This is a genomic window from Streptomyces sp. NPDC045026 (assembly GCF_056432625.1).
Map to the genome: position 1 here is coordinate 570,688 of NZ_JBWKIS010000001.1, position 55,409 is coordinate 626,096.

General features: G+C 69.8%; 57 protein-coding genes (2 of these 57 only partly in view). 34 read left to right on the plus strand and 23 right to left on the minus strand.

Going from position 1 to position 55,409, the window contains the following annotated elements; translation table 11 throughout:
* Positions 1-124 carry the final stretch of a YhgE/Pip domain-containing protein gene (locus AC07EJ_RS02515; RefSeq protein ID WP_478883578.1) on the plus strand. Its footprint begins 1,166 nt before the window's first position, so only the last 124 of its 1,290 coding nucleotides appear in the window; the start codon falls outside the window, past its left edge; the stop codon is at positions 122-124.
* 170 nt (positions 125-294) lie between these two features.
* On the opposite strand, the gene AC07EJ_RS02520 is transcribed toward AC07EJ_RS02515, so the two are convergent.
* Positions 295-1,239 (minus strand): hypothetical protein, encoded by a 945-nt coding sequence (locus AC07EJ_RS02520; protein WP_478883579.1) that lies wholly within the window; start codon positions 1,237-1,239, stop codon positions 295-297.
* 210 nt (positions 1,240-1,449) lie between these two features.
* Positions 1,450-2,025 (minus strand): PH domain-containing protein, encoded by a 576-nt coding sequence (locus AC07EJ_RS02525; protein WP_478883580.1) that lies wholly within the window; start codon positions 2,023-2,025, stop codon positions 1,450-1,452.
* A 336-nt stretch (positions 2,026-2,361) separates the two neighbouring features.
* On the opposite strand from AC07EJ_RS02525, the gene AC07EJ_RS02530 reads away from it, so the two are divergent.
* Positions 2,362-2,913, plus strand: coding sequence for an HPP family protein (locus tag AC07EJ_RS02530; protein ID WP_389481665.1), 552 nt, complete (start codon positions 2,362-2,364; stop codon positions 2,911-2,913).
* Positions 2,914-3,033: 120 nt separating this feature from the next.
* On the opposite strand, the gene katG is transcribed toward AC07EJ_RS02530, so the two are convergent.
* Positions 3,034-5,265 (minus strand): catalase/peroxidase HPI, encoded by a 2,232-nt coding sequence (gene katG, locus AC07EJ_RS02535; protein ID WP_389481667.1) that lies wholly within the window; start codon positions 5,263-5,265, stop codon positions 3,034-3,036.
* Between the two features lie 511 nt (positions 5,266-5,776).
* On the opposite strand from katG, the gene AC07EJ_RS02540 reads away from it, so the two are divergent.
* Entirely contained in the window at positions 5,777-6,187 is a 411-nt protein-coding gene (locus AC07EJ_RS02540) for a Fur family transcriptional regulator (RefSeq protein ID WP_478883581.1), read from the plus strand.
* Here AC07EJ_RS02540 and AC07EJ_RS02545 read toward each other — a convergent pair.
* Positions 6,157-6,642: a hypothetical protein gene (locus AC07EJ_RS02545; protein ID WP_389481669.1), complete on the minus strand. Its 486-nt coding sequence runs from the start codon at positions 6,640-6,642 to the stop codon at positions 6,157-6,159. The genes AC07EJ_RS02540 and AC07EJ_RS02545 overlap by 31 nt on opposite strands.
* A gap of 214 nt (positions 6,643-6,856) precedes the next feature.
* Between AC07EJ_RS02545 and AC07EJ_RS02550 the strand changes: the two genes are divergently transcribed.
* The 3 genes from AC07EJ_RS02550 (at position 6,857) to AC07EJ_RS02560 (ending at position 8,825) form a co-directional block, all read left to right on the plus strand.
* Complete coding sequence (locus tag AC07EJ_RS02550) at positions 6,857-7,636, plus strand: SDR family NAD(P)-dependent oxidoreductase (RefSeq protein WP_478883582.1); 780 nt, start codon at positions 6,857-6,859, stop codon at positions 7,634-7,636.
* Between the two features lie 137 nt (positions 7,637-7,773).
* Complete coding sequence (locus tag AC07EJ_RS02555; protein ID WP_393585147.1) at positions 7,774-8,010, plus strand: chaplin; 237 nt, start codon at positions 7,774-7,776, stop codon at positions 8,008-8,010.
* Between the two features lie 143 nt (positions 8,011-8,153).
* Complete coding sequence (locus AC07EJ_RS02560) at positions 8,154-8,825, plus strand: TetR/AcrR family transcriptional regulator (protein ID WP_478883583.1); 672 nt, start codon at positions 8,154-8,156, stop codon at positions 8,823-8,825.
* A 71-nt stretch (positions 8,826-8,896) separates the two neighbouring features.
* Here the strand turns inward: AC07EJ_RS02560 and AC07EJ_RS02565 are convergent, their stop codons facing one another.
* The gene (locus tag AC07EJ_RS02565; protein WP_478883584.1) at positions 8,897-9,526 is read right to left on the minus strand and encodes a TetR/AcrR family transcriptional regulator; all 630 of its coding nucleotides are present in this window, start codon (positions 9,524-9,526) and stop codon (positions 8,897-8,899) included.
* 84 nt (positions 9,527-9,610) lie between these two features.
* Between AC07EJ_RS02565 and AC07EJ_RS02570 the strand changes: the two genes are divergently transcribed.
* Both AC07EJ_RS02570 and AC07EJ_RS02575 read left to right on the plus strand, forming a co-directional pair.
* Positions 9,611-10,555, plus strand: a complete 945-nt coding sequence (locus tag AC07EJ_RS02570) for an aldo/keto reductase (RefSeq protein WP_393585149.1) — start codon at positions 9,611-9,613, stop codon at positions 10,553-10,555.
* Positions 10,556-10,653: 98 nt separating this feature from the next.
* Positions 10,654-11,082 carry an ankyrin repeat domain-containing protein gene (locus AC07EJ_RS02575; protein WP_478883585.1) on the plus strand — a complete coding sequence of 143 codons (429 nt, stop codon included), beginning with the start codon at positions 10,654-10,656 and terminating at the stop codon, positions 11,080-11,082.
* Here the strand turns inward: AC07EJ_RS02575 and AC07EJ_RS02580 are convergent.
* On the minus strand, positions 10,965-12,065 hold the full coding sequence (locus AC07EJ_RS02580; protein ID WP_389481684.1) for an HAD family hydrolase: 1,101 nt from the start codon (positions 12,063-12,065) through the stop codon (positions 10,965-10,967). The two genes, AC07EJ_RS02575 and AC07EJ_RS02580, sit on opposite strands and share 118 nt — an antisense overlap.
* A gap of 135 nt (positions 12,066-12,200) precedes the next feature.
* Positions 12,201-12,785 carry a GrpB family protein gene (locus AC07EJ_RS02585; protein WP_389481687.1) on the minus strand — a complete coding sequence of 195 codons (585 nt, stop codon included), beginning with the start codon at positions 12,783-12,785 and terminating at the stop codon, positions 12,201-12,203.
* Positions 12,786-12,946: 161 nt separating this feature from the next.
* Here AC07EJ_RS02585 and AC07EJ_RS02590 point away from each other — a divergent pair, with 161 nt between their 5' ends.
* Positions 12,947-13,819, plus strand: a complete 873-nt coding sequence (locus tag AC07EJ_RS02590) for a class I SAM-dependent methyltransferase (protein WP_389481912.1) — start codon at positions 12,947-12,949, stop codon at positions 13,817-13,819.
* Positions 13,820-13,858: 39 nt separating this feature from the next.
* On the opposite strand, the gene AC07EJ_RS02595 is transcribed toward AC07EJ_RS02590, so the two are convergent.
* Positions 13,859-14,545 carry an SDR family oxidoreductase gene (locus AC07EJ_RS02595; protein WP_478883586.1) on the minus strand — a complete coding sequence of 229 codons (687 nt, stop codon included), beginning with the start codon at positions 14,543-14,545 and terminating at the stop codon, positions 13,859-13,861.
* Positions 14,546-14,703: 158 nt separating this feature from the next.
* Between AC07EJ_RS02595 and AC07EJ_RS02600 the strand changes: the two genes are divergently transcribed.
* Positions 14,704-15,264: a TetR/AcrR family transcriptional regulator gene (locus AC07EJ_RS02600; protein WP_393585157.1), complete on the plus strand. Its 561-nt coding sequence runs from the start codon at positions 14,704-14,706 to the stop codon at positions 15,262-15,264.
* Between the two features lie 21 nt (positions 15,265-15,285).
* Here AC07EJ_RS02600 and AC07EJ_RS02605 read toward each other — a convergent pair whose 3' ends face one another.
* Entirely contained in the window at positions 15,286-15,759 is a 474-nt protein-coding gene (locus AC07EJ_RS02605; protein ID WP_389481694.1) for a MarR family winged helix-turn-helix transcriptional regulator, read from the minus strand.
* 120 nt (positions 15,760-15,879) lie between these two features.
* Here AC07EJ_RS02605 and AC07EJ_RS02610 point away from each other — a divergent pair, with 120 nt between their 5' ends.
* Together AC07EJ_RS02610 and AC07EJ_RS02615 are read left to right on the plus strand one after the other, a co-directional pair.
* Positions 15,880-16,482: a non-oxidative hydroxyarylic acid decarboxylases subunit B gene (locus AC07EJ_RS02610; protein ID WP_389481696.1), complete on the plus strand. Its 603-nt coding sequence runs from the start codon at positions 15,880-15,882 to the stop codon at positions 16,480-16,482.
* A gap of 48 nt (positions 16,483-16,530) precedes the next feature.
* On the plus strand, positions 16,531-18,030 hold the full coding sequence (locus AC07EJ_RS02615; RefSeq protein WP_389481698.1) for a UbiD family decarboxylase: 1,500 nt from the start codon (positions 16,531-16,533) through the stop codon (positions 18,028-18,030).
* 133 nt (positions 18,031-18,163) lie between these two features.
* Here AC07EJ_RS02615 and AC07EJ_RS02620 read toward each other — a convergent pair whose 3' ends face one another.
* Positions 18,164-19,192: a S66 family peptidase gene (locus AC07EJ_RS02620; protein WP_389481700.1), complete on the minus strand. Its 1,029-nt coding sequence runs from the start codon at positions 19,190-19,192 to the stop codon at positions 18,164-18,166.
* 147 nt (positions 19,193-19,339) lie between these two features.
* Here AC07EJ_RS02620 and AC07EJ_RS02625 point away from each other — a divergent pair, with 147 nt between their 5' ends.
* Positions 19,340-20,260, plus strand: coding sequence for an ADP-ribosylglycohydrolase family protein (locus AC07EJ_RS02625; RefSeq protein ID WP_389481914.1), 921 nt, complete (start codon positions 19,340-19,342; stop codon positions 20,258-20,260).
* Between the two features lie 17 nt (positions 20,261-20,277).
* Here the strand turns inward: AC07EJ_RS02625 and AC07EJ_RS02630 are convergent, their stop codons facing one another.
* Both AC07EJ_RS02630 and AC07EJ_RS02635 read right to left on the minus strand, forming a co-directional pair.
* The gene (locus AC07EJ_RS02630; RefSeq protein WP_478883587.1) at positions 20,278-21,564 is read right to left on the minus strand and encodes a cytochrome P450; all 1,287 of its coding nucleotides are present in this window, start codon (positions 21,562-21,564) and stop codon (positions 20,278-20,280) included.
* Positions 21,565-21,593: 29 nt separating this feature from the next.
* On the minus strand, positions 21,594-22,970 hold the full coding sequence (locus tag AC07EJ_RS02635; RefSeq protein ID WP_478883588.1) for a glutamine synthetase family protein: 1,377 nt from the start codon (positions 22,968-22,970) through the stop codon (positions 21,594-21,596).
* A 345-nt stretch (positions 22,971-23,315) separates the two neighbouring features.
* Between AC07EJ_RS02635 and AC07EJ_RS02640 the strand changes: the two genes are divergently transcribed.
* The 10 genes from AC07EJ_RS02640 to AC07EJ_RS02685 all read left to right on the plus strand — a co-directional run bounded on the left by AC07EJ_RS02640 (position 23,316) and on the right by AC07EJ_RS02685 (position 33,607).
* The gene (locus AC07EJ_RS02640) at positions 23,316-23,504 is read left to right on the plus strand and encodes a ferredoxin (RefSeq protein ID WP_478883589.1); all 189 of its coding nucleotides are present in this window, start codon (positions 23,316-23,318) and stop codon (positions 23,502-23,504) included.
* Between the two features lies 1 nt (position 23,505).
* The gene (locus AC07EJ_RS02645; protein ID WP_478883590.1) at positions 23,506-24,750 is read left to right on the plus strand and encodes an NAD(P)/FAD-dependent oxidoreductase; all 1,245 of its coding nucleotides are present in this window, start codon (positions 23,506-23,508) and stop codon (positions 24,748-24,750) included.
* Between the two features lie 13 nt (positions 24,751-24,763).
* Entirely contained in the window at positions 24,764-25,570 is an 807-nt protein-coding gene (locus tag AC07EJ_RS02650; RefSeq protein ID WP_393585170.1) for an acetoacetate decarboxylase family protein, read from the plus strand.
* Positions 25,571-25,604: 34 nt separating this feature from the next.
* The gene (locus AC07EJ_RS02655; RefSeq protein ID WP_478883591.1) at positions 25,605-27,092 is read left to right on the plus strand and encodes an aldehyde dehydrogenase; all 1,488 of its coding nucleotides are present in this window, start codon (positions 25,605-25,607) and stop codon (positions 27,090-27,092) included.
* Complete coding sequence (locus AC07EJ_RS02660) at positions 27,085-28,029, plus strand: 3,4-dihydroxyphenylacetate 2,3-dioxygenase (RefSeq protein ID WP_478883592.1); 945 nt, start codon at positions 27,085-27,087, stop codon at positions 28,027-28,029. The genes AC07EJ_RS02655 and AC07EJ_RS02660 overlap by 8 nt, the downstream gene beginning before the upstream one ends.
* A 9-nt stretch (positions 28,030-28,038) precedes the next feature.
* Positions 28,039-28,887, plus strand: coding sequence for a fumarylacetoacetate hydrolase family protein (locus AC07EJ_RS02665; RefSeq protein ID WP_389481716.1), 849 nt, complete (start codon positions 28,039-28,041; stop codon positions 28,885-28,887).
* Between the two features lie 114 nt (positions 28,888-29,001).
* Entirely contained in the window at positions 29,002-29,637 is a 636-nt protein-coding gene (locus tag AC07EJ_RS02670; protein ID WP_389481718.1) for a TetR/AcrR family transcriptional regulator, read from the plus strand.
* Positions 29,638-29,788: 151 nt separating this feature from the next.
* Positions 29,789-31,246 (plus strand): APC family permease, encoded by a 1,458-nt coding sequence (locus tag AC07EJ_RS02675; RefSeq protein ID WP_478883593.1) that lies wholly within the window; start codon positions 29,789-29,791, stop codon positions 31,244-31,246.
* Positions 31,247-31,394: 148 nt separating this feature from the next.
* Positions 31,395-32,885, plus strand: coding sequence for an aldehyde dehydrogenase (locus AC07EJ_RS02680; protein ID WP_478883594.1), 1,491 nt, complete (start codon positions 31,395-31,397; stop codon positions 32,883-32,885).
* Positions 32,882-33,607, plus strand: a complete 726-nt coding sequence (locus AC07EJ_RS02685) for a gamma-glutamyl-gamma-aminobutyrate hydrolase family protein (RefSeq protein WP_389481724.1) — start codon at positions 32,882-32,884, stop codon at positions 33,605-33,607. Before AC07EJ_RS02680 ends, AC07EJ_RS02685 begins: the two co-directional genes overlap by 4 nt.
* Before the next feature lie 18 nt (positions 33,608-33,625).
* On the opposite strand, the gene AC07EJ_RS02690 is transcribed toward AC07EJ_RS02685, so the two are convergent.
* The 6 genes from AC07EJ_RS02690 to AC07EJ_RS02715 all read right to left on the minus strand — a co-directional run bounded on the left by AC07EJ_RS02690 (position 33,626) and on the right by AC07EJ_RS02715 (position 38,348).
* On the minus strand, positions 33,626-34,198 hold the full coding sequence (locus tag AC07EJ_RS02690) for a MarR family winged helix-turn-helix transcriptional regulator (protein WP_389481726.1): 573 nt from the start codon (positions 34,196-34,198) through the stop codon (positions 33,626-33,628).
* A gap of 125 nt (positions 34,199-34,323) precedes the next feature.
* Positions 34,324-35,202, minus strand: a complete 879-nt coding sequence (locus AC07EJ_RS02695) for a hypothetical protein (protein ID WP_389481729.1) — start codon at positions 35,200-35,202, stop codon at positions 34,324-34,326.
* Positions 35,189-35,920, minus strand: a complete 732-nt coding sequence (locus tag AC07EJ_RS02700; RefSeq protein WP_389481732.1) for a 2OG-Fe(II) oxygenase — start codon at positions 35,918-35,920, stop codon at positions 35,189-35,191. Before AC07EJ_RS02700 ends, AC07EJ_RS02695 begins: the two co-directional genes overlap by 14 nt.
* Positions 35,921-36,026: 106 nt before the next feature.
* Complete coding sequence (locus AC07EJ_RS02705; RefSeq protein WP_389481734.1) at positions 36,027-36,533, minus strand: methylated-DNA--[protein]-cysteine S-methyltransferase; 507 nt, start codon at positions 36,531-36,533, stop codon at positions 36,027-36,029.
* Positions 36,534-36,635: 102 nt separating this feature from the next.
* Positions 36,636-37,421, minus strand: coding sequence for a 2OG-Fe(II) oxygenase (locus tag AC07EJ_RS02710; RefSeq protein WP_389481737.1), 786 nt, complete (start codon positions 37,419-37,421; stop codon positions 36,636-36,638).
* A gap of 273 nt (positions 37,422-37,694) precedes the next feature.
* Entirely contained in the window at positions 37,695-38,348 is a 654-nt protein-coding gene (locus AC07EJ_RS02715) for a maleylpyruvate isomerase N-terminal domain-containing protein (RefSeq protein ID WP_389481739.1), read from the minus strand.
* A gap of 375 nt (positions 38,349-38,723) precedes the next feature.
* On the opposite strand from AC07EJ_RS02715, the gene AC07EJ_RS02720 reads away from it, so the two are divergent.
* Positions 38,724-39,632 carry a serine hydrolase gene (locus AC07EJ_RS02720; protein WP_478883595.1) on the plus strand — a complete coding sequence of 303 codons (909 nt, stop codon included), beginning with the start codon at positions 38,724-38,726 and terminating at the stop codon, positions 39,630-39,632.
* A gap of 46 nt (positions 39,633-39,678) precedes the next feature.
* Here AC07EJ_RS02720 and AC07EJ_RS02725 read toward each other — a convergent pair whose 3' ends face one another.
* Positions 39,679-40,029 carry a hypothetical protein gene (locus AC07EJ_RS02725; protein ID WP_389481745.1) on the minus strand — a complete coding sequence of 117 codons (351 nt, stop codon included), beginning with the start codon at positions 40,027-40,029 and terminating at the stop codon, positions 39,679-39,681.
* 209 nt (positions 40,030-40,238) lie between these two features.
* Here AC07EJ_RS02725 and AC07EJ_RS02730 point away from each other — a divergent pair, with 209 nt between their 5' ends.
* On the plus strand, positions 40,239-40,715 hold the full coding sequence (locus AC07EJ_RS02730; RefSeq protein WP_389481747.1) for a carboxymuconolactone decarboxylase family protein: 477 nt from the start codon (positions 40,239-40,241) through the stop codon (positions 40,713-40,715).
* A gap of 107 nt (positions 40,716-40,822) precedes the next feature.
* Positions 40,823-41,626: a VOC family protein gene (locus tag AC07EJ_RS02735; protein ID WP_389481749.1), complete on the plus strand. Its 804-nt coding sequence runs from the start codon at positions 40,823-40,825 to the stop codon at positions 41,624-41,626.
* 17 nt (positions 41,627-41,643) lie between these two features.
* Here AC07EJ_RS02735 and AC07EJ_RS02740 read toward each other — a convergent pair whose 3' ends face one another.
* Positions 41,644-42,576, minus strand: a complete 933-nt coding sequence (locus tag AC07EJ_RS02740) for an NADP-dependent oxidoreductase (protein ID WP_478883664.1) — start codon at positions 42,574-42,576, stop codon at positions 41,644-41,646.
* A gap of 126 nt (positions 42,577-42,702) precedes the next feature.
* Here AC07EJ_RS02740 and AC07EJ_RS02745 point away from each other — a divergent pair, with 126 nt between their 5' ends.
* The gene (locus AC07EJ_RS02745; protein ID WP_389481751.1) at positions 42,703-43,689 is read left to right on the plus strand and encodes a GlxA family transcriptional regulator; all 987 of its coding nucleotides are present in this window, start codon (positions 42,703-42,705) and stop codon (positions 43,687-43,689) included.
* A gap of 55 nt (positions 43,690-43,744) precedes the next feature.
* Here the strand turns inward: AC07EJ_RS02745 and AC07EJ_RS02750 are convergent, their stop codons facing one another.
* Positions 43,745-44,503 (minus strand): dienelactone hydrolase family protein, encoded by a 759-nt coding sequence (locus AC07EJ_RS02750; protein ID WP_478883596.1) that lies wholly within the window; start codon positions 44,501-44,503, stop codon positions 43,745-43,747.
* A gap of 13 nt (positions 44,504-44,516) precedes the next feature.
* Complete coding sequence (locus AC07EJ_RS02755; protein WP_478883597.1) at positions 44,517-45,533, minus strand: hypothetical protein; 1,017 nt, start codon at positions 45,531-45,533, stop codon at positions 44,517-44,519.
* Positions 45,534-45,705: 172 nt separating this feature from the next.
* Between AC07EJ_RS02755 and AC07EJ_RS02760 the strand changes: the two genes are divergently transcribed.
* Positions 45,706-46,455: a DnaJ C-terminal domain-containing protein gene (locus AC07EJ_RS02760; RefSeq protein WP_478883598.1), complete on the plus strand. Its 750-nt coding sequence runs from the start codon at positions 45,706-45,708 to the stop codon at positions 46,453-46,455.
* 30 nt (positions 46,456-46,485) lie between these two features.
* Here the strand turns inward: AC07EJ_RS02760 and AC07EJ_RS02765 are convergent, their stop codons facing one another.
* A complete protein-coding gene (locus AC07EJ_RS02765) occupies positions 46,486-47,940 on the minus strand; it encodes a chlorohydrolase family protein (protein ID WP_478883599.1) in 1,455 nt (484 codons plus the stop codon).
* Between the two features lie 359 nt (positions 47,941-48,299).
* Between AC07EJ_RS02765 and AC07EJ_RS02770 the strand changes: the two genes are divergently transcribed.
* The 6 genes from AC07EJ_RS02770 to AC07EJ_RS02795 all read left to right on the plus strand — a co-directional run.
* A complete protein-coding gene (locus AC07EJ_RS02770) occupies positions 48,300-49,307 on the plus strand; it encodes an ABC transporter permease (protein ID WP_389481919.1) in 1,008 nt (335 codons plus the stop codon).
* A gap of 86 nt (positions 49,308-49,393) precedes the next feature.
* Entirely contained in the window at positions 49,394-51,112 is a 1,719-nt protein-coding gene (locus tag AC07EJ_RS02775) for an ABC transporter substrate-binding protein (RefSeq protein ID WP_478883600.1), read from the plus strand.
* Between the two features lie 62 nt (positions 51,113-51,174).
* Positions 51,175-52,176 (plus strand): ABC transporter permease, encoded by a 1,002-nt coding sequence (locus tag AC07EJ_RS02780; protein WP_389481768.1) that lies wholly within the window; start codon positions 51,175-51,177, stop codon positions 52,174-52,176.
* A complete protein-coding gene (locus AC07EJ_RS02785) occupies positions 52,176-53,189 on the plus strand; it encodes an ABC transporter ATP-binding protein (protein WP_389481771.1) in 1,014 nt (337 codons plus the stop codon). The genes AC07EJ_RS02780 and AC07EJ_RS02785 overlap by 1 nt, the downstream gene beginning before the upstream one ends.
* Positions 53,186-54,190 (plus strand): ABC transporter ATP-binding protein, encoded by a 1,005-nt coding sequence (locus AC07EJ_RS02790; protein WP_389481774.1) that lies wholly within the window; start codon positions 53,186-53,188, stop codon positions 54,188-54,190. Before AC07EJ_RS02785 ends, AC07EJ_RS02790 begins: the two co-directional genes overlap by 4 nt.
* 121 nt (positions 54,191-54,311) lie before the next feature.
* On the plus strand, positions 54,312-55,409 hold the 5' portion of the coding sequence (locus AC07EJ_RS02795; RefSeq protein ID WP_389481921.1) for an amidohydrolase. It continues 114 nt past the right edge of the window; 1,098 of the gene's 1,212 nt are visible here — the first part of the coding sequence; its start codon is at positions 54,312-54,314; the stop codon falls past the right edge of the window.

Consider the following 55,409-nt stretch of genomic DNA (forward strand, 5'->3'; position numbering starts at 1 on the left):
TCTCCTGCGCGCCTGGATCATGATCGCGATCGGTGCCGTCGTCTCCGCGGCCTTCGGGTTCGCGATGACCCGCTACTACGACCGCAAGGGGCTGCACCGCATGACCCCGCAGCCTTCCGGGTGACGCTGAGCGCGGGGGACCGGCAGGGGTGGGTCGGCCCGGGTCTTACGCGGCCTTCACAACCTCGCCACGTATCGCCGCGGACCATTCGATGACGAGAACTTCGTACTCCCGGCGCTGCTCCGCGCTCAACCGGCCACCGCTGCACAGCATCAGACAGCGAATCTCTTCGTTCAGATCGTCGGCGGACCGCACGGAACCAGGGATCGGAGTGGTGGACATGTGAAGAAGCCTAGAGGGTCGGTGTGACAATCGGCGTCGCTGCGCCACGAGGCGGAGGGCGGAAGTTGCTCTGTGGGCGGCCCTTGACCTGGGAAATTGGGGGTGGAGTCGGCCGCTCCGCGCGAAACTGTGACCTTGGCCTCACGTAGTGTCGCGGCGCTCTGCTTCGCTCCGGAAGGCGAGTTGGCGTTCGCGTTGCTGTCGTCGTTGCCGGGTTCGGGGTCGGTTGCCGGGCTTGTCCTTCGGGCCACCATGACGGCCAGGGTGACGACGCCGGTCACCGATACGGCGAGGCCGCCCAGGCTCGTGATCGCGCCGACGATCCACCGCCATGCCTGGGTGACCCATGCGAAGCTGTCGCCGGGCGGCGCTGCCACCTTGACGTGGGTGGTCGCGGGCGATTCCTCGAAGAGCACGGTGTCGCTGTCCCGGTAGTAGGCGGTCACCGTCACGGACATGGTGACCGTCCCCGCCTTCTTGGCACTCACATCCCACAGCCACGTCGCCTTGTCCTTCTTGGAGAGGACGTTCTGACGCTCCGACGACAGCGGCGTGCACCGCACTTGGGCGCCCGAGCAGTGCAGCTTCACGCCGATCTGGGCACCGGCGCTGGTCGGGGAGTGTGTCTCGCCGGGACCGTCCGAGCGCCAACTGCCCAGGATCTGGGCCTGGAACGGGAGCGGGTCGCCACCGGCCACGAGATGCAGCGATTTCGTACTGGTGCGGACGAGTTCGCCCTTGAAGAGCTGCTGCCGTGCCTCGTCGATCTCGTCGACGTAGGTCTGCTGTTTGCTGCCTCCGGGTGGGCTGCCCACGGGTGGGTGGCCGCTTCCCCCTTCGCCGCCGCCGAGGAGTAGGAACAGTCCGGAGACCAGGGCGATCAGAACCGCGAGCACCGTCCACGGAAACCATCCGGAACCAAAACGGGACGCCGCCGGTGCCGCAGAGTACGGCGGCGGTGGCCCCTCGCGTCTGGCCATGACTCCCTCGTCCCCGTACCTGTCGATCGCTGCCGGGCCTGCCGGGTGCCGTCTCTGCAGGCGCCTACATGGTCACTCAACTCCCGTTCATAATGCACGCGTTCAGCCGGATCCTCGGCGGCATCGTCATAGCCGGTCGACATCCCCGAAGACGTGGACCTGGGGGGCGAAGGCCTGTATGGCCTGTTTGAGGCGTTCGGCGTCCACCTTGCACAGAGCCATGGAACGGGTGGACTCCTGGGTTCCCCTGAACGACTCGACGAAGTCGGGATCCACATGCGTCGACAGATAGGCATCGAATGCGCGCAGCTCGGGCGGCGCGGCCGGCTCCCCTCGCGGGGTGGGCCCCTTGCGGTGACGCACTTCGAGCTCGGGAAGCCGGAAGCGTCCCGGCTCTCGCACGCCGTTGGAGAGGCTGACGGACACGATCTCCGACCAGGGGAGGAACTCCGGTCCACGGAAGAACAGCAGGCCCCTCAGGGTGATGCCCTGGGGGTCGATACGTACGGCGGTCCGTCGGAGGGCGGCGGCCGGCAGGACCAGCGCCACGTACGGCGCGAGGAGCAGCTCGACATGGTCGTTCCCCGGAGGTGCGGCGCCGGGGGCGAATCCCGCGCCGATGAGCAGGGCGAACGCCAGAGCCAGCCAGGCGGGGGAGTTCCACCCGTAGCGGATCTCGTAGGCAGCGCCCGGCTCGTCCATGGGCCGAATGCTGCCGCCCGCACCGAGTCCGTTCAACAAGCTCGCGGTCAGGGTCTGTCCAGGGTGAGGTAAGGCCGCCGTGGCTCTGAGGCGGTGTGTGCGCGTGTGACAGCGGAAGCGCTTCAGGCGGCGGCCATCGCCCGGTGGGATCGGCCGCCCCATGCCTGGCGCGTCCGGCTCAGCGGGTAAAGTCGCAGCTGGACTGTGCCGGTCCCACCCGGACAGGCGCAAGGTCAGAACCACTGTTGATCACAGAGGTGTGCTCCGCGCAGCTACGACCGCTCCTTCTCCCGTCGTCCTGCCGGCCGTGAGCCGCCTGCCCCAGAAAACGTCACCGTGAGCACCGATTCCGTGCTGCGCCCGCAGCCCCCTTCTGTCCCCGATTCGCCCCGCCCGCGGCGCCGATCCGGCCGGGCACCGGCCCGTCCCACCGCGGCCGCCGCCATCCACAGCATCAGCGCTGTCACCGCGGTCCTGCTCGGGCTCGTGGCGATCGGCGCGATGATCCATGAGCCGGTCCTGATACCGCCGCTGGCCGCGAGCGCCGCCCTCGTGCACAGCGCGCCCACCCTGCCCCTGGCCCAGCCCCGGAGCATCGTCATCGGCCACCTGCTCGGGGCCGGGTCCGGTTACGCGGTCCTCGCGCTGACCAACAGCAGCCCGTGGACGGCGGCACTCGCGGGAGGCATCACCCTCGCCGCGACGATGCTCGCCCGTACCCCGCACTCGGCGGCCTGTGCCACCGCCGTGATCGTCGTGCTCCAGACGCCCGCCCCAGGGCGCTTCGTACCGCTGCTGTTCGGCTCCACCGTGCTGCTCGTCCTGACCGGCTTCGCGGCCTCTCGCGTACGCCGTGGGGCGCCGAAGTACCCGGCGTACTGGTGGTGATACCGGTGGTGACCTCCGGACGCCGCGCATCGCGCCGGAATTACCGGCGTCATGATGCGCAAACGCCGAAGTCCAGGCCGGCCCACTGCGGGCCGGCCTGGACTTCGTGATCAGGCGTGATCAGGAGAGGTCGAACCGGTCCAGGTTCATGACCTTGTCCCACGTGGCGACGAAGTCCTTCACGAACTTCTCCTTCGCGTCATCGCTCGCGTAGACCTCCGCGACCGCGCGCAGCTCCGAGTTCGACCCGAAGACGAGGTCGGCACGGGTGCCCGTCCACTGGACCTTGCCCGCGGAGTCACGGCCCTCGAAGGTGTTCGCGTCGCCGGCCGTCGCGCTCCACGTCGTGTCCAGGTCGAGGAGGTTGACGAAGAAGTCGTTGGTCAGCGACCCGGGGGTCGTGGTGAGGACGCCGTGCGTCGACTGCCCGTAGTTCGCGCCGAGGACGCGCAGGCCTCCGACGAGGACCGTCAGCTCGGGCGCGCTCAGGTCGAGCAGGTTCGCCTTGTCGATGAGCAGGTACTCGGCAGGCAGGCGGTTGCCCTTGCCGAGGTAGTTGCGGAACCCGTCGGCGGACGGCTCGAGCGCGGAGAACGACTCCACGTCCGTCTGCTCCTGCGTGGCGTCCGCACGTCCCGGCCTGAAGGGGACCTGGACGTCGGAGCCCGCGTCCTTCGCGGCCTTCTCGACGCCCGCGGCACCCGCGAGCACGATCAGGTCGGCGAGCGAGATCTGCTTGCCACCGGACTGGGCGCTGTTGAAGGTCTGGCGGACCCCCTCCAGCGTACGCAGCACGGCCGCCAGCTCGTCGGGCTGGTTGACCTCCCAGCCGCTCTGCGGCTGGAGGCGGATGCGCGCACCGTTCGCGCCGCCGCGCTTGTCGCTGGCGCGGAAGGACGAGGCCGAGGCCCAGGCCGTGGACACGAGCTGAGAGACCGTCAGGCCCGAGGCCAGGAGCTGGCCCTTGAGGGCGGCGACGTCAGCGGCGTCGACGAGCGGGTGCGTCACCGCGGGCAGCGGGTCCTGCCACAGCAGCTCCTCGCTCGGGACCTCCGGGCCGAGGTAGCGCACGATCGGGCCCATGTCGCGGTGGGTCAGCTTGAACCACGCGCGGGCGAAGGCGTCCGCGAACTCGGCCGGGTTCTCGTGGAACCGGCGCGAGATCGGCTCGTAGGTCGGGTCGAACCGGAGCGAGAGGTCGGTCGTGAGCATCGTCGGTGCGTGGCTCTTCGACGCGTCGTGGGCGTCGGGTACGCTGCCGGCCCCCGCGCCCTCCTTCGGCCGCCACTGGTTGGCGCCGGCGGGGCTCTTGAAGAGCTCCCACTCGTAGCCGAAGAGGATGTCGAAGAAGGTGTTGTCCCAGGTGGTCGGGGTGTTCGTCCAGATCCCCTCGAGACCACTGGTGTTCGCGTCGTCACCCTTGCCGGTACCGAACGAGTTCTTCCAGCCGAGGCCCATCTCCTCCATCGGGGCGGCCTCGGGAGCGGGACCGACGTCCTCCGCGGGGCCCGCGCCATGGGTCTTGCCGAAGGTGTGGCCGCCGGCGATCAGGGCGACCGTCTCCTCGTCGTTCATCGCCATCCGGTGGAACGTCTCACGGATGTCGCGGGCCGCGGCGATCGGGTCCGGGTTGCCGTTCGGGCCCTCCGGGTTGACGTAGATCAGGCCCATCTGGACCGCGGCGAGCGGGTTCTCCAGCTCACGGTCGCCCGTGTAGCGCTCGTCGCCGAGCCAGGTGGTCTCGGGACCCCAGTAGACGTCGTCGTCGGGCTCCCAGGCGTCGACACGTCCGCCGCCGAAGCCGAAGGTGTCGAAGCCCATCGTCTCCAGGGCGACGTTGCCCGTGAGGATCATGAGGTCGGCCCACGACAGGTTCTTGCCGTACTTCTTCTTGACCGGCCACAGCAGACGGCGGGCCTTGTCGAGGTTCCCGTTGTCCGGCCAGCTGTTGAGCGGGGCGAAGCGCTGCTGCCCGGTGTCGGCGCCACCGCGGCCGTCACTGATCCGGTAGGTGCCGGCGCTGTGCCACGCCATGCGGATCATGAACGGGCCGTAGTGGCCGAAGTCGGCGGGCCACCAGTCCTTCGAGGTGGTCAGCACCTCCGCGATGTCCTGCTTGACCTCGGCAAGGTCGAGGGTCTTGAACGCCGCGGCGTAATCGAAGTCCTCGCCGAGGGGGTTGGACACGGCAGGGTTCTTGGCAAGGATCTTCAGATTGAGCCGCTCCGGCCACCACTGGCTGTTCGCGCCGTTGCCCTGCGTCGGGTACGGGGCGCTGCCGTGCACGACCGGGCAGCCTCCTCCGCCCTCTGTTTTCGCGTCTGTGACGATCGCATCTTGGTTCTCAGACATGGGAAATCCTTCCGGACGGGGCGGATCACACTGCTCAGGAACTACGGCGGTGGAACGGGTGGGGCGCGGGCCCCGTGGTTGGCCTCAGCCTTGTCGATCCAGGCAATCGAGGCAATCGAGTCAATCTGGACGATCGCGCGGGCCGGGGCGATCGAGACGCGGGTGCCGATCGAGCGGATCGCGTCGATCGCGAGGCCGCGATCTTCCGGGACGGTTCGACACTACGGCTCAGAGCGCGGCGAAGCGGTACGAATCCGGCCGAGTCGAGGGCGCGGAGGGCTTCGCGCGGCGTGCAGAGAACAACGACCGACGCACGACCGCGCGCCCCTCGGAGGTGATCAACTTCTGTCTCCTGCCGCACTGGAGTCTTCCTGTCCCTTGGCTATCGCCATAACCGATCCTACGATGGACAGAATCCAAGTCAAGAAGTGCACCAACCGCATTTCCGATGGGACCGGGAGTGCGCCGGTCAACCTCGGGTAACCCACCGAACCTGAAAAGGTGAACCGATATGAGTGGCCTGCTTGAGCGACTGCGGGGGCGTGGCTGGCGGATGACCTCTCAGCGGCGCGTCGTGGCGGAGGTTCTCGACGGTGATCATGTGCATCTCACGGCCGACGAGGTGCACGCCCGCGCGGTGCAGCGGCTGCCCGAGATCTCCAGAGCGACCGTGTACAACGCGCTGGGCGAGCTGGTCGCTCTGGGCGAGGTCGTAGAGGTCTCCACCGACGGCCGGGCGAAGCGCTACGACCCGAACGCGCACCAGCCGCACCAGCACTTGGTGTGTTCCAACTGCGGAATCATCCGCGACGTCCGTCCGACCGGCGATCCGCTGTCCGGCCTCCCGGCGCAGGAGCGGTTCGGCTTCAGGGTGTCCAAGGTCGAGGTGACCTACCGCGGGCTGTGCCCGTCCTGCGCCTGAATCCAGCTGAGCGGCGCGGCGGCCTTTTCGGAGCCGGAGCCGGTGCCGCCGGCCGGGTCGTCGGCTGGAACCGGGCCCACCCCGAAGGGGGCGCTGTAGCCCCGTACGCCCGTGTCCCGGGTCGTGACCTCGACGGTGTAACCGGCGCCGTCCGGCACCGCGGGCACCGCCGCGACCAGTTCACTCGCCGGCTTGCTGCTCGCTTTCGAGGCCAGCTTGAACAGGCGCTGCACCCCGCCGTCGCCGTCTTCCTGCGCCAGCCAGACGTCGACCTCCTGCCCTGTGCCGTTGCGCCACCCGACGAACAGACTGCTGTTCACGGGGTGCACGGAGTCGGCGGCCGGAGAGGTGACGGTGACCGTGGCGTCGGGCGGTTCGGAGACCGCTGGAGCCGCCGAACCGAGCCAGACGAGCAGCGATGCGGTGGTGACGGACAGGAACCTGGTGCGGAGCATGTGACGACCTCGTTCCGGTGGCTGGAGTACGTCCATCCCCCTCCCAACCCCTCCCACTTGTCCTCGGCGGCCAACGGGCGGGACCGCAACCTTCACCCCATGGGGTGTCGCTCCGCGGAACAATCTGCCGGTGCGGCGATGAGTTCCGGCGGACGATGAGTCATATGAAGCAGCGGACGCACGCGGCGTCCGTCCGAGGAAAGGACGACGCCCCATGCTCACGGACGCGCTGAAGGACAAGGCCGCGGTCATCTACGGCGGAGCCGGCTCCCTGGGGGCGGGTGTGGCACGGGCGTACGCGGGCGCGGGCGCGCGGGTCTTCCTGGCGGGGCGCACGGAGGACACCCTGCGGAAGGCTTCGGCCGAGGTGGGTGCGGAGTACGACGTCGTCGACGCTTTGGACGAGGCGGCCGTGGAGGCGCACGCGGACGCGGTCGTCGAGCGGGCCGGCCGGATCGACATCTCCATCAACCTCGTGCCGCGAGGCGACCTGCAGGGCATCCCGCTCACGGACATGTCCGTCGACGACTACACGCGGCCGGTCGTGCAGGGCATCTCCTGTCAGTTCATCACCGCGCGAGCCGCCGCCCGGCGCATGGTCACCCAGGGCGGGGGAGTGATCCTCTCCCTCGACAGCGGCTCCAGGAACGGCACCCCGATGCTGGGCGGTACCGGCGCCGCAGACGGCGCGATGGACGCGCTGATCCGCCAGCTCGCCCAGGAGCTCGGCCCGTCCGGCGTGCGTGCCGTGGGCATCTGGACCGCGGGTGTCGCCGACACGCTGACGCCGGAGAAGCTGGCCGGGGCCGGCGCACCGGACATGGACGAGGCGGCGTTGCAGGGGGTGCTCGCGCACCTCGACAGCCTGCGCATGACGAAGCGTTCGCCGCGGATCGCGGACATTGCCGCGCTCGCCACGTTCCTCGCGTCGGACGCCGCTTCCTCGGTCACGGGTACGTGGATCCATGCGACGGCGGGGATGTTCCCGAGCTGACCGCCCGAATGCGAGTCTCTGCATCCGCCCCCGGAGGCCCGCTGCCCGACGCCCCTGATGGGTGCAATGAATAGCGTGCGGAGGGTGATAAGGGTGTTATTGGTTCGGAAGTACCGTCATCTCACTTGAGGAGAAGAATGCGTATCCGGACCTATATCGTCACTGCCGCCCTGGGCGCCGTCACCGCCCTCGCAGGGGCAGGCGTGGCCAGCGCCGACGGCGATGCGGACGGCCTTGCCGCCAACTCGCCCGGCTTCGTCTCCGGCAACGTCATCCAGGTACCGATCGACGTGGACGCCAACGTCTGCGGCAACTCGATCAGCGTCATCGGCCTGCTGGACCCGGCGCTCGGCAACCACTGCTCCAACGACTGATTTGACGCCGGAGCAGCACCGCTGGGCCCGCCCGGGGAACCCCTGGGCGGGCCCAGCCCCGTACCGGTCCGGCCGTAGCCGGGTGGCCCGGCCGCTGCCACGTAAAATGGACCAGCAGGTCCACAGTGGCAGCGAGGGAATCCATGACCGCCAGCGGGACGACAGCAGCGCGCCTGACCGTGAAAGGTGCCGCGACCCGGCTACGCATCGTCGAGGGCGCCGCCGCGGAGATCAGGGAGCGGGGCGCTGCCACGACGACCCTCGACGACATCCGTGCCCGCACCGCGACCAGCAAGAGTCAGATCTTCCACTACTTCCCCGGCGGCAAGGACGAACTGCTCCTCGCCGTCGCCGCCCTGGAGGCGGACCGGATCCTGGCGGACCAGCAGCCCCACCTGGACGACCTCGGCAGGCTGGACACCTGGCAGGCTTGGCGGGACTGGCGCGACGCGGTCGTCCGGCGCTACGAACGGCAGGGCGTCACCTGCCCCTTGGGCGTGCTCATGACCGAGCTGGGCCGCAGAACGCCCGCATCGCAGCAGCTGACCGGGCAACTGCTCGCCCAGTGGCAGGCCGCGCTGCGGGACGGAGTGCGGTGCATGCAGGAAAGCGGGCGGATGGACCCCGCGCTGGACGCCGACCGTACGGCGGCCACCCTGGTCGCCACGGTGCAGGGCGGGGTGAGCGTCCTCATGGCCACCGGCAGCATCGCCCATCTGGAGGCGGCGCTGGACACGACGTTGGAGCTGCTCGGCAATTCCGACGCGGATCCGACGCGGAGTGACGATCCGGCCGATGGCCTCCGCCGCCCCTAGGGTCTTTCGTTCGGATCAGGCCGGATCAGGAACCAGGCCCCTCGAGCCCGGCATGATCCAAACGAGAGCACCTAGCGCTGAGACTTCGGGCGCACGGCATCGACGACGAGGTCGAGCATTCGGCCGGTCTGTTCGGGCGTGCCGGTGGCGGCCGTCGACAGGAACGTTCCGAGGACGATCGCGGTGACGTCGTCCGGGTCGACGTCGCCGCGGAGTGAGCCCGCTTCGGCTCCTGCCGCCAGGATCGTCCGGATCGCGGCCGTGATCCGTTCGCGCGTGGTCGGGGTCGTGAGTCGTCCCGAGGCCCAGCCGGCGCGCAGCGTGTCGATCATTCCGCGCTTCGTCGCCGTGAACTTCGCGTAGTTGTCCAGCCAGGCGCGGAGCGCGACATCGGGCGGGAGCTCTGCGAGCAGCGCGGGAGCGCTCATGGTGACGGCGTCGAGCTCGGCGGCGTAGACGGCCTCGAGGAGCGCCTCGCGGGTGGGGAAGTGGCGGTAGAGCGTGCCGATCCCGACGCCGGCCTCGCGGGCGATGGCCTCCAGGGCGACGGTGCCCTCGGCGGCGGCGAAGGCTGCCCGCGCGACGGTCACGAGGTTCTCGCGGTTGCGCAGAGCGTCCGCGCGCAGGGGGCGTTCGCCGCGGTCGGCGGGCGGGGGCGCGTCTGCGGGGGCGCCGGTGGGCGTCGGTTCCGGCGGAGTCAAAGCGGAGGTCCCTCCGGTAGTGGTACGGTCGAGAGAGCGGAGGTTCCTCCGCTTACGCCTATCGTCCCACAGGAGCGACTTCCTTTGACGACCACCGGCACTCCTTCCTCAGACACCACGGCCACGGGCTCGACGCGCCCCGGCGGCCCCGGACAGCTCGCGGGCCGCACGGTCTCTCGCGTCGGCTTCGGCGCGATGCAGCTGGAGCGCCTGCGCGACGACCGCCGCGGCGCCCTTGCCCTCCTGCGCCGCGCGGTCGAGCTCGGCGTCGATCACATCGACACCGCTCACTTTTACGGCAACACCTTGGTCAACGGACTCCTGCGCGAGGCGCTCCGCCCCGAGGACGGCGTACTCGTCGTGAGCAAGGTCGGCGCCGACCCCGATCCGGGCGGTCGCATCCCCCTGCGTCCCGCGCAGCGGCCCGAGGAGCTCCGGGCGAGTGTCGAGGACAACCTCAAATCCCTGGGTGTCGACCAGGTCCCGGTGGTGAACCTGCGGCGGCTCGACTCCGGACCCGGGCTCCGGGCCGAGGGCGACCAGGTGGTCGACATCGACGACCAGCTCGCGGCCATGACCGCGATGCGCGACGAGGGCATGATCGGCGCGATCGGGCTGAGCAGCGTGACGGCCGAGGGCCTGCGCCGGGCGATTCCGGCGGGCATCGTGTGCGTCCAGAACGCGTACAGCCTCGTGTCGCGCGACGACGAGACCATGGTGGAGATGTGCGCCGCCGAGGCAATCGCCTGGGTGCCCTACTTCCCGCTGGGCGGCGCGTTCCCGGGCATTCCCAAGGTGACGGAGGAGCCCGCGGTACTGGCTGTCGCGCAGTCCCTCGGCAGCACGCCGTCGCAGGTCGGTCTGGCCTGGCTGCTCCGGCACTCCCCGAACACGCTGCTCATCCCGGGGACCGCGGACCCCGACCATCTCGAGGCCAATATCGCGGCCGGCGCGATCGTGCTCGACGAGGCGATGGTCGCCTCGCTCGACGCCGTTCCGTCGCGCTCGGCGGACGTGCGCCTCGGCTGATCGACCGCGCCAGGGACCGGCGTTGTCAGACCCCTCTGCGATGGTGTTCGTACGGGGACGGTGCGATGAGCTGCCCGTGCAGTGGGGGAGGGCGGACGATGGCAGAGGTCAACAGCGGCTGGTCAGGCGTGAAATGGGCGGACTGGAAGGACGCCGACAGCATCCGGCGGCGCCTCGATCAGGGCGCTGACCCTGAAGTGTGCGGCGGGGGACGGCCGTTGCACCGGGCGGCGGCCTTCGGCTCACCGGAGGTCGTGGCGGAACTGGCGCGACGCGTACGGGATGTGGACGCGCTCGACGACGGGACGGCCGCGCTCTGGGAGGCGGTCATGGAGAACCGGCCGGACACTGCACGGGCGTTGGCCGCCGCCGGGGCCGATCCTTGGCGACCCCAGGTCGGCGATCTGCGTCAGCGGATCTGTTCCGGCGTCACCGTCAGCCAACGCTTGTCCGCCGTGACCTTCTGGCCCAGCTCCTTCTGCCGCTTCGCCCCCGCGGCCTTCATGCCGTCGATCTCCTTCATGTAGCTGTCCTTGCGGTTGACCCACACGCGCACGCCGCCGTGTTCCACGTCCGTCGACCGCAGCAGCATCGGGCCGTCGCTCTTCGGGGTGTCGCCCGCGGCCAGGATCGGCTTCTGCCAGGCGTCGATGTACGTGCTGATCGCGGCGAGCTTGCCCTCGTACCAGGTGGCGGGCGCCCAGAGGGTGGGCGTCAGTTCGTGATCGGCCAGCTTCGCCTGGTCGTAGTGGCCCGCGGCGATCTCCTTGCGGGAGCTGGTCACTTCACCCGTCTTGCGATCCTTGAGCAGGGCGGAGACGCCCAGTACGTTCTCGGGCCGCACACCGTAGCCGTACTTGGGATCGGCGAGCACCATCCGTACGAGGTCCTCGCTCGCGGCGCTCACGACGTACACCTTGATGCCGTGCTTGCTCAGCGTGCGGTAGAGCTCCTGCATGCCCGTCGAGAACTGCGGCGGCTTCACCCCGCCCGGCAGCGGCTTGTCATAGGCCAGCAACTCATCGATGTAGCCCTTGAGTTGCTTCAACGTGAACCCGGAGAAGATCTGCGCGGCCCACGGATACGAGACCTGGTCATCGATGTCGCACAGGCGGGCGTAGTACTCGGTCAGCGTCTCCTTGTGCGTGGCTGTGTCCTTGAAAGGAATGATCTTCAAGGACGGGTCCATGGTGTCGCGCGTCAGGACGCCCTTCATCTCCAGGAAGGGGAGCAGAGCCTCTTCGAGGTCGTTGCGGTACGTGGTGTTGTCCGCGTCGAAGACCGCGTACGCGCCCTGGTGGTCATGTGCTGCGATGACCTTCGCCAGCTTCTTCGCCGCGGGCGCCGGCCAGTGCTTGAGCTCCGCCGCCACGGAACGCTGTTGTGCGCCGTCCGCCGCCGCCGTGGCCTCGGTGTCCGGCCACATGGCGCCGGCTGCGACCACCGCACCGGTGAGGGCGCCCGCCACGCCGAGGAGGACGAGCTTCTTGCGCTTCGGGTGTCTGTTCACGGCCCGCAATGCTAGGGGGAAAGCGCTCCGATTACCCATGATCGAAATCATGGATTGGGGATGAGGGGCGGGGGTAGGCGTGATGTCGGTGTCTGCGGCGGTCAAGGGAGTTGGCGCATCGGCTGCCGCTCGCGGTCACGGGGATTCCGGAGGGGTCTGCGGCGGTACGAACCAGGCGGTGTCCGCCGCCCACCGCTCGGCCGCCGCCATCAGGATTTCGGTGGCGGGCGCCTTGATCCGACCGTAGTCGAACAGGTCGGGCACGCTCGCCGCCAGCCTCTGCTTGAACGCTCCCCAGGCCCGCCGGGCGGGCGCGTCGGCCCGCAGGTAGTCGCGAAACAGGAGCGCGTAGCGGGCACCTGCGCCTGCGCTCTCCCGGAGATGGACATTGCAGGCCCTGGCGCCGGCCGGAGGTGCGAAGACGAGTTTGCGGCACGGGATCCCGCCCGACACCTCCGTGCGGTTCCACGGCTCGGGCCGACACCGGAAGCCGATCGCCGAGAGCAGGGCGACGTCCCGCGCCTCGTCGATCGAAGGCACCCGGATCTGGACGTCGATGCAGTCCTTGGCCGCGAGACCCGGCACCGAGGTGGACCCCACGTGATCGATGGCCACGGGCACCCCACCCATGGCCACACGCAACTGCCTGGCCAACTGCTCGAACTCCGATGGCCACTGCGACCGGTGGTCCACGACTGCCAAGGGGGGAGACGACCTCATCGGGAAACGGCATGTGATGGCACGCTACCGTCCGGCCGTACCGCCCTCACCTGTCAGGACACGAAGATCTCACCCTGTGTCCCGACGCTCCATCAGATCAAGCCGTGGAATCATCGGGCGGCGGACAGGTGCGGGAACTCTGTGACGGGCGGTGGGTGGGGATGGTCGGCGGATGGGAGTGGGACGACACCTTGTTCGCCGGGACAGCTCGCCACTACCGGCGCGGGCGACTGCCGTACGCCCCCGGGCTGGCGGACATGCTCGCCGACGTTCTGAAGCTTGACGGGCGGGGGCGGCTCATCGACGTCGGATGTGGACCGGGCGTCATCGCCCTGACCCTGGCGCATCTGTTCGGCGAGATCGTCGGCGTGGACCCGGACCGCGGGATGATCGCCGAAGCCACACGTGAAGCCGCCGAGGAGGGCGTGACCGGGAAGACGCGGTGGGTCCAGGCCCGGGGCGAGGATCTGCCGGCGGGCCTCGGCATGTTCGACGTCGCCACCTTCGCCCAGTCCTTCCACTGGATGGACCGTGACCTGGTCGCGGCAACCATCAGGGGCATGCTCAGTACCGGCGGGGTGCTCGCGCACATCTCCGACGTGAAGACGGAGACGGAAGCGGAAACGGAGACAGAGTCGGAGACGCGAAGTGTCGAGGGCCTTCCACATCCGGCGGTGCCCTATTCGGCCATGGACGAGCTGGTGAAGCGGTATCTGGGACCGGTCCGCCGGGCCGGCCGGGGCGTGCTGCCGCACGGGACGCCGGGCGGTGAGGCCGCGGTGCTCACGAGGGCGGGGTTCTCCGGTCCGCAGCGCCATGTCGTGCCCGGTGGCCAGCCACTGGAACGCACCGCTGACGATCTGGTCGCCGGGGTGTTCTCGATGTCGTTCTCGGCGCCACACCTGTTCGGCACGGGGCTCGACGCATTCGAGACGGACCTGCGCCGACTGCTGCGCGAGGTCTCCCCGTCAGGCCGATTCTCCGAACGCGGGCCGAGCACCGAGGTCTTCATCTGGCGCACCGACCCCCGCTGAGCGCGCGTCCCTGACCCACACCACGTCACCCCTGGGACTTCACGCCGGATTCGGCACCGTGGCCAGACCCCTCTTGACCTGACGGGTCACTTCATCGGCCAGGATCTCGGGGAGGCCGTCCTCTACGGCGTCGAGGGCCTGGGCTGCCACATCCGCGGGGGCGACCTTCTGGTCGGCGGGGACCTGGGCGGCCATGTCGGTGTCCATGTACGCCACGTGCAGAGCGGTGACCGTGATGCCGCGGGGTGCCAGTTCCTCGCGGACCGCGTTCGTCTGCGCCCACGTGGCGGCCTTCGTCGCCGCGTAGGACCCGAGACCGGCCGGGTGCAGCCAGGAGAGCGCGGAGAGCACGTTCAGCACCGCCCCTGGGCCGTTGCCCTCGATGACCGGGGCGAAGGCCCGCGTCAGGGCGAGCGGCCCGAAGAAGTTCGTCTCCAACTCGAGCCGAACCGCGTCCAGTTCGCCTGCGATGAGAGTGGTGCCGGTCGAGATCCCGGCGTTGTTCACCAGCAGGGTCGCGTCCGATGCGACGCGGACCGCCTCCCGGATCGACTCCTCGTCGGTCACGTCCAGGCGGAGCGGGGTGACGCCCGCCAGGTCCACGGTCTCGGGGCGGCGTGCCGCCGCGTACACCTTTGCTCCGCGCTGTACGAGCTGCTCGGCCAGATAGCGCCCCAGCCCTCGGTTGGCCCCGGTGACGACCGCGACCGCGCCCTTGAGTTCCATGTCCGCTCCCAGCGATTCGGGGGCCCGTCCGATCGGGTCCGCCAAGTAGATTACGAATGTAATCTAAACAGGGTCTAGGATAGATGGCAACCGACATCCATGCAGGCATCCAATGGCGTCCGTACCGGCATCCAATGGGGAGAACGGGGAGGTGACCGATGGGCCGCGTATCGCAGGCGCAAGCGCTGGAGAACCGCAAGCGCGTCGTGGAGAACGCTTCCCGGCTGTTCCGTGAGCAGGGGACGCACGTCAGCGTCGCCGAGCTCATGAAGGCGTCCGGCCTGACCCATGGCGGTTTCTACAAGCAGTTCGCCTCCAAGGAGGCGCTCGTCGACGAAGCCACCGCCCACGCGTTCGGCGAGCTCACGCAGCGTCGGGCGGCCGGCCTCGAGCAGAGTGACGGGCGGCGTGATGCCGCGCAGCAGGCGTTGATCGACGCCTACCTGTCCGTCGCGCACCGCGACAACTCGGCGGACGGCTGTCCTGCCGCGGCCCTCGCCACCGACATGGCTCGCGGGTCGGGTGACCGTGAGGCCCGCCGCGTGTACAGCGAGGGGGTCGGCGACTTCGCCGACTGGCTTGCCACCGACGACCAGGACGGCGTGGCCCGGCTGTGCACGATGGTCGGGGCGCTCGTCCTGGCGCGCGCCACCAGGGAATTCCCGCTGTCCGAGGAGATCCTCACCGCCGCGCGGGAAGCTCTGAAGTCAGGAGATTGAGGGGGCTGTCGGGGAGCCGAGCTACTGCTGCGCTCCCTCGACGGCGCGCCGCATGAGGCTCAGGAACTGCTCCCGCTCGACGGGGTTGAAGTGGGCCAGGATCTCTTCGCTGATGGCGACGACGGCGGGCGCGAGAGATGTGGCCAGCTCGCGGCCCGCGTCGGTGATGGTGACGAGCTTGCGCCGCCGGTCCTTGTCGTCCTTCGTGATCGCCACGAGGCCGCGGCGCTTGAGGCGTTCCAGCATCGGCGCCGCGGTCGACTTGTCGAGGCTGGCGAGGGTGCCGAGCGTGCCCTGATCCATGGGTCCGTGTGTCCGGAGCAGGCCGAGCGCGGTGAACTGGGGGCCGGTCAGATCCTGGTGGACCTGCTCGTGCCACAGGCGGGTGTGGATCTGGCCGAGCTGGCGCGCCAGGGGGCCGAGTCCGTCGAGCGCGGCGTGGATGGTGGCGGAGGTGCCGGACGTGCCGTCGGGCGGAGTGTCGGTTCCGTTCATCGCTCTGCGCTGCCCTTCCGGAATTGATTAGGACGTACACGTACTATACCTTCGAAGGGATAGGGCGTGTACGTCCTTTTTTGGTGAGAGCGCTGACGCGAGACGGAGGTGGCGACGGACGTGAGACTTGTCGTCGCGATGACAGGAGCGACCGGTGCGCCCTTCGGTGTACGGCTCCTGGAGGTACTGGCGGAACTGGGCGTGGAGACACACCTGGTCGTCAGCCGCTGGGCGCGGGCAACACTCGCCCAGGAGACCGGGCTCGGCGTGCGCGAGGTGCAGGCGATGGCATCGGTGTGCCACAGCCCCGACGACCAGGGGGCGTCGATCTCCAGCGGGTCCTTCCGGGTGGACGGCATGGTCGTCGTGCCGTGCAGCATGAAGACGCTGGCCTCCATTCGCACGGGATACGGGGAAGGGCTGATCGGGCGCGCGGCGGACGTGATGCTCAAGGAGCGGCGGCGCCTTGTCCTGGTGGCGCGGGAGACCCCGCTGTCGGCCGTACACCTGGAGAACATGCTCGAGTTGACCCGCATGGGCGCCACGGTCATGCCGCCGGTGCCCGCGTTCTACAACCACCCCACCACCATCGCGGACCTCGTCGACCACATCGTGGCGCGCGTCCTCGACCAGTTCGACCTGGACATGCCCGCCGCCAAGCGGTGGCAGGGCATGGGAACGGCTGCACTGGGCGGTCCCGTTCGGGACGCGAAGAGCGTCTGAGGCATCGCGTCGGTCGCCCCAACTCACGTATAGAGAACAGGATGTGTCATGACTCAACGCGGCAGTGCACTCAACTTCCGTGACTTTGTGCAGGAGTTGCTCGACACCGCAGACGCGGTCGACATCCAGACGCCGGTCAGTCCCACTCTTGAAGCCGGTGCCGTCACCCGCCGCGTCTACGAAACCCGCAGCGCAGCACCGCTGTTCGGCAACCTCACCGAGGGAGACGCGGGATTCAGGATCCTCGGCGCGCCCGCCGGTCTGAGCCCTCTCAAGGGTGGTGCCTACGGTCGGATCGCCGCGCACTTCGGACTGCCGCGCGACACGACCCCCCGCGCTCTGCTGGAACACCTCGTCTCCGCCATGCACGCCGACCCCGTCGCCCCACGTGTCGTACAGACCGGCCCCTGCAAGGAGAACATGGTGCGCGGACGCGACGTCGACCTCCGCCGCTTCCCGGTTCCGCTGCTGCACGAACAGGACGGCGGCCGCTACCTCGGCACGTACGGCTTCCATGTGGTGCGCACGCCCGACGGTCGGTGGACGAGCTGGTCGGTCGCCCGCACCATGCTCAACTCCCGTGACACGCTGGTCGGCCCTGCCATGCCGCAGCAGCACATCGGAATGATCCACCGGATGTGGCGCGAGAAGGGCGAGCCCACCCCCTGGGCGATGGTGCTCGGCGCCCCGCCGGCGGCGCTCGCCGCCGCAGGCATGCCGCTGCCCGCCGGGGTCGACGAGGACGGCTACGTCGGCGCGCTGACCGGCAGCCCCGTCGAGGTGGTCCGTACCGAGACCAACGGCCTGTACGTGCCGGCCAACGCCGAGATCGTCCTCGAGGGCTGGATCAGCCACGACGAGACGGCTCCCGAAGGGCCCATGGGGGAGTACCACGGCTACTCCTTCGCCGACAGCAAGCCGCAGCCCGTCTTCCACGTCGAGGCGGTGACCCACCGGAACGAGGCCATCCTCCCTGTCTGCGTGGCGGGTCTGCCCCCGGAGGAGAACCACACCATCTGGGGCACGATGATCTCGGCCACGTCCCTGGACGTACTGCGTTCCGCCGGCCTGCCCGTGTCCATGGCCTGGTGCTCGTACGAGGCCGCGACCTGCTGGATCGCCGTGTCGATCGATACGGGGCGACTGGCGGCGACCGGGATGGGGGAGAAGGAGCTGGCGGACGCCGTGGCCGGGGTCCTCTTCGGCTCGCACACGGGCTGGCTGGTGCCCAAGGTCGTCCTGGTCGCGGACGACATCGACATCACCGACGTCGACCAGCTGGTGTGGGCCATGGCGACCCGCTACCACCCGGGCACGGGCGAATACGTCTATCCGCAGGCGCCGGGGATCCCGATGGTTCCGTACCTCACGGAAGAGGAGGTGCGCACGGGCAGGGGCGGCAAGTCCGTCATGAGCTGTCTGCTGCCCGGACAGTTCGAGGGTCGAGCCCCGGGCGTCACCGCCTCGTTCGCGAACTCGTTCCCGGACGAGGTGCGGCAGCGGGTGATCGACAACTGGACCGACTACGGTTTCGCCGAGACGAGTTGAGTGTGCGGCCGGACGTGCTCGGGGTGTTCGGCCCAGGTGTACGTGGGATCGGCGGGCGGGTTTGGCCTCCGGTGGGCCTTCGCGGGTTGCGGGTGCGCTGGGCCGAGAGGCCTGGGCCCTCCCGCCGACGTCGTCAGGCCAAGGTCTGCGTCAGCTCGCTTCGGGTCGGCGTGTGGACGATGCGGCCGAGTGCGCCGTTGACGATGGGCATGTAGGGCGGGAGGTGGCCGCATTCCAGGTCGGCGACGATCGGCACGTTCAGGGAGCCGAGTGCGTCGAGCACGGCCTCGTGCTGGGTGAGGGTGCGGCGGTCCGGGGCGTCGGTCCGGCCGACGAGGATCGCGTTCGCGTGGTCGAAGAAGCCGGCGAGCTTCATGCCGTGCAGGTTGCGGCAGATGGTGAAGGCGTTGTCCTCGCACGCCTCGACGTAGACGAGGAGCCCGTCGGGGGACTCGTCGCGGGCGAAGGCCGAGGTGTCGAGGTAGGGGGTTCCCGCGAGATTGCACAGCGTCTCGATGCAGCCGCCGATCAGCCGCCCCTCGGCCTCCACGTCGCCACTGCCGTCGAGCCGGGTCCAGGTGCCCGGGACGTCCAGCGTGTACTCGCGGATGTCCGGGAAGACGGCGAAGTCGTCGAAGCCTCCGGAACGGTGGTGGCCGGGCGGGGTCTGCGTGAAGCGGTGACCTGGGGGAGCGGCGACGATGTCGAGCCATGTCAGCAGTCCGTCGGGCACGCGATAAGGCGTGTCCATGAGGTTGTTGCCGTGGACGGTCGCGGTGCCGGTGAGCAAGGTCAGCGGGGTGATCAGGGTCGAGACGTCGGAGAACCCGACGAGCCAGGTGGGCTCGGCGTCGCGCAGCCGGTCCCAGTCGAGCAGCGGGACCAGATCGATCGCCGTCTCCCCGCCCCACGGCGGAACGACCGCGCTGATGGTCGGATCGGTCAGCATCGACATCAACTCGCCCGCACGATCGGCGGCCGAGGCACTCACGTGCCGGGAACCGCCCATGCACTGCCCGACGACGACCTCGTACCCAAGGTCCTGCACCGTACGAACGGCGACCTGGAGCCGCGCACCCAACTCCTTCGACACACCGCTCGACGGAGAGGTGACACCGATACGGTCACCGGGACGCAGGGGGCGCGGGTATCGAATGGGCATGCGCGGAGTCTGGCACGAGGCGCTGCGCGGCCGACAGGGGTTTGCGCGGCGCCGAAGCCGGCTGTGACAGGGGGGATTGGCACATCGGGTGGGAGCGGGCCCCGTAGGACTGCAGCTCTGTCTCGGTAACCTGCGCTCGTGAAGCGTATGGAGCGTGTCATCGGTGCTGTTGTCGGCTCGGCGGTGGGTGACGCGCTGGGAGCCCCCTTTGAGTTCGGCCCCGAAGGAGCGTTCTCCGCGCGGTTTCCCAGGCCGGGTGTCGGCGGCGAGATGTGCGGGGGCGGCGGCTGGGATCCGGGGGAGGCGACGGATGACACGCAGATGGCCGTGCTGGTCGGGGAGTCGCTGCTGGACCACCGCGGCCTGGATCTGCCCGACATCTTCGCGCGCTTCAGGAAGTGGGCGGCGTCGGAACCCAAAGACATCGGCCTGCAGACCGAGGACGTCCTGACCAACGGCATGCCGTGGGACCAGGCCGCGGCCATCCATTTCCAGGTCAACCAACGAGCCGCCGGCAACGGCTCCTTGATGAGGGCGTCGACGTCCGCGATCCACTTCGCCCGTGCCGGTCAATCGGCCACAATGGATGCCGCCCGGCGCATCGCCGCCCTCACCCATGGAGATCGCGCGGCCTGGGAAGGCACCGCCATCTTCCATGAAATCGTCCGTGTCACCCTGGCAGACGCCGATCCCCTCGACGCGCTCGCCGACATCCTGGATCTCGTCCATCCTGACCACCGCCCGCGCTACGCCGCGGTCCTCGCCCCCGACTGGCATCCCGATCTGGCGACCGAGTTCAACGGCGCGGTCTGGCCCTGCCTTGGGTCGGCGGTCTGGGCTCTGCGCACCACGACCACGTTCGAGGATGCATTGTGCGCGGCCGTCGACATCGGTGGTGACACCGACACGGTTGCCGCAGTCACCGGTGGCCTGGCGGGAGCCCGCTACGGGCTCGGTGCGATCCCCGTGCGATGGGTCGAGCCGCTGCATGTCCCTCTGCCGGGGTTCGGCGGGCGGGTGTTGCGGCTGCGCGAGTTGGTCGGTCTCGCGCAGCGCCTTGGTGGCTGACGGCAGGAGGCGACTCCTCAGGCGAGCGTGACTTCCACGGGCAGCTTCTTGATTCCGTTGATGAAGTTGGAGCGGACGCGTGGGACGTCGCCGGTGAGGCGGATGCCGGCCAGGCGCGGGATGAGCTCCTCGAACATGATGCGGATCTCGGTGCGCGCCAGCAGGTTGCCCAGGCACAGGTGCGGGCTTCCCTTGCCGAAGGTGACGTGGTCGTTGTCGGCGCGGGCGACGTCGAAGTCGTACGGGTTGGCGAAGACCTTCTCGTCGCGGTTGCCGGAGGCGTACCACATGACGACCTTGTCGCCCTCCTTGACCTGTTTGCCGCCGAGTTCGACGTCGCGGGTCGCGGTGCGGCGGAAGTGGTAGACGGGGGACGCCCAGCGCAGGAACTCCTCGACCGCTGTCGGGATCAGGGAGGGGTTCTCCTGGAGGCGAGCCAGCTGTTCCGGGTGCTGGAGCAGCGCCAGCATGGAGTGGGTGATGGTGTGGCGGGTGGTCTCGTTGCCGGCGACGACGAGGAGCAGGAAGTAGTTGTCGAAGTCCTGTCCGGACAGCGGCACTCCGTCGCGGGGGGTCTCGTTGACGAGCTTGGAGACCAGGTCGGTGCCGTGGCCGCCGCGCCGCTGCCGGGCCAACTCGCGCCCGTACTCGAAGACTTCGAGGGAGGCCGGGGAGCGGAACGGCAGGTCGCGGTACTTCTCGCTCTCCTCGCTGCCGAGGAGCACGTCCGCGTAGTCGGGGTCGGTGTTGCCGATGATCCGGTTGCCCCAGTCGATGAGCTGCTGGTTGTCCTCCGGCGGTACGTCCAACAGGCGGGCCAGGACGTTGATGGGGAAGTCGGCGGAGACCTCCTTGACGAAGTCGAAGCTGCCCTTGGCGAGCGCCGCGTCCAGGGTCTTGGCGGTCAGCCCGCGCAGGAAGTCGGTGTAGCTGTTGATGACGCTCGCGCCGAACTGGCGCTGGAGCAGGCTGCGCATCGCGCGGTGACGCACGCCGTCGAGTTCCAGGATGGAGGCGCGCTTCTTGATCTGGTCGTCGTCGACCTCTTCGAGGTTGACGAATTTGGTGGAGGTGAACGTCTCGGCGTCGCGGTCGACGCGTGCGATGTCCTCGTGCCGGGTGACGGCCCAGAAGCCCGAGTTGGGGGCCTCCTCCGGCTGCCAGTGGACCGGGTCCTCGTGGCGCAGGGTGTGGAACATGCGCCAGGGGGTGACGCCGTCGGTGAAGTTGTCGAGGTCTGCGAGGTCGACGTCGGCGAGCGGCATGGGGTCGGTCGGGGCGATGGCGTCGGTCGGGTTCGTCATGAGGGTGCTCCTGAAGGTGGGGCGGCTGCTCAGAGGTGGTACGCGTACTCGGTGAACTCCCAGTCCGTGACGCGGCGGTTGAAGCGGTCGACCTCGTCGCGCTTGTAGGTGAGGAAGGACTCGACGAAGTCCTTGCCCAGGGCCCCGGCCAGCGCGTCGTCCGCTTCGAGGGCGTCGAGCGCGGCGGGCAGCGTCGTCGGCAGCATGTGGGACTTCTCGGGGTCGTAGCCGTAGCCCTCCAGGGGCGCCGGCGGCTCCTTGCCGTCCTGAATGCCGAGGAGCGCGGCGGCGCAGAGCGCCGCGATCGCGAGATACGGGTTGGCGCCGGCGTCGCCGAGCCGGAGCTCCAGGCGGGCACCGGAGCCGCGCTCGGGCGGGATGCGGACCATGGCGCTGCGGTTGTCGAGGCCCCAGTCGATCAGCCACGGTGCGAGGGTGTCGGGCCCGAAGCGCTTGTACGAGTTCACGGTCGGGTTGAGCACGGCCGCGAGCGCGGGTGCGTGCGCGAGGATGCCGGCGATGGCGTGGCGGGCGGTGTCCGACAGGCCGTAGGCGCCCGAGGGGTCGTCGAAGACGTTGCGGCCTTCCTCGGCGGCGGAGTCGCCGGCGGCCTCGCCGGAGAAGTGGAGGTGGAAGCCGGAGCCTCCCGCGTCGTTGAAGGGCTTGGCCATGAAGGTGGCCAACTTCCCTTCCTTGCGGGCGAGTTCCTTGACGGCCGACTTGAAGAGGAAGGCGCGGTCGGCGGCGTCCATCGCCTCCGAGTGGGTCAGGTTGATCTCGAACTGCCCCGCGTCGAATTCGTGGTTCGCGCTGATGACGCCGATATCGAGATCGCGCAGCGTGCGCAGAGTGGGCAGCAGGGTGTTGTCGGCGTCGGCCCGCAGACCGGCGGTGTAGACGGCGCCGGTGACGCCCTGCCCGTAGCGGCGCCAGCCGGTCGGCGCGGCCGTGTCCTGTTCGAGCAGGAAGTACTCGAGCTCGGGGCCGATGATCGGCCGCAGCCCGGCTTGTTCGCAGCGGGCGAGCACCGAGCGCAGCAGGTCGCGCGGGGACTCCGGGCTGGGGGAGCCGGTGGCGGGGTCGGTCGTCTCGCCCAGGCACCAGGCGACGCCAGGCTCCCAGGGGAGTGCGCGGGAGGTGGAGAGGTCGGGTCGTACGGTCACGTCCGGGAGGCCTGCGTCGAGTCCGCCCCGGACCGGGACCACGTCGCCCTGCGGGCTGGTGTGGTAGACCGCGCGGCAGAAGGCGAGGCCGTGGTCGCAGGCGGCGGGCAGGTGGTCGAGCAGGATGTCGCGGGCGCGGTCGGTGCCGATCAGGTCGGGATACGTCACCCGGACCACGTCGATGCCGTCGGCGGCGAGCCGGTCCATGGCTGTGCGGACTTCTGGGGTGTCTTGAGCGCTCACCGATGTCTCCTCGGCGGATGTGAACGGGGCGTGGCTGCGGGCGGCCGGGGCGACGTGGCCCGCCCGGCGGAGGCCCGGCGTCGGGGTACGGACGCCAGACCGGTGTCCGCCCGTTGTTTGGTGCCAAACGGTATGGATGGCCGCCCCTCTCCGCAAGGGGTGTGGGGCAAGAATTTATCCATCTGGATAGCTCTTGACCAGCGCCCGTTCGCTTCCTATGTTGTTTGAAGCCAAACGAGTTGGGGAGCGCGGTCATCCGCACCCCTTTGGCCGGGGCCCGGCCATGCAGCCGGGCCCCACTTCCCGCAGAGCGCCCCGACGCCCTCACCTCCAGGAGGACCGGCCATGAAGGTCGTCGTCGACATGAGCAAGTGCCAGGACCACGGACAGTGCGTCTTCTCGGCCCCCGACGTCTTCCAGCTGGACGACAACGGGCGCCTCGCCTACGTCAGCGACCCCGACGACGCGCTGCGCGACGAGGTCGAGGAAGCGGCCGACGTCTGTCCGCTGCAGGCCATCCGGATCGAGGACTGAGATGGCCGACACGACTCACGTCCCACCGGGTCCGGGACGCGTCGTCGTCGCCGGTGCCTCGATGGGCGGACTGCGCGCCGCCGAACAGCTGCGCGCCGCCGGCTGGACGGGCGCGATCACGGTCATCGGCGACGAGCCTCATATGCCGTACAACCGGCCGCCGTTGAGCAAGGAAGTGCTCGCCGGGAAGGCGCCCTTCGAGTCTCTCGCGTTCACGCCCCGAGCGAGCGCGGCGGACGTCGAGTGGCGGCTGGGCACCACGGTCGCCGCCGCGCGCCTTGCCGAGCGCGTCGTCGTACTCGACGACGGCACGGAACTCGCCTTCGACGGCCTGGTCGTCGCCACCGGAATGCGGCCGCGCAGGCTGCGCTGCGACGGCCCCACGGGCCCGGGCAGCGGCCGGCACACCGTGCGCAGCCTCGCCGACGCCCGGGGCCTGCGTGACGAACTGACCCGGCCCGGAGTCCGTGTGGTCGTCGTCGGCGCGGGCTTCATCGGCTGCGAGGTCGCCGCCACCGCGAAGGGCCTCGGTGTCGGGGAGGTGACGGTGGTCGACCCCGAGCCGCTGCCGATGCTTCGCCCGCTCGGCGCACTCCTGGCCGGCTCGCTGCACCGGCGCCACGAGGAACGCGGCGTGCGCTTCGCCCTCGGTGCGGGCGTCGCGGGCTTCGAGGGCGAGGACCGGGTGACCGGTGTCGTCCTGACCGACGGGACGGTGCTGCCGGCCGATGTGGTCGTGGAGTCCGTCGGCTCGATCGCCAACACCGAATGGCTGGACGGCAACGGCCTGGATCTCTCCGACGGGGTCCTGGCCGACGAGCAGCTCCGCGTCGGTGGCCACCCGAACGTCGTCGCCGTCGGCGACGTCGCCCGCTTCCCCAATGCCCGTTACGACGGCGTACCGCGCCGCGTCGAGCACTGGTCGATCCCCACCGACACCGCCAAGCACGCCGCGAAGAGCCTCGTGGCCCATCTCGTGGGGGGCGGGGCGCAACCCGCGCCGTTCGCCCCGCTGCCCACCTTCTGGAGCGACCAGCACGAGTTCCGGCTGCAGTCCTTCGGCGCACCCGCCCTCGGCATCGCCGACGTGCGCGTCCTGGACGGCGACCCGGAAGGCGACGTCCTCGTCGGCTACCACGCCGACGACCGGCTCGTCGGCGTGGTGGCGCTCGGCGGCCCCGCCACCACCACCGGCGCCGTCCGCTACCGCGCCCAGCTCCTCGCGCAGCCCGCCCTCATCTCGTAAGGAACCCCCTGACATGGCCAGCGTCCGTGGTTACTTCCACCCCAAGACGGCGACCGGCGACGCCTCGCTGATCCCCTCCCCGCCGTGGCACTACTCCGGCGACCTGCTCACCGTCGAGTACCGCACCGACCCCGCCCGCGTGCGTGAACTCCTGCCCGAACCGCTGGAGTTGGCCGACGAGGACCCCGGCGCCGTTGCCCTGATCTGGGCCGACTGGCAGTCCTGTGCCGCGGACGGGCGCCAGCTGCTCGATCCCGTGCTCGCCCAGTACAAGGAGGCCTTCGCGGTCGTGCGCTGCCGGTACAAGGGGCGCACCTACTCGCGGTGCGTGTACATCTGGGTCGACAAGGACTTCGCCGTCGCGCGCGGCCTGCACCAGGGCTACCCGAAGAAGCTCGGCTCCATCCACCAGACCCGGCCGCACCCCTACGGGCCCGCTCCGCGGATCGAAGCGGGCGCCCGCTTCGGCGCGACACTTGCCGCGGCCGACCGTCGCCTGGCCCAGGCCGTGGTCACCCTGCGCGAGCCGTCCGTGGCCAACGGCTTCGTCAACAGCCACCCCATGGCCCACCACCGCTGGCTGCCCTCGATCGAAAAGGGCAAGGGCCTGGCTCTCGACGAGCTGATCGAGACGGGCGCCGCGTCCTTCGAGGCCGGTCAAGCGTGGGCCGGTGACGCGGAGTTGGAGCTGTTCGAAGCGCCCACCGAGGAGCTGGCCCGACTGGAGATCAGGGAGCCGATCGCCGCCTACTACCGGCAGGTCGGCGTGGTGTGGGACGGCGGCACGCTGCTCGAGTCCGGCACCTCCGACGCCGAGTAACTCCCGCTTACCACACGCCACTTGGAGACTGGACATGAGCGAACACACCCTCACCGTGGCCGGTGTCACCGTCGACGCCCGGCACTGGATCGGCGGCGAACGCGTCGCCTCCACCGACACCTTCGTGGACGTCTCGCCGATCGACGGGAGCGTCCTCGGCGAGATCGCCCGCGGGACGGCGACGGAAGCCTCGGCCGCCGTCGCCGCGGCCCGCGCGGCCTTCCCGGGCTGGGCCGCCACCCCGCGCGCGGAACGGGCCCGGATCCTGCACGCCGTCGCCGACGCCGTCGAGAAGCGCATCGAGGACCTCTCGATCGTCGAGACCCATGACAACGGCGCCCTGCTGCGCTCGCACCGACGTGGCGTGATGCCCCGCGTGGCCCACAACTTCCGCTTCTTCGCCGACTGGCTCCTTCGCCTCGGCCACGACGACTTCACGACATATACGAGCGGCTCCGCCGCGGGCCGCGGCCACACCAACCACGTCAGCTGGGATCCGGCGGGCCCCTGCGTCCTGATCACTCCGTGGAACGCACCGCTGATGCTCGCCACCTGGAAGATCGCCCCGGCGCTCGCCGCGGGCAACACCGTCATCCTCAAGCCCGCCGAGTGGTCGCCTCTCACCGCCTCTCTGTTCGCCGACATCGCCGCCGAGGCCGGACTGCCCGCCGGAGTCCTGAACGTCGTGCAGGGCTACGGCGCCGAGGCCGGCGGTGCCCTCGTCTCCCACCCCGACGTGCGCCGCATCAGTTTCACCGGATCGGTGCCCACGGCGAAGACCATCGCCGCGGCGGCGGCCGCCAACCTGGTGCCCGCCAGCTTCGAACTCGGCGGAAAGTCCCCGCTGTTGGTCTTCGCGGACGCCGACCTCGACCTCGCCGTCGACCTGGCCGTGGAGCAGTACGACAACGCCGGACAGGTGTGCCTGGCCGCGACCCGCATCCTGGTCGAGGAGACGATCGCGCAGGAGTTCACCCGACGCTTCACCGAGAAGGCATCGGCCCTGCGCCAGGGAGACCCGCGCGACGAGGCCACGGACATCGGCCCGAACATCCACCCCCGCCAGCTGGAGAAGATCGACGGCTTCGTGCAGCGGGCACTCGCGGCCGGGGCCCGCGCCGTCATCGGCGGCCACCGGGGCGAAGGCCAGTGCTACGCGCCGACCTTGCTGACCGATGTCGCCCAGGACTCCGAGATCGTGCAGGAGGAGGTCTTCGGCCCCGTCCTGACGCTGCAGACGTTCGCCGACGAGGACGAGGCGGTCCGCCTGGCCAACGACACCCGCTTCGGGCTCGCCGCCACCGTCGCCACCGGCGACCGCGAGCGGGCCGAGCGCGTCACCGACCGGCTCGTCGCCGGCACCGTCTGGGTCAACTGCTTCTTCGTACGCGACCTCCAGGCGCCCTTCGGCGGCTCCCGGCACTCCGGGGTGGGCCGCGAGGGAGGCACCTGGAGCTTCGACTTCTACTGCGACCTCAAGAACACCGTGACGTCACCGAAGGGCTGGCGGGACCATGGGTGAGATCGTCGGGGCGGGGCTGCTCGCCCACGTACCCACCATCGTGCTCCCGAAGGAGACGCGCCTGGAACTGAACGAGGGCAAGGAGATCACCCTCGTCACCGGCCTGAACGAACTGCGGCGAGACGTCTTCGGGCGGGATGCCTCCCAGGAGTACGACACCGTCGTCGTCCTGGACTCGCACTGGGCCACCACCGTCGAATTCGTCGTCACCGCCCAGCAGCGCCGGGCCGGCCTCTTCACCTCCGAAGAGCTGCCGCGCGGCATGTGCCGGATGCCCTACGACTTCCCCGGCGACCCCGAACTCGCCGAAAACATAGCCAAGTTCGCGGACAGGCACGGCACCTGGATCACGGCGATCGACGACCCGTACCTGCCGGTCTACTACGCCACGACCAATCTGTGGAAGTACCTCGGCGAGGGCCTGCCCGACAAGAAGTGGGTCACCATCGGTGTCTGCCAGACCGGTGACACGGAGGACCATCTGCGCCTCGGGCGAGCACTCGCCGACGGCATCGCCGCCACCCCTGGCCGCCGCGTCCTGCTCATCGCCTCGGGTGCCCTCTCGCACACCTTCTGGCCGCTGCGGCAACTGCGCGACCACGAATCGAGCGACCCCGCACACATCTTCACCGCCGAGGCGCGCGAGGCCGACCACGAACGCATCGCCTGGTTCAAGGAAGGCCGCCACGACAAGGTCCTCGACACGATGGACGAGTTCTGGAAGTTCAAGCCCGAGGCCAAGTTCTTCCACTACCTGATGATGGCGGGCGCCCTCGGAGAGCGCGCCTGCGTCGCCAGGGCGCGCCAGTACGGCGAGTACGAGAACTCGATCGGCACGGGCCAGGTCCACCTGTGGTTCGACCGCCCCGCCGAGGGCTGGACCGGCAACGGCCTGCCCGCACACCCCGCCCCGCACAACCCCCACAGCCGCGCCTAGGAGTCCCCCATGCCCGAGTACCGCCGCATTCTCCTGGACGGCGCGGCCGTCCAGGTCGTCCGCGAGGACGACGAACTGGTCGCAGGCGACGGCCGCCGAGTCAAGGTGGAGGAAGCCCACCACCTTCCTCCGGTCGTCCCCTCGAAGGTCGTCGCCGTCCATCTCAACCACCGCAGCCGCGTCGACGAGTTCCAGATCGAGCTCACGCCCACCCCGACGTACTTCCACAAGCCCACCTCGGCCCTCAACTCCCACAAGGGCGCGATCGTGCGCCCCGAGGGCTGCAAGTGGCTCAACTACGAGGGCGAGGTCGCCATCGTGATCGGCAGGACGGCGCGCAACATCTCACCGGCCGACGCGGGGGAGTACATCGCCGGATACACGATCGCCAACGACTACGGCCTGCACGACTTCCGCGACACCGACGCCGGCTCCATGCTGCGGGTGAAGGGCTCCGACACCCTCTGCCCGCTCGGTCCGGGTCTGGTCACCGACTGGGACTTCCACGACAAGTACCTGCGCACCTACGTCAACGGAGAGGTGGTGCAGGACGGCTCCACAGCGGAGATGGAGTGGGACATGCACTACCTCGTGGCCGACATCGCCCGCACCATCACGCTGTACCCCGGCGACGTGCTGCTGTCCGGCACGCCGGCCAACTCCCGTCCCGTACAGCCCGGTGATGTCGTCGAGGTGGAGGTGGAGGGCCTGGGGCGGCTGACCAACCACATCGTCACCGGCCCCACTGCGATCCGCTCCGACGTGGGCGCCCAGCCCACCGAGTCCGAGGAAGTCCTGTCCACCGCGCTGGGCGGCGACTGGGAGTTCCGCGGCATCCGCCCGCCCCGCCAGGGCTGACGGACCACGAACGCGCCGTGCCGGGCCGGGCTCCGAAGCCGCCCGGCGCGGCGCCCCGAGCGCGGTGCTGCACAGCCGAAGAGCAGCCACCGCGGGCTAGGTAAGGTCCCTGACGTGACCGAATCCGCCGAAGCGCCGGACGAGAAGAAGAGCCGAAGCCCTCGTGGCGACGCGCGCAAACGGCTGGACTACGGAGCGGGCCGTGACGCGCTCCTGAGCGCGGCCGTGCGGGTGGTGGCCCGTGGCGGCCTGCGCAGACTGACGTACCGCGCCGTCGCGGAGGAGGCCGGGGTCACCCACGGTCTGGTCGTGCACCACTTCGGTTCCCGCGACGCTCTCATCGAGGCGGCGCTGGCCCACACGGTGCACACCAGCCTGCACACCAGCGCCTTGGAGTCCGGCACCGGCAGGACCGCGGACTTCTCGGCGGGACTGTCGGAGATGGTCGCCGCCAACCCGGACCTGCAGGCGTTCCAGTACGAGCTGATGCTGGAATCCCGGCGCAGGCCGGAGCTGCTGCCGCCGCTGCGCACCCTGTACGACGAATACTTCGACGCGGCCCAGCGCGAGTTGGACCGCATGCTCCCCAAGGACGCGAGCCCGGCCCTCATGCGGCTCGTCTTCGCCGCGCTGGACGGCCTCGTCCTGCACCAACTGGTGCTCGGCGAACCGGAGATGACCGAAGCCGCCCTGGAGGAGCTGAGGTCCCTGCTGCGCGGGCTCGGGGCCGACTCCGAAGAAGACGCCTGACCTTCGCGAGCCACGGGTTCGAGGAGGCGGGTGGCGTCCAGTCGGAACCCTCCCGCAGGGCCTTGCCAAACGCCGAGTCCCATCCCACTATGAGGCAACTCGTTTGGCCTGAAACGAATTGCCCCTCCCTCATCCCCGGCAGGTGATCCGCGTGGACAGTCAGACGGTCACAAGGCAACAGAACGTGCAGGACCCGCCCACGGCAGGCAAGCTCAAGTCCAACGCCCTCGGCGTCGTGGGCATCCTCTTCTTCGTCCTCTCCGCGCAGGCGCCGCTCACCGGCATCGCCGGCGCCCTCCCGATCTCCGTTGCCCTCGGCAACGGCGCAGGCGCCCCGGCCGGATACGCCGTGGCAGGGGCAGTGATCTTCCTGTTCTCCGTCGGCTTCGTCGCGATGGGCCGCCACGTCGTGGACGCGGGCGCCTTCTACACGTACATAGGCAAAGGCCTCGGCCGGACCACGGGCACCGGCAGCGCCGGTGTCGCGCTCTTCGCCTACTGCACGATCCAGGCCGCCATGTACGGGCTCTACGGGTCCCTCGTCAGCGGCCTGGTCGCGAAGTACACGGGCCTCGACGCGCCGTGGTGGGTCTGGACCGTGGTCACCATGGCGATCGTCCAGGTGCTCGGCGCCGCCGGAATCGAGATGGGCGCCAAGGTGCTCGCGGTCTTCGTCCTCGCCGAGTTCAGCATCCTGCTCGTCTTCGCGCTGTTCACCCTGATCAAGGGCGGCGGCCCCCAAGGACTCGGCTTCGCCGAGAGCTTCTCACCGAAGGCCGCGCTGCAAGGGGCACCGGGCGTGGCGCTGATGTTCGCCGTGGCGTCGATGTTCGGCTTCGAGGCCACCGCGATCTACGGAGAAGAGGCACGTGAGCCCAAGAAGACAGTCCCGCGCGCCACTTACCTGTCCGTGGTCGTCGTCACCGGCTTCTTCGCCTTCACCTCCTGGATGCTCGTCTCCGCCTACGGCGCCTCCCACGCCACCGCGGCCGCCGGCAAGGCGCTGGAGGGAGGCGACGGCGTCGTGTTCGTCATTTCACCCGTCGCCGACCTGTTCGGCGGCTGGGCGGGCGAGGTGCTGCCGATCCTGCTCGCCACATCGCTCTTCGCGGGCATCCTCGCCTTCCACAACTCGGCCAACCGCTACCTGTTCTCGCTCGGCCGCGAAGGAGTGCTTCCCCGCAAGCTCTGCACACTCAACCGGCGCCACTCGCCCGGGGCCGCCGGCACCGTGCAGACCGCTCTCGCGCTGCTCCTCGTCGTGCCGTTCGCGCTGCTGGGCAAGGACCCTGTACTGAGCCTCTTCTCCTGGTTCAGCGGCGTCGCCGTCCTCGCGATGATGCTGCTCTACTTCCTGACGTCGGTCTCCGTCATCGTCTTCTTCCGCCGCGAACGCCTCGACACCCGCCCCTGGAACACGCTGATCGCCCCGACGCTGGGCGCGCTCGGGATCGGGGGCGCGATCTGGGTGATCCTGGCCAACTTCACGACGCTGATCGGCGGTTCGGCCGGCACGGCGACCTGGCTGGCGCTCAGCGTCCCGGCCGTTCTCGTACTGAGCGCCGCCGCGGCCCGGGTGGTCCGCGCGCGGTCGGCCGCCGCTGCCTGACTTTGCTGCGCCCCTGTCGGGGTGCGCTGGGTGCGCCCGGCACGCCTGTCACCGGCGCACCCCGACATGCGGGCGCGATCTCCCTTGCGCGATCTCCCTTGACCTCGAATTCGACCTCGAACACCTTCAGTGAGCCGGAGGCCACACCATGCTGGAACTCACCCACGACGAGTGGCTGAGCCGTGCCAAGGAACTTGACCTGCCCGGCTTCCACCACATCGACGGCGCCGACGAACCGGGCAGCGGCAAGACCTACGCGGCCGTGTCACCCCGTGACGGACAGGTCCTCGCGCAGGTCGCGGACGGTGGCGCGGCCGAGGTCGACGCGGCGGTGGCCGCGGCGCGCCGGGCCTTCGACGCAGGTCCGTGGCCCCGCCTCGCCCCCGCCGACCGTGGCCGCGCACTGCTCCGCCTCGCCGACCTGCTGGAGGAACGGCGCGACAGCCTCGCCCTCACCGTCACCCTGGAGATGGGCAAGCCCATCACGGACGCCTACGACATCGAGCTGCGCGCTGCCGTCAACACCTTTCGCTTCTACGGGCAGTTGGCCGACAAACTCACCGACGAGTCCCCGCACACCGCGCCCGACGCGCTCGCCCTGGTCACCCGCGAGCCCGCCGGAGTCGTCGGCGCGGTCGTCCCGTGGAACTTCCCGCTGACCATCGCCTCCTGGAAGGTCGCCCCGGCGCTCGCAGCCGGCTGCACCGTCGTCCTCAAGCCCTCGGAGAACTCGCCCCTGTCGGCGCTGCAACTGGGGCGGCTGGCCACCGAGGCGGGCCTGCCCCCAGGCGTCCTGAACGTCGTCACCGGCGACGGCCCCACCGCCGGGCGCGCCATCGGACTGCACCCGGACGTCGACGTCCTCGCCTTCACGGGCTCGACGGCCGTCGGACGCCACTTCCTGCGCTACGCCGCGGACTCCAACCTCAAGCGGGTCTGGCTCGAACTGGGTGGCAAGTCACCCAACATCATCCTGCCCGACGCCCCCGACCTGGAGAAGGCGGCCGTGACCGCCGCCTGGGGCATCTTCTTCAACCAGGGCGAGATGTGCACCGCCCCCTCCCGTCTCCTCGTGCACACCTCCGTCGCCGAACGTGTCACCGAGGCGATCGTGCGACGGGCCGGCGAACTGCGCGTCGGTGACCCCCTCGACCCTGCCACCGAGATGGGCGCTCTGGTCGGCGAGGCCCACCTCGGCCGCGTACTCGACCACATCGGCACGGCCGCGGGCGAGGGCGCCCGGCTGCGCACCGGCGGCACCCGCACCCTGAGCGGCACAGGCGGCAGCTTCCTGCAGCCCACCGTCTTCGACCAGGTGAACCCCGGGATGCGGCTGGCCCGCGAAGAAGTCTTCGGCCCCGTCCTGTCGGTGCTCACCTTCGACGACCTCGACGAGGCCGTCGCACTGGCCAACGCCACCGAGTACGGACTCGCCGCCGGACTGTGGACCTCCGACCTGTCCACCACCCACCAGGTCTCCCGCGCCCTCAAGGCCGGAACGGTGTGGGTCAACTGTTACGAGGAGGGTGATCTCACCGTGCCCTTCGGCGGCATGAAGCAGTCCGGCAACGGCCGTGACAAGTCCGCCCACGCACTCGAGAAGTACACCGAACTCAAGACCACCTGGATCCAGCTGTGACGCCCCGGCCCCTCATCGCCGTACCGGCCCGCTTCGCCGCCTCCACCTCGGCCCTGCGCTATGCCGCCGAGGTCAACGCCCGCGCCCTGATCGAGGCGGTCTGGAACGCCGGCGGGGAACCGGTCACCCTCCACCCGCACGCACCGCGCGGCACCGCCGACCCCGGCGAGGTGGCCGACCGCCTGTCCCGCTTCGACGGCCTGCTGCTGCCGGGCGGCGGCGACATCGCGCCGCACCGCTACGGCGCCACCGCGGTACACGCCGGCGTCTACGACGTCGACGACACCCAGGACGCCTTCGACCTGGAACTCGCCCGCCAGGCCCTGGACGCGGCGCTGCCGCTGCTGGCGATCTGCCGGGGGCTCCAGGTGGTCAACACCGCGCTCGGCGGCACGCTGCATCAGGACATGGGCGGTCCAGAACGCGAGCACCGGCACGTCGTGCACCCGGTGGCGATCGAGCGCCTCTCGCTGCTCGAACAGGCCACCGGTACCGAGAAGGTGGACGCGTCCTGCTACCACCACCAGCGGGTGGACCGGCTCGGCTCCGGACTCAAGGTCACCGCCCGCGCCGCCGACGGAACGGTGGAGGCGCTCGAACTCCCGCAGGCGCGCGGCTGGTTCACTGCCGTGCAGTGGCATCCGGAGGACACGGCACACGAGGACGGCGCACAGCAAGGCATCTTCGACGCCCTGGTCCGGGCGGCGCGGGCGCACGGCTGACACCTCCCGTGGCGGCGATCAGGCCTTGGGGCGGCGCCCGCTGCGGCGCTGGGCGGGCTCGGCGCCGTCCAGGAGGGCGAGCCGGCGCTCCTCGCCGTGCTCCTCGACCTGGAGCACCACCCTGCGCAGCGCGTCCGCGACGCTGCGGCACTCCTCGTCACTGAGCTGCCCCGCGACGAAGGCCTCTTCCTCGTTGAATTTCGGGAACACCCGCCGCATCAACTCCTCACCCTCGTCCGTGAGGCTGAGCAGCACGAGCCTGCCGTCGCTCGGATGCCCGGCACGCCGGACCAGCCCCCGCCCCTCGAGCGTGCGGGACACCCCGGTGAGCGTGCCCTTGGAGATGCCGGCCTCCTCGGCCACATGACGGGTCTCCGACTCACCCCAGACCCAGATCACCCAGAGCACGACGAACGCGGTCCAGGTGAGGTCGGCCTCACGCAGGACCGAGTTCTCCAAGTGCTGACGCACGGCCGAGGCGGCACGGTAGATGTTGGCCACCACCGCCATCTGTTCATGGCGGACCGGCATTCCACCGAGCTTCGCCTCTGCCAGCTTCTCGGCTTCTGTGATGGATCGTTGGCCTGGCACGAGCACACTCCTTCGGCGCCACCGCGGCGCGTTCCGGGCAGGGTATCGTTCGGGGCCAAATTATACGAAGTGCTGCGGATTTCGTCGTGCGGGGCCGTGTTGTCGGCGCGGCTTCGCCTGCGCGGTCATGAGGTCGGATCGGCGGGCGCGTACGTGGTCACCCAGCCGCGCCGTATCTCCCATGTGCCGCCGTCGGCGGTGGCGCCGCGCAGGCCGTGCAGGGTGTCAGGGCCGGTGAGTGCCGGCAGGCGTGAGTCGTTCAGGGAGGCGAACGCGTAGGTGCGGGACGGGTCCCAGTCGGTGGAGTGGCGCAGGCGGCGGGCCAGTTGGGCGAAGCCGAGCGGGGCGGCGGCCACCACCCATGCGTCGGGGAGTTCGGCCGTGAGCCGGGTGGCCGGTCGCAGCCAGGAGGCCGCGCTCTCGGGCCAGTTGACCGTCGTGAGCATCTGGCCGCCTCGGGCCGTCCACGCGGTGGCGAACGCTTCGGCGGCCGCACGGGACGCCTCGTCACGGCTGTGCCCTACGGTGACGGTCTCGATCCGGGACTTCGGGAGCGTCAACAGCCCTATCAGGGCGGCGAGTTCGGCATCGGTGTGCGGCAAGGGCCGCGGCAGGCTGCCTTGCGCGGCCAGGTCTGCGGGCCTGATCAGGGGCGAGCGGGGCGGTTCGCGGTCGGACATGGTGTTCATGGCGTGGTGCGTGCTCTCTCGATCGGCTCTCCAGCGGGCGTACTCCTCGGGCAGACAGACCGCACACGGCCGGAATCCGGCCGTGACGGCGGTGACCTCGTCAGGGAAGAACACCCTGTGCTTCACGTAGTGACCGCGGGAGATGGCCCGCAGCGCGGAGGGGCAGTCCAGGCGCCCGTAGAGGCGCCCGCGACGGTGCCCGCCGAGCGTTCCCGGGGCGGCACTCAGGTAGGGCCTGCCGTCCAGGCCGAGCAGTGTGTATGTGCGCCCGGGCTCGTACGGGGCGCCGGGCCGACCGGCTTCATGCCGCGTCATGGAAGACGAGCCCGAGGGTGCGCCGCTGCCCGGAGCGCACGGTGCTCACGCCGTGCCGCATGGGCGCGTTGGACCAGCCGCGCTTGGAGGCGACGGGCCGGTCGCGGGTGGTGAAGATCAGCCCGTGGCCCTGGAGCAGGGTTGTGGACGATCCCCTCGACTGTGCGCGGGCGCGCTGTTCGGTCATCAGGAACTCACCACCCGTGAAGTCGGTTCCCGGCGCGTCGAGGCCGATGACGACCTGGAGCGGGAAGAGCATGTCGCCGAACACGTCGCGGTGCAGCGCGTTCCAGTCGCCGGGCCCGTACTGCAGCAGAATCTGCGCCGAGCGGTCCTGCCCGGCCGCGTGGCACATGTCGATCCACTCGTCGAGCGAGTCGGGCCAGGGCGCGGGCTTGCCGAGCTTCCCGGCCCAGTCCCGGGCGACGGGCAGCAGCCGCGGATAGAAGGCCTCCCGCAACTCGCTGACGATGTCGGGCAGTTCATGAGTGAAGTAGCGGTACTGCCCGGAGCCGAAACGGTGGCGGGCCATGTCGACGGTGGTGCGGAAACGTTCGGTGTCGTCGTAGAGGTCAGCGATCCGCCGGCACTCCTCGGGTGTGAGGAGGGGGCCGGTCGGGGCGCTTCCGTGGGTGTTGAGCTCGTCGGCCAGGGCGCCCCAATCCTGGTGGTCGACGCGGCCCGTGACCGGGCCCGTCAGGCGGGTGGTGTCCAGCATGGTGGGGATCCTCGGGTCGATGGTGATGTCCTTCCGGCTCCCCGGTTCGGACGGACGGTGCCTTCGGAGCCGGGGGAGCCGGGGGAGCCGCGGGCGTCGTGGGAGCTCAGTCGGTCCGGCGAAGGCTCTCCAGGTCCAGGAGCTGCTGCTTGCTCTCAAGGCCGGCCGCGTAACCCGTGAGGGCGCCGTTCGCGCCGATCACGCGGTGGCAGGGGCGGACGACGAGCAGCGGGTTCGCGCCGATCGCCGTACCCACGGCGCGTACGGCGGCCTTCGAGGCGCCGATCTGAGCTGCGACGTCCCCGTAGCTCAGGGTGCTGCCGTAGGGGATCGCTTCCAACGCCTGCCACACCCGCCGCTGGAACTCCGAGCCGCTGCCGGTGTACTCGATGTCGAAGTGGGTGAGCCCGCCGTCGAAGTACGAGCGCAGCTGCGCGATGATCTCGGCGAACGCTTCCGCGTCCTCGGCCCAGTCGTCCTTGACGACGGCGCCGTTCTTCTGGCCCGGCACGGTCAGCGCGGCGAGTGCGGTGCCGCCCTTCGCGGTGGCCGACTCCTCGCCCACGAGCAGCAGTTCACCCAGCGGGCTGTCGAGCGTCGTGTAGACGGTCATGGGCCTCTTCCTTCCAGGTCTCGTCGTACGGTGATGTCCTACCGCCAACTTTGCGCCTTATGTGCTGCTCTGTCTGGCGGGATTCGGACATCGCGCTGACAGTCAGCGGGCGTTGTGGAAGATGAGGCCGAGGGTGTTGCGGTGCCCGGACTCGACGGCGTTCGTGCCGTGCCGCATGGGGTGCCGGCGGAAACCGTTCTTGCCGCGGACCGGGCGGTGCCGGACCGGGAAGATCATTCCCTGGCCGAGCTGCGGCTTGACCACCATGGCGCGGGACTGGAAGCGCGGGCGCTGCTCGACGAACACGTTCTCGCCACCGGTGAAGTCCTCGCCGGGCTGGTTGAGCATGATCGCGATCTGCAGCGGGAAGACGATGTCGCCGTAGATGTCCTGGTGAAGGCAGGCGTAGTCGCCCTTGCCGTACTGCAGGATCAGCGGGGTGGGCCGCTTCTGCCCGTTGTCCGCGCACTCGTCGATCAGCTCGTCCAGTGTGCCGGGGAAAGTGCGCTCGTCGAGCTGCGGCGCCCACTGGTTGGCCATCCACGCCATCGGCGGGTAGAGCAGCTCGCGAAGGGCGCGGACGAGCGGTACGGCGGCGGGGTCGGCGAAATACTTGTAGGTGCCGCGGCCGAACTGGTGGCGCTGCATGACCACGGTGGACCGGAACAGGGCGGGTTCCTCGAACGTGTCGATGATCTCCTGGCACTGTTCACGGGACAGCAGTGGCGGCGTGACCGCTACGCCTTCGTCGTTCAACTTGCCGTACAGATCAGCCCAGTTGAGTTCGCTGAGTGCCGGGATGCTCGCGTCGTGGGGGATGCGGGGTACCGCGTCGGCGAGCGCATGGTCGCTGAAGAGTGTGTCCGGGGCGGGGGTGTGCTGGTTCAAGGCAGGGGTCTCTCGCGCGGCGGAACGGGGCGGGCCCGAGGTGCTGCCCCGAGGTGCTGCCCCGTGGTGCGGCCGAGGGGCAGGCCGCACCACGGGTGGCGGCGGGCCGGCCCCTTCGGTGTGACCGATGCTCGCCGCCCGCGCGAGCGAACGCTGGCGGGATTCGGACGTCGCGTTGGCGCGAGCCCATGTCTTCCTGGAGTGGCGAGCCCACGTCCTCCTGGAGTGGTGCGCGCTGTCGGACCCGCTTGCGCCCGCCGTGCAGGCTCTGGCTCAGCCGATGACGAGCGGGAGCCTCGCGGCGAAATCGCCCAGCGCGGCCCTCTCCTCGTCGGTCGGCGAGCGGCGTCCGGTGCCGACCAGCAGGGCGTCCTTGTCGGAGAACGAAGCGGGGAACGGGATCCCAGCGATCTTCTCCAGCGTTGCGCGAACCGCCGCGAGTGCCTCGGCGGGCGGCTCGGCGGCCGATGGCAGCTGCGCGATGAGGTCGAGGTGGTGCAAGGTCCATTCGAGGACGTAGGCGGACAGGAAGTCGCCGACCGTCAGCACCTCGTCGCGTGTGCTGACGACGGCGGCGGGATCGGCGAGTTGGGCGGCGCGACCTGCGGCGGAACCGACGTCGTCGAAGTGGAACTTGAGCCACCGCGGCTCGCCGTATGCGGCGGCCAGCCGGGGGATCAGCGCGTCGAGCGGGTCCTCGCCGGTCGGGGGTTCGACGATGCCCCAGTACGTGACCGCGTCCACGGTCGGTTCGGTTTCCGCGGGCGTGACCAGGGTGATCAGGACATCCTGGGCCCCGATGACCAGGTGGCACACCAGATCCCGCACGAGCCAGCCCGTACAGCCGGAGGGCCGCTCGAAGTCCTCGTCCTGGACTTCGGCGACGGCTGAGCGCAATGCCGTCCAAGAGTGTGAGAAGAGATCCACCGCTGCACGGTAATGCGGCCACGGGACGGTGGACAAGCGTATCCGGGCGGCCGTCGGCGCGGTCACATCACCCTTCCCTGCGCTCCCCGTCCGTCTCGCGCAGTCTCGGTGACGAATTCATCGATTTCACTGATGAACAACATCACACGCCACCAAAACACCTATAAGCAAAATATCGACCTACTCTCAACCTGGCCGGCTCTTCCGCCCCTGTAGCGTCGCCGTCATTCGGGACCCGGGTCGCTCGTCCGGCGCGAAGTCCGGGCGCGGGACACGGGTCGAAGCCCCGGCCCCGTCGCAGGACGTCGACCACGCCGCCGACGGCGAGCGGCGCCTGCCGACACGACCGCAGACACAGAGCAGGACGGAGCCTCCATGCTGGGAACGCACATGCCGCTGCCGCGACGCGCCAAGCAAGGACTCGCCGCGGCCCTGGCCGCCGGCTCGGCGCTCACCGCCTTCGCGGCCGCCACCCCCGCACAGGCGGGCACCGCGGGTACGAGCACGGCCGCCACGAGCGTCGCAGGCTCCCCGGTGGCGTGCACCTCGCACCGGCCCGGACTGGCGGACCGGCTGGAGCGGGACATAGCCACCGCGCTCCACGGACACGGCAAGGCCTCGGCACTCGCGCTCTACGACCGGACCACGGCCACCTCGTGCACGTTCCGGGCGAGCACGGCCTTCGACTCGGCGAGCGTGGTCAAGGTCACGATTCTTGGCGCCCTGCTGCGCCAGGCCGCGGAGGAACACCGCCTCCTGACCTCACGCGAGGTCGACCTGACCACCGCCATGATCACCAAGTCGGACAACGCCGCCACGAACGCCCTGTGGCACCAGATCGGCCATGCCGGCATCCAGCACTTCCTGGACCTGGCCGGAATGCGGGACACCGTGCCCGGCCCGAAGGGCGCGTGGGGGCGCACCCAGATCACGGCCGGCGACCAGGTGAAGCTGCTCCGCCTGCTCACCTCGGACAACCACGTCCTCGGCATACGCGCCCGGACCTACGCTCTGCGACTGATGAACCGTGTCGTCCCGGATCAGCGCTGGGGAACACCGGCCGGTGCGCCCGGGACGGCGACCGTTCACGTCAAGAACGGCTGGCTGCCACGCTCGACGAACGGCTGGCGCGTGCACAGCGTCGGCGTCTTCACGGGCGGCGGTCACGACTACGGGATGGCCGTGCTCTCCCACGACAACCGCACGATGAAGAACGGCGTCGCGACCGTCGAGCGTGCGGCCCGCGCCATCAACAGTGACCTGAGCCTGCCGAAGGCCTCCTAGACGCTTGAGGTCCACATCCCACGCGCCACTCTCGTGCCGGCCGGACTCACAGTCGGCGCTGCGCCGCCTCGACGCTGTCGCCACCGTTCGTGTTGAACGCGATCGCGGCCTGGGGCGCATGGAGGCGGATCAAGTTCACGATCTCCTCAAAGAGCGGAAGTAGCTGCTCCGTCTTGCGGATCCCACCGCCGACGACGACCACGTCCCACGGACGCTCCGTCAGCGCCGCGACGAGGACGGACTCGGCGGAATCGTCGTACGCGACCAGCGCCATGGCCGCATCGATGCCGTGCTCGCCGAACCGGTCCAACTCCTCGTCCAGGGCCTTGCGCAGGGCTCCCGTGTCGACGCCGGGAATCGCCTCCGGGTCGTAACCAACAACAAGTGCAGAGGGCATGCGGCAAACCTACCGGGAGGGATGCGACCGGGCACGGTCTGCCCTTCTCTCCACGTGATCAGCATTCCCGTCATGCGATACCTGGGCCGGACGTGCAGACTGCCTAACTGGAAGACCTGTGTGGCGCGCATCACATTTGGACTCGTCACATCTTGCCGAGCCGCTCCGTCAGAGGGATGTAGCCACCATCACGAACCCAGGAGCTCGCCATGGAAGAAGCACGCCTCAACCTTTTCGCCAACCACGTCGCAGCCAAGGTCCTGAAGCACATCAACTCGGGCTCCAAGGTGGTGACGGACTCGACGCTTCCGGCTGCCACGCAGGAGCTGGTGAAGATCCGCTCCAGCCAGATCAACGGCTGCAGCTTCTGCACCGACATGCACACCAAGGACGCCACGGCGGCCGGGGAGGACCAGACGCGCCTCAACATGGTCGCGGCGTGGCGCGAGGCCAAGGTGTTCACCGACGCCGAGCGCGCCGCCCTGGAGCTGACCGAGCAGGGCACCCGTATCGCTGACGCGGCCGGCGGCGTCTCGGACGAGGCCTGGGCGAATGCCGCCAAGTTCTACGACGAGGACCAGCTCGCCGCGCTGGTGTCCCTCATCGCCCTGATCAACGCCTACAACCGTGTGAACGTCCTCGTTCAGCAGCCCGCCGGCGACTACCAGCCCGGCCAGTTCGGATAGCAGGCACGGCCTGTGACCTGCGGAGACCGAGCTCCGGGCGGCGATTGTCAGTGGGGGCTGCCATGCTGCGGTGCATCGGGATTCGTCAGTACACGAAAGGCCTGATCATGCTCTCGACGACGTACGTACCGGGCGCGCCGAACTGGCTCGACCTCGGTGTGCCGGATGTGGACGCGGCCGCCGCGTTCTACGGCGGCGTGTTCGGCTGGACCTTCCTGTCCGCCGGGCCGGAAGGCGGCGGCTACGGGTTCTTCCAGCTCGACGGGAAGAACGTGGCCGCCGCCGGTCCACTGACCGAGGAGGGCGCCTCCCCCTCCTGGACGGTCTACTTCCACACCCCGGACGCCGACGGTGTCGCCAAGGCGGTCGAGGCTGCCGGAGGCACGGTCCGCGTGCCTCCGGGCGATGTCTTCACATCCGGACGGATGGCCGCGTTCACGGATCCGGCCGGCGCGCAGTTCGCGGTTTGGCAGCCCGGTGACGTCCAGGGGCTTGAGACGGTCATGCGGCCCGACGCCCTGTGCTGGACCGAGCTCTACGCGACCGACGCCGGCGCGGCCAAGGACTTCTACGGCCAGGTGTTCTCCTGGCAGTACCAGGACATGCCGACGGGCGACGGCGGCCCCCCGTACACCGTCGTCGCCCCGGCCGGTTCCGCGGACGTGGGCGAGGCGGGCCACGGCGGCATCATGCAGCTCCAGAAGGAGAACCTCGACGCCGGATCCGGTGCCGAGTGGCATCCGTACTTCGGTGTCGAGGACTGCGACGCGACCTACGCGGCCGCCATCGAGGGCGGCGCCACGACGCTCTTCCCGCCCATGGACGTACCCGGCGTCGGCCGCCTGGCCATGGTGAAGGACCCGTTCGGCGCCACCTTCGCCCTCATCAAGGGGGACCCGACCATCGGCTGACGGTCGGGCGGACGCGATCACTGCACGACGAGGACCAGCTTGCCGGTCGTACGGCCGGTCTCGCCCAGCTCGTGTGCCTTGGCGGCCTCGGCGAGCGGGAAGGTGCCGGCGATCGTCGCGCGGAGCTTGCCCGTGGCGATCAGGTCGGCGATCGCGTTCATTCCGGCGTGATCGGCCTCCACGATCATCTCCACGCCCCGCACGCCGAGCCGCTCGGCCTCCTCGGCCAGCTCCGTGGTGCCGGTCGGCAGGATGGAGACCAGCAGGCCGCCCGGGCGCAGCGTGGGCAGGGACCGGGTGCGGTAGTCGCCGCCGATGGTGTCCAGGACGACGTCCACGTCGCGAACCGCCTCGGTGAAGTCGGTCGTCCGGTAGTCGATCAGTTCGTCGGCGCCCAGATCACGCACGAAGTCGTGCTTGGCCGCACTGGCCGTGGCGATCACGTACGCGCCGCGCGCCTTGGCGATCTGCACGGCGAGATGGCCGACGCCGCCGGCAGCCGCGTGGATCAGGACGCGCTGCCCCGGCTGCACCTGCGCGGTGTCGACGAGGGCCTGCCACGCAGTCAGGGCGGCGAGCGGAATGGCGCCCGCCTGTACGTGGTCGACCTGGGACGGCTTGTGCGCGAAGGCGCGGGCGGGCGCGGTGACGTACTCGGCGTGCGAACCCACGCCGTGCGGGTACGGCAGCATGCCGAACACCTCGTCGCCCGGCTTGAACAGGCTCACTCCGAGGCCCGTCTGCTCCACGACCCCGGACACGTCCCAGCCGAGGACGAACGGCGGTTCGCCGAGGAAGATGCCGAGCGCCCGGTGCTTCCAGTCGGTCGGGTTGACGCCTGCGGCGTGGACCTTGATCAGCAGCTCGTTCAGACCCGGTGCCGGGCGTTCGAGTTCTACCTCTTTCAGTACCTCGGGGGCGCCGAGGATGTCCTGGCTGACGGCCCGCATGGTGGGGGCCGTGGGCTTGATGGGCGTGGTGGGTGCGGTGGTCTCTGAAGTGCTCACGGATCCAGCGTGCCGTGGCCGGCCGTTCGAGAAAATGGCATGACGGCCACTATTCGATAAGATCCTGCCATGAGTGGTGGCGGTAGTGGCAGTGGTTTCGGTGACGTCAGCGGCGTGCACAGGGTCGTGGTTCTGGCGCTCGACGGGGTGCACCCGTTCGAGCTGGGCATTCCGCAGCGGATCTTCGGCGCCGCGGACGGCCGGTACGAGATCCGCACCTGCAGCGTCGACGGGGGCCCGGTGCGCACGGACGCCGACTTCCTGATCACCGTCGAGCACGGCCCCGAAGCGCTGGCCGAGGCGGACACCGTGGTGATCCCGCCGGTCGACGAGTACCCGCCCAACGGCACCACGCTCCCGGGCCCGGTGGCCGACGCGCTCGCGCACATCCCGCCCGGCACCCGCATCATGTCCATCTGCACCGGCGCCTTCGTCCTCGCCGCGGCCGGTCTGCTCGACGGCCGTCGGGCGACCACGCACTGGGTCCTGGCCGACCGTTTCCGACGCCTGTTCCCGCAGGTGAAGCTCGACCCCGATGTGCTCTTCGTCGAGGACGGCGACATCCTCACCTCGGCGGGTGCCGGAGCCGGCGTGGACGTCTGCCTCCACGTCGTACGCCAGGACCACGGCGCGGAGGTGGCCAATCAGGTGGCGCGCAAGTGTGTGGTGCCGCCCTGGCGTGAAGGGGGTCAGGCGCAGTACATCGAGCAACCCGTCCCCGAGGCGTCCGCCGCCGGTACGGCCGCCACGAGGGAGTGGGCGCTCGACCACCTCGACCTGCCGCTGACGCTGGCCGAACTCGCGGACCATGCGCAGATGAGTCTGCGGACGTTCGCCCGACGGTTCCGGGACGAGGCAGGGATGAGCCCTGGCCGGTGGCTCACCCAGCAGCGGGTCGCGAGGGCGCGTCATCTGCTGGAGTCCAGCGATCTGCCGGTGGACCGGATCGCCGGTGAAGTGGGCTTCGCGACGGCCGCGTCACTGCGGCAGCATCTGCACGCCGCGATCGGCGTCTCACCGCTGGCGTACCGGCGCACGTTCCAGGCGGCGCGCTAGGTGTGTTGACCTGGCCTCGCGAGACGCGATGGGACCCTAGCTGCTTGACGCGGAATCAGAGGCTGCGGCCCAGCAGGCCGAGCAGCGTGCCCCAGTGCCGTTCGGCGGCCTCGGCGTCGAAGCGGTCGGTGTCGGCCATGGTGAAGCCGTGGTGGGCGCCGGTGTAGACCTCGGAGTGGTGGCGGACGCCCGCGGCGGTGAGTGCCTTGTCGAGGCGTTCGATCTGCTCGGGCGGCATGGACGGGTCCTGGTCCGCGTGACCGAAGCAGAGCTCCGCGGTGATCCGGCCGGCGAGCAGGTGGGGGCTGGTGGGGTCGTCGGTGGCCAGGCCCGCGCCGTGGAACCCGGCCGCCGCCGCGACCCTCTCGGGCTGGCTGCCCGCGGTGACCAGGGCCAGCCGGGCGCCCAGGCAGTAACCGGTGACGCCGACGGGCCCGGCGGCGGCCGCGGGGCAGTCGGCGAGCCAGGAGAGGTAGGCGGCGGAGTCCCGCGCCACCGCGTCCGCGGTCAAGTCGCCCATGAGGGGGACGATCTGCTCGAACAGCGCCGGTCGCTCGGCGTCGGTGATGAAGTCGGGCAGCGTCACGACCGGCGCCGGACCGTGACGGTAGAACACGTTCGGGACGAGCACGGTGTAGCCGGCCGCCGCGAGACGGTCGGCCATCGACCTGAGCTGGGGGCGCAGTCCGAAGGCGTCCATGTAGAGCAGGACGGCCGGGTGGGCGGCATCGTCGTCGGGGTGAGCGAGATAGGCGTCGGCGGTGCCGTCCCCGGTGGGAATCTCGACAGTGGTGCTGCGTGTGGCGGTGGTCATGAGGTGCAGTCTCTCAGGGAGCGGCGTGGGGGATGTCCCTGAGGCTGAGTCGGTACCAGGCGCTGCCCGAAAGGGCGTGCAAGTCCGGGCCGCGGCCGATCACTCGTGTGTACTTCGGCAGGGGATCACCGTTCGGCAGCACGATCCGGTACTCGGCCGTGATGCGGAGGTCCTCGCTGTCGAGGGTGCCCACGCACAGGCGGTCGCGGTGTGATCCGTAGCCGCCGAACAGAGCTACGCGTGAGTCTTCGACGGCGAGGGCCGTGGCTCCGCCCACGCTGTTGCGCCAGGCCGTCACCGCGCCGTCGCGTACGCGGACGATCGGGAAGTCCGTGTAGTAGCAGGCCCAGGCGGTGTCACCGTCGATGTTGAGTGCGTAGCAGTCACTGATCCGTCCCCACGGCTCGGACGTGTGCGACGGGAAGCGCCACGCCGCCTCAAGACCGGGGGAGAAGCGGATCAGGCCGTACTCCCCTATGGGCGCCGGTGTGCCGGGGCTGCCCCACCCGAGGTTGCCGTAGACACCTTCGTCGAAGTAGCCCACCCAGATGTCGCCGGTGCGCGTGGTGAAGACGTGCGAGATCCCGTCGCCGAGGGTGGCTTCCGCGACCACGCTGCCGTCGGCGTCGTAGACGATCGCGTTACGGTCGGCGCCCTCCGGCCGCCACCTCGCGCGGGCGCCCACCACAAGCGTCCGCTGCTCGGGCAGTGGCTGAACGGTGACGTGGGCGAGCTCCAGGCCGGGGAGTTCGACGGAGGCCGTGAGGTGCGGCGCGTGCACCGACACGCGGGCGTCCACGGCTGTAGCCGCGCGCGGTTCAGGGAACGTCGCGCCTCCGGCGTCGGTCGTGGTGGCCGAGAGCCCGGGGAGGTCGCGTGGCTTGGCCCACAACGCGATGACCTGGCCGTCCGGACCGACGGACGCCGCCACCTGCTCTTCACCGGCTTCGCCCTCGATGACGGCGTGATGCCGGAGCTCCAGCGTGGGCAGTGCGAGCACGGCCGCCCGGCTCTCCTCGTCTTCGTTCATGCTCACACCCCACCAGGGGGTGGCATGCCGCGCCAGCGAATATCGACCGGGGAGCGGGTAGGAGACGCGGGGCACGGGTCGGTTCGAAGCGGTGGTCTCTGTCAGGCGCTGCTCATCAACAGAGCGGCACCTCAAGGGAATTGGGGTGGGGTTCGTGGGGTTCGGTCAGTGGGTGGGTGGCTTGTTCGGGTGGTCCGGTCGCCCGCCGCGCGCCCCCGTGGGCGCCGCGCAGCACGCCGAGGGCACCGCAGTGCTGACCGCCGCCGAGGCGGCGACGGGCGTGACCAGGACGGTCAAGGTACGCGCCCGGCGACTCTGCACGCGGTGCCAGGGCCGGACCTGGTGGAAGGGTGCACGGTGCCGCCGCTGCGGGGCCACCGGACTGGGCCGGACCGGCCGCCGAACCCTGACGCTGCGCATTCCCGCCGGGACACGGGACGGCACCACCGTGCGGGTGAAGCGGAAGGGCACGCCCGGCGTCGCCGGTGTGCGACCGGCCGGAGACCTGCACGTGCGGGTGCGTCTGCGCGGGACCGTCGAGCCCTCCGCAGCGCCCCCTACTGGTCGTCCGGCCACCGGCGGCACGGCAGCCGGCACAGCAGGCGGCACCCTTCAGAGCGAGCACGTGATCGTCACCGCGAACGCCTCAGGGTTCGAGGTCAAGCAGTGCCGCCGGGTGGGGGTCTGGGAGACCGAACTCACGCTGTCCTGGCCGGAGTTACGACGCCTGTCGTTCGACACCGCGCCACACGACAGGGTGATCGCCCTGTATGCGTGGACGACCGACGGCCGCCGTCGCTACGCCTTCGACGCCGGTCACATCACGCGTCCCCAGTGGCGCACCCTGGCCGCGTACGTCGAGCAGGCATCCGGCGGCACGGTCCTGCTCGACCTCGCCAGCCGCGATCACCCGCACCCATGACGTCGGCCTTGCAGTGCGTGGCGAGACGCCCTACCTCCGCGGAAACACCGGAGGGAAGAGCTCGTCCACCGAGCGACGCCGATGGTCCCTCTCCGGATACGAGGCGCGCATCACGTCGAACAGCTGCTGCCCCGCTCGCCTCAGGGCGGGCAGGTCGACGCCGGGGATCGAGCCGTCGCGCATGACCACCTTGCCCGCGACCATCGTCAGGACCGCGTCGCGCGCTGTGCCGTTGAGCACGAGGGTGCGCAGCGGATCCTCGGTCACGCCCATGCGGAAGTCGTCGAGTGCGAACGCCGAGAGGTCGGCGGTGGCCCCCGCGGCAAGGCGGCCGAGGTCCGGCCGGTGCAGGGCGGTCGCGCCACCGCTCCAGAGCGCTTCGAAGTAGCCGGCGAGATGGCTCTGCCCCAGGTCACCGGCCTGGATCTTGGCGACCTGGGTACCCACGTCGATCCCGCGGATCAGGTCCGGCGGGAAGGAGTCCGTGCCGAGACACAGGTTCACCCCCTGTGCCCGGTAGCCGGCGAACGTGTGCAGGTTGTGGGCGTACCGGGCGTTGGTCAGCGGGCAGTGCACGATCGAGACACCCGCGTCGGCTAGCACCGTGACATCCCCGGTGTCGGCACCGGACACTTCGGGGTGCACGTCCAGCACCACACCGTGCGGAATGATCAGCCGGTCCGACAACAGCCCTGATTCGGCGATGAGTTGAAGTGGCGTCCGTCCGTAGGCGTGCTGGATGAAGTCGCGCTCCGACATACCTTGGAGGGCGTGCAGGCGTACCAGCGTGCCGCGTTGGTTCGCGGCCTGCGCGACATCGCGGAGCAGGTCGGGCGTGAGGGTTTCGATCCGGCAGGGGAGCAGTACCCCGGTCACCAGTGGATCGGCGAGCTGCGTCGTGTGGTCCAGGAAGCGCAACGCGTCTGTCAGACCGCGCCGGCCCGCCTCCTCGTCGAACCGCACCGTGCGCTTGCCGTCCGCGCCGATCACGTTGACCCCGGACCGGAACGACGGCCCGAGGAAGGCACGTAGACCCAGCTTCGTGGACACCTCGGCCATCGCAACGAAGTCCTCGTACGTCTCGGCCCAGTCGCTGTGCACCTCGGACGCGATCGGCATGTAGCTGGTGACGCCGTGCAGGGCGAGCTGGGTCAGCGCGTACTCGCGCACCGTTCGTCGTTGCGCGGCGTCGAACACCGCGCGGCGCGCGTCGAAGTGGTCGGTCGACCAGGTGAAGCCCGAGGACAGATCCGGGGAGGCCCAGGAGTCGAGGATCAGGTGGTCGATGTCGGTGAGGGCGTCCAGGTCGATGAGGCCGGGGGTGATCACCGCATCGCCGAGGTCGATGTGCTCGTCGGCCTGGTGGCGGTCGAGTTCGGTGCGCGCGCCCACGTCGACGATGGTGTCGCCGTCGATCAGCACAGCGCCGTCCGGGAGCTCCACGTGTGAGCGTCCGTCGTGGGCGATCACCCAGGAAGCGGTCACCAAGGTTCTCATCGACATCCCTCTCAGATTTGGTACACCAAGTGCGCGAACAGGCCACCAATGCCCCGGAGTGCGGGTGGCTGTGGCGCAAGGCGGGCGAGTCACCGACACGGGCTCGCGCAATGCTCGGCACGACCATAACCCGCCGACGACAAGGCAAGTAGAGCTGATCTGGGGTCTGCGGAACGGTGATGCGCCGGATGTCACATCGCCCTGGTGGAAACCGCGATTCTTGGTATACCGTTCCGGCCACCCACACCCCCGAGCGCCGAAGGACCGACGTGCCGGATCCGTATGAGTCGCCGAGTCGGACGCGCCGCTCCGGCGCGCCGGAGCCCTCCGAAGGGCAGCTGGCCACCCTGCCCTCGCCGGAGTCCGAGGCCGCACCAACCGAGCGCGAGCCGACCGCCGAGGTCGCCACCGCGCGATCGCTGCTCGGCACGGCGTGGCTTCGCATCCGGCGCAGCCGGATCGCCGTCGCCGCGCTGGTAGTGGTGGCCCTGATGGTGCTGTTCGCCGTCCTGGCCCCGGTGTTGGCGGCCATCGAGGGCTCCGACCCGTTCACCGCCCGCACCGGGCCCGACTTCCTGGACGACTTCGACACACCTGGTCTGCCGCTGTCGTACTACCGCTTCCCGTCCGGCGAGCACTGGCTCGGTCTCGAACCAGGGCTCGGGCGCGACATCTTCGCCCGCATGGCCTACGGAGCGAGGATCTCCCTCACCATCGCGCTGCTGTCCACGGTGGTGTCGGTGGTCCTTGGCACCGTGCTCGGCGCGGCCGCCGGATACTTCGGCGGCAAGGTCGACATGGTGATCAGCCGCGTGATGGACCTGTTCCTGGCCTTCCCGCACCTGCTGCTCGTCCTGTCGCTGACCCCGATCCTGCAGTCCCGGCTGAGGGGCACCGCTCTCGACTCGGGCAGCCTGGTGCCGATCGCCTCACTGGTGATCATTCTCGGCTTCTTCGGCTGGGCGTACCTGGCCAGAGTCGTGCGTGGCCAGGTGCTCTCGATCCGGCAGCAGGAGTTCGTCGAGGCCGCGCAGGCCTACGGTGCCTCCCACCGGAGCATCATTTTCCGGCAGATCATCCCGAACGTGATGGGGGTGGTGCTGGTCTACGCGACCATGATGATCCCCACCAACATCACCGCGGAAGCGGCCCTCTCGTTCCTGGGCGTCGGAGTCAAGGACCCCACGCCCTCCTGGGGCCAGATGCTCAACGCGGCCCAGTCGGGGAACTGGTACCTCTCCGATCCCTGGTTCCTGGCCGTCCCGGCCGGCGCACTGGTGATCACCGTGCTCGCCTTCAACCTGCTCGGCGACGCGGTCCGGGACGCCCTCGACCCCAAGTCGTCCCGAAGCTGAACCACTTCCCCCTCTGCGACACACATGATCCGCCTCGGATCGGCCCCTGACGCGCGCCATCCCTTTCCCGTCCGCAAGGAGACGCAGTGAATCGAAGCACCAAGGCGGCGCTCGCCCTGACGGTGAGTGCCGGGCTGGCCCTCACCGCCTGCGGCGGCCCCAAGCCCACCCCCGGTGACAGAGCCGGCGCCAAGGCGGACGCCTACGCGCCCGTGACGGTCGGCAAGGGCTACACCACCAAGGGCGGCAACATCAACGTCCTGATGTCCTCCGACTTCCAGACCCTGGATCCCGGCAACAGCAACTACGTACAGACCGCCAACGTCGGGCAGCTGTACTACCGCACCCTGACCATGGCCAAGGAGACCGCCGGCCGGCCGCCCACCATCGTGCCGGACCTGGCCACCGACCTGGGCAAGGCCTCCGCCGACGGCCTCACCTGGACCTACACCCTCAAGAAGGGGCTGAAGTTCGAGGACGGCACGCCCATCACCAGCAAGGCCATCAAGTACGGCGTCGAGCGCACCTACGCCCGCGACGTCTACACGCAGGCCCCGCAGGAGCTGAACTCGGCCCTGGCCGACGACGGTTACAAGGGCCCGTACTCCGGCGGCGACTTCAAGGCGATCGACACCCCCGACGACCGGACCGTCGTCTTCCACCTCAAGCAGCCGTTCGCCGAGTTCCCCGCGCTGGTGTCGCGGTCGAACACGGCGCCGGTGCCGAAGGGCAAGGACACCAAGCTCGACTACACCAACCACCCGGTCTCGTCGGGCCCGTACAAGATCAAGTCGTACGACCGTGGACGCTCGATGAAGCTCGTCCGCAACAACCAGTGGAACCCGGCGACCGACCCCAACAGGCCCGCCCTGCCGGACACGTTCACCTTCTCGCTGTCCACAGCCCAGGCCACCATCAGCCAGCAACTGCTCGCCGACTCGGACCCGACGGCGATCACGCTGGACGGCAACGGCGGACTGCAGGCGTCCGACGCGGCCAAGCTCAACGACCCGAAGGTCAGGACGCGCACCGCCGCCGGACTGCTGGGCTGCACCGACGTGCTCGACTTCAACACCGAGACCATCAAGGACCCCGACGTCCGCAAGGCGATGGCACTCTCCATCGACCGCGGCGCCATCCAGGTCCAGTACGGCGGCGCACGCTTCGGCAAGGTGGCCCAGTCGTACATCAACCCGGCCCAGCGCGGATACGTCGCCCAGCACACCGACCTGGATCCCACGGGCAAGCCGAAGCTGGACGAGGCCAAGAAGCTTCTGAAGGGCAAGAAGGTCCCCAAGAAACTGGTGTACGGCTACGCGGACACCAACGCCCGGTACAAGAACGTCGGCACCGTGCTCCAGCAGAACTTCAAGAAGCTCGGCATCGACCTGCAACTGCGCCCCATCCCGGCCGCCAACTACTACACCGTGCTGGCCGGCGACCAGATGCCCGACATCGCCCGCAGCGGCTGGTGCGGCGGCGCGGACAGCGGCTCGGTGCGCACCACCGTCGACCCGAACGTGGGGCCGAGCCTGGACGGCAAGACCTACGGCTTCTCCAACATCCCGCGCTTCCACGACCCGAGGATCTCCCGCGACATGTACAAGCTGCGCGGCACCAACGGGACCAGCGAGGAACTGGGCAAGAAGTGGGCCACCCTCTTCGACCGGACCATGCAGGCCTACCCCCTGGTCCCCCTGGTGCGCAGCTACACCAGCAGCGTGGTCGGCTCCAAGGTCCGAGGCGCCCAGATGGGGTACTTCTTCGGAGCCATCGACCTGTCGATCGTCGGCGCCGAGCGCTGAAGCCCGCTGCACAAGAGAGGTAATTGAACGGTGAGTTCATCCCGAGCCGGCAGGTCGCACTCATGACCAGTTTCCTGATGCGGCGCTTCGTCGCGATGATCGTGCTCTTGTTTGTCATCAGCTTCGTGACGTTCAGTCTGTTCCAGCTCGGCCCGGCGGATCCGGCCGCGGCGGCCTGCGGTCAGGAGTGCACACCGCAGCGCATCGCCGAGGCCCGGGTCGCGCTCGGGATGGACAAGCCGTTCCTCACCCAGTACTTCACGTACATGTCGGGGCTGGTGAGCAGTCACACCGTCGGCGCGCCCGGCGCCGAGACCCTGTGCAACTGGCCGTGCCTGGGCAAGTCGTTCCAGACCAACGAGGACGTCACCACGATCATCGGCCGGGCCCTGCCGTACACCCTGTCGGTGGCCAGCGGTGCGATCGTGCTGTGGACCATCGCCGGTGTCGGCCTCGGCCTGCTCGCGGCGCTCCGCAAGGGCCGGTTCGCCGACAAGCTGATCGTCGGCGGCGCCTCCGTCGGCGTATCGCTGCCCATTCCGGTGACGGGCCTGTTGCTGCTGCTCCTGTTCGTCAGCACGCTGGACCTGCTGCCGTTCACCACCAACGAGATCGCCACGCCGTTCGACGCGGCGGGGCCCGGCGGCTGGTTCCTCAACTACCTGCTGCCGTGGGTGGCGCTGGCCGTGCTGTTCAGCGCCCAGTACATCCGGGTCACCCGCAGCAACATGCTGGAGACCTTCGGCGAGGACTTCATGCGCACCGCCCGTGCGAAGGGGCTGTCCCGGCGGAACGTCGTGTTCAAGCACGGCGCGCGCGCCGGCATCACCCCGGTGGTCACCATGCTCGGCCTCGACATCGGCGGCCTGCTGGGCGGCGCCGTACTCACCGAGCAGATCTTCTCGGTGCCGGGCGTCGGATTCACCGCGGTGCACGCCGCGCAGGCCGGCGACCTGCCCGTCACCATGGCCATCACCATGATGGCCGCGTTCTTCATCATTGTCGCCAACGTCCTGGTCGACATCGCCTACGCGGTGATCGACCCCCGAGTGAGGGTCGCCTGATGACCACGCCCGAAGAAGCGCCCATGCTGGCCATCCGCGATCTACGGGTGAGCTTCCCGACCGACGACGGCGTGGTGCACGCCGTCAACGGGATGGACCTGACCCTGGCGCGCGGGGAAACCGTCGGAATCGTCGGCGAATCCGGCTCCGGCAAGACCGTCACGTCCCAGGCGCTCATGGGCCTGCTCAAGGACACCACGGCCGCCGTCACCGGACAGATCCTCCTCGACGGGCAGGATCTCAACTCGCTCACCGAGACACAGATGCGCGCCTACCGCGGCAAGAAGATCGCGATGATCTTCCAGGACCCGCTGTCGGCCATGCACCCCTTCTACCCCGTCGGCGCCCAGATCGCCGAGGCCTACCGGGTGCACAACGACGTCTCCAAGAAGGCCGCGGCGCAGGTCGCCGTCGACATGCTCGGCCGGGTCGGGATCCCCGACCCCAAGCGCCGCTACTCGGCTTATCCGCACGAGTTCTCCGGCGGCATGCGGCAGCGCGCGATGATCGCCATGGCCCTCGTCTGCGAACCCGAGCTGCTGATCGCCGACGAACCCACCACCGCCCTCGACGTCACCGTGCAGGCCCAGATCCTCGACCTGCTCGGCGAGTTGCAGGACGAGACCGGGACCTCGGTGATCCTGGTGACCCACGACCTCGGCGTGGTCGCCGAGGTGTGTCACCAGGTCGTGGTGATGTACGGCGGGGAGTGTGTGGAGCGGACGACCGTGGCGAACCTGTTCAAGGACCCGCGACACCCCTACACCCAGGGACTGCTGGCATCCATGCCGTCGCTGGCCGGCCGGTCCGAGCGGCTCAAGCCGATCCCGGGCTTCCCACCGTCGCTGCTGGCGCTGCCCGAGGGCTGCCTCTTCGCCGACCGCTGCCCGAAGACAGACCTGGTGCCCGACGACGCCTGCCGTACGCGCCGCCCGATGCTGACCGGGCTCGACGGGCACCCGTCGCGCTGCCACCTGGAGACGCTGCAACCGACCGGAGAGGTGGCCCGATGACGCCGCTGCTGGAGGTCACCGACCTGACCAAGCACTTCCCGATCCGCTCCCGTGGCTTCAGGCCCGGCGGCGGCGTGATCAAGGCCGTGGACGGCGTCAGCTTCTCGGTCGGCGCCGGACAGACTCTCGGCCTGGTGGGGGAGTCCGGCTGCGGCAAGTCGACCACCGGCCGCCTTCTCATGCGCCTCCTTGAGCCGACGTCCGGGAGTGTCCGGCTCGACGGACGGGAGATCGCCGAACTGCGCCGCTCGGAACTGCAGGAATACCGGCGCCGGGTGCAGATGGTGTTCCAGAACCCCTCGTCCTCGCTCAACCCCCGCCAGTCCGTGGGCAGCGCGATCGCCGCACCGCTCCTCGCCCAGCGGATCACCCCGGCCGGCGGCATCAAGGCCAGGGTGCGGGACCTGATGGACCGGGTGGGGCTGCGCCCCGACCACTACAACCGCTTCCCGCACGAGTTCTCCGGCGGCCAGAAACAGCGTGTCGGCATCGCACGGGCGCTCGCCCTGGACCCCCAGCTGATCATCTGCGACGAACCGGTGTCCGCCCTGGACGTCTCGGTACAGGCGCAGGTCATCAACCTCCTGGAGGACATCCAGCGGGACACCGGCGTGGCCTACCTCTTCATCGCCCACGACCTGTCGGTGGTCCAGCACTTCGCCGACCGCATCGCGGTGATGTACCTCGGCAAGATCATGGAATACGGCGACACCTCAAGGGTTTTCGGCGCTCCGGAACATCCCTATACGCGGGCACTGCTGTCCGCCGTACCGCAGCCGGACCCGGCGGCGGACCGGAGCGGACGGATCCGGCTGAAGGGCGATCTGCCCAGCCCGGCCGAACCTCCGCGCGGCTGCGTGTTCCGGTCCCGGTGTCCCGTGCATGCGCAACTGGACCCGCAGCGCCGCCAGTTGTGCACGGACAGTGTGCCGAGCGGCGACATCGCCTGCCACCACACCGACGTCACCGCCGAGACACCCGCCAAGACGACGGCCGGGTAACCAGGCCCATGGCCACATGAACAGCAGCACCACGCAACAGAGCGCAACAAGGCACAAGCACAGCAAGGTGCAAGCGCAACAAGGCACAAGCGCAACAAGGCACAACAGAGAGGTGACAGCAGTGTTGATCCGTGACGTCCGTCCGTGGGGTGGCGAGCGCAGCGACGTCGTCCTGTCCGGCGACCGCATCGCGGCGATCCGCCCGCACGACCCGGCCGCGCAACCGGCCGGCGAAGTGCTGGAGGGCCGCGGCCGGCTGCTGCTGCCGTCGTTCAGTGACGTCCACGTGCACCTGGACTCGACCCGGATCGGCCTGCCGTTCCGGCCGCACACCGGCGGCCCGGGAGTGTGGACGATGACCATGAACGACCGGGAGAACTGGCGCTCGGCGGAGGTCCCGCTCGTGGAGCGCGTCGCGGGCACACTGGAGCGGATGATCGCGCGCGGCACCACCCGCGTGCGGTCGTACGCCCAGGTCGACGTGGACTGCAAGCTCGAGAAGTTCGAGGCAGTGGTGGCCGCGAAGGAGAAGTTCGCCGGTCGGGCCGAAGTCCAGATCATGACGTTCCCTCAGGCGGGCATCCTCCGCGAGAAGGGCACCGTCGAATACCTGGAGGCCTCGCTGAAGGCGGGCGCCGACGTGATGGGCGGCATCGATCCCTGCACCTTGGACCGGGATCCCAAGGGCCACCTGGACGTGGTGTTCGGGCTTGCCGAGAAGTACCAGGTCGAGGTGGACATCCACCTGCACGAGCCCGGGGAGCTGGGCGTGTTCTCCACCGACCTGATCCTTGAGCGCACCCGGGCGCTCGGCATGCAGGGCAAGGTCACCATGTCCCACGCCTACGAACTGGGCTCGGTCTCCGAGTCGGTGAGCCGCCGCATCATCGACGACTTCGCGGAGCTGGACATCGCCATGGCCACCGTGGCGCCGTCGGCGCGCGGACAGCTGTCACTGGTGGACCTGACGGAGGCGGGCGTCCGTGTGGGCCTGGGCGAGGACGGCCAGCGCGACTACTGGAGCCCGTACGGCAACTGCGACATGCTCGACCGCACCTGGCAGCTGGCCTTCACCAACAACTTCCGCCGTGACGAGCTGATCGAGATGTCCCTGGCGGTCGCGACGATCGGCGGGGCGTCGATCATGAGCCACGAGGTGGCCGGGCCGGCCGGGGTCGCCGACCGGCCCGGCCTGGCGGTCGGCGACCGTGCCGACCTG

Coding starts and splice junctions, on each gene's coding strand:
- AC07EJ_RS02595 (WP_478883586.1), bottom strand. CDS start 14,545: ATGGAACTCAAGGGCGCGGTCGCGGTCGTCACCGGGGCCAACCGAGGG.
- AC07EJ_RS02720 (WP_478883595.1), top strand. CDS start 38,724: ATGCTGGGAACGCACATGCCGCTGCCGCGACGCGCCAAGCAAGGACTC.
- AC07EJ_RS02705 (WP_389481734.1), bottom strand. CDS start 36,533: ATGACCGTCTACACGACGCTCGACAGCCCGCTGGGTGAACTGCTGCTC.
- AC07EJ_RS02560 (WP_478883583.1), top strand. CDS start 8,154: ATGACCGCCAGCGGGACGACAGCAGCGCGCCTGACCGTGAAAGGTGCC.
- AC07EJ_RS02780 (WP_389481768.1), top strand. CDS start 51,175: ATGACCAGTTTCCTGATGCGGCGCTTCGTCGCGATGATCGTGCTCTTG.
- AC07EJ_RS02660 (WP_478883592.1), top strand. CDS start 27,085: ATGGGTGAGATCGTCGGGGCGGGGCTGCTCGCCCACGTACCCACCATC.
- AC07EJ_RS02730 (WP_389481747.1), top strand. CDS start 40,239: ATGGAAGAAGCACGCCTCAACCTTTTCGCCAACCACGTCGCAGCCAAG.
- AC07EJ_RS02600 (WP_393585157.1), top strand. CDS start 14,704: ATGGGCCGCGTATCGCAGGCGCAAGCGCTGGAGAACCGCAAGCGCGTC.
- AC07EJ_RS02725 (WP_389481745.1), bottom strand. CDS start 40,029: ATGCCCTCTGCACTTGTTGTTGGTTACGACCCGGAGGCGATTCCCGGC.
- AC07EJ_RS02665 (WP_389481716.1), top strand. CDS start 28,039: ATGCCCGAGTACCGCCGCATTCTCCTGGACGGCGCGGCCGTCCAGGTC.
- AC07EJ_RS02630 (WP_478883587.1), bottom strand. CDS start 21,564: ATGACGAACCCGACCGACGCCATCGCCCCGACCGACCCCATGCCGCTC.
- AC07EJ_RS02605 (WP_389481694.1), bottom strand. CDS start 15,759: ATGAACGGAACCGACACTCCGCCCGACGGCACGTCCGGCACCTCCGCC.
- AC07EJ_RS02750 (WP_478883596.1), bottom strand. CDS start 44,503: ATGACCACCGCCACACGCAGCACCACTGTCGAGATTCCCACCGGGGAC.
- AC07EJ_RS02590 (WP_389481912.1), top strand. CDS start 12,947: ATGGTCGGCGGATGGGAGTGGGACGACACCTTGTTCGCCGGGACAGCT.
- AC07EJ_RS02650 (WP_393585170.1), top strand. CDS start 24,764: ATGGCCAGCGTCCGTGGTTACTTCCACCCCAAGACGGCGACCGGCGAC.
- AC07EJ_RS02525 (WP_478883580.1), bottom strand. CDS start 2,025: ATGGACGAGCCGGGCGCTGCCTACGAGATCCGCTACGGGTGGAACTCC.
- AC07EJ_RS02585 (WP_389481687.1), bottom strand. CDS start 12,785: ATGAGGTCGTCTCCCCCCTTGGCAGTCGTGGACCACCGGTCGCAGTGG.
- AC07EJ_RS02755 (WP_478883597.1), bottom strand. CDS start 45,533: ATGAACGAAGACGAGGAGAGCCGGGCGGCCGTGCTCGCACTGCCCACG.
- AC07EJ_RS02695 (WP_389481729.1), bottom strand. CDS start 35,202: ATGACGCGGCATGAAGCCGGTCGGCCCGGCGCCCCGTACGAGCCCGGG.
- AC07EJ_RS02740 (WP_478883664.1), bottom strand. CDS start 42,576: ATGCGGGCCGTCAGCCAGGACATCCTCGGCGCCCCCGAGGTACTGAAA.
- AC07EJ_RS02745 (WP_389481751.1), top strand. CDS start 42,703: ATGAGTGGTGGCGGTAGTGGCAGTGGTTTCGGTGACGTCAGCGGCGTG.
- AC07EJ_RS02555 (WP_393585147.1), top strand. CDS start 7,774: ATGCGTATCCGGACCTATATCGTCACTGCCGCCCTGGGCGCCGTCACC.
- AC07EJ_RS02785 (WP_389481771.1), top strand. CDS start 52,176: ATGACCACGCCCGAAGAAGCGCCCATGCTGGCCATCCGCGATCTACGG.
- AC07EJ_RS02620 (WP_389481700.1), bottom strand. CDS start 19,192: ATGCCCATTCGATACCCGCGCCCCCTGCGTCCCGGTGACCGTATCGGT.
- AC07EJ_RS02655 (WP_478883591.1), top strand. CDS start 25,605: ATGAGCGAACACACCCTCACCGTGGCCGGTGTCACCGTCGACGCCCGG.
- AC07EJ_RS02640 (WP_478883589.1), top strand. CDS start 23,316: ATGAAGGTCGTCGTCGACATGAGCAAGTGCCAGGACCACGGACAGTGC.
- AC07EJ_RS02550 (WP_478883582.1), top strand. CDS start 6,857: ATGCTCACGGACGCGCTGAAGGACAAGGCCGCGGTCATCTACGGCGGA.
- AC07EJ_RS02615 (WP_389481698.1), top strand. CDS start 16,531: ATGACTCAACGCGGCAGTGCACTCAACTTCCGTGACTTTGTGCAGGAG.
- AC07EJ_RS02540 (WP_478883581.1), top strand. CDS start 5,777: ATGAGTGGCCTGCTTGAGCGACTGCGGGGGCGTGGCTGGCGGATGACC.
- AC07EJ_RS02545 (WP_389481669.1), bottom strand. CDS start 6,642: ATGCTCCGCACCAGGTTCCTGTCCGTCACCACCGCATCGCTGCTCGTC.
- AC07EJ_RS02625 (WP_389481914.1), top strand. CDS start 19,340: ATGGAGCGTGTCATCGGTGCTGTTGTCGGCTCGGCGGTGGGTGACGCG.
- AC07EJ_RS02680 (WP_478883594.1), top strand. CDS start 31,395: ATGCTGGAACTCACCCACGACGAGTGGCTGAGCCGTGCCAAGGAACTT.
- AC07EJ_RS02645 (WP_478883590.1), top strand. CDS start 23,506: ATGGCCGACACGACTCACGTCCCACCGGGTCCGGGACGCGTCGTCGTC.
- AC07EJ_RS02735 (WP_389481749.1), top strand. CDS start 40,823: ATGCTCTCGACGACGTACGTACCGGGCGCGCCGAACTGGCTCGACCTC.
- AC07EJ_RS02700 (WP_389481732.1), bottom strand. CDS start 35,920: ATGCTGGACACCACCCGCCTGACGGGCCCGGTCACGGGCCGCGTCGAC.
- AC07EJ_RS02575 (WP_478883585.1), top strand. CDS start 10,654: ATGGCAGAGGTCAACAGCGGCTGGTCAGGCGTGAAATGGGCGGACTGG.
- katG (WP_389481667.1), bottom strand. CDS start 5,265: ATGTCTGAGAACCAAGATGCGATCGTCACAGACGCGAAAACAGAGGGC.
- AC07EJ_RS02790 (WP_389481774.1), top strand. CDS start 53,186: ATGACGCCGCTGCTGGAGGTCACCGACCTGACCAAGCACTTCCCGATC.